54 protein-coding genes and 4 tRNA genes (1 of these 58 cut by a window edge) are annotated in these 50287 nt (G+C 64.9%); 25 read left to right on the forward strand and 33 right to left on the reverse strand.

Annotated features, from left to right (window positions below; translation table 11 throughout):
• Both FJT57_RS06350 and FJT57_RS06355 read right to left on the reverse strand, forming a co-directional pair.
• On the reverse strand, positions 1-177 hold the beginning of the coding sequence (locus FJT57_RS06350) for a DoxX family protein (RefSeq protein WP_144903138.1). 378 nt of this gene lie to the left of the window's left edge; the window shows 177 of its 555 coding nt (coding positions 1-177); its start codon is at positions 175-177; the stop codon falls past the left edge of the window.
• 215 nt (positions 178-392) lie between these two features.
• The gene (locus tag FJT57_RS06355) at positions 393-1703 is read right to left on the reverse strand and encodes a phosphoribosylamine--glycine ligase (RefSeq protein WP_144903141.1); all 1311 of its coding nucleotides are present in this window, start codon (positions 1701-1703) and stop codon (positions 393-395) included.
• Positions 1704-1851: 148 nt separating this feature from the next.
• Here FJT57_RS06355 and FJT57_RS06360 point away from each other — a divergent pair, with 148 nt between their 5' ends.
• Positions 1852-2256: a universal stress protein gene (locus tag FJT57_RS06360; protein ID WP_144903144.1), complete on the forward strand. Its 405-nt coding sequence runs from the start codon at positions 1852-1854 to the stop codon at positions 2254-2256.
• 93 nt (positions 2257-2349) lie between these two features.
• On the opposite strand, the gene FJT57_RS06365 is transcribed toward FJT57_RS06360, so the two are convergent.
• The 4 genes from FJT57_RS06365 to FJT57_RS06380 form a co-directional block, all read right to left on the reverse strand.
• Positions 2350-3645: an ornithine cyclodeaminase family domain gene (locus FJT57_RS06365; RefSeq protein WP_144903146.1), complete on the reverse strand. Its 1296-nt coding sequence runs from the start codon at positions 3643-3645 to the stop codon at positions 2350-2352.
• Between the two features lie 67 nt (positions 3646-3712).
• A complete protein-coding gene (locus FJT57_RS06370) occupies positions 3713-4699 on the reverse strand; it encodes an alpha/beta hydrolase (RefSeq protein ID WP_238993932.1) in 987 nt (328 codons plus the stop codon).
• Positions 4696-5046 carry a hypothetical protein gene (locus FJT57_RS06375; protein ID WP_144903149.1) on the reverse strand — a complete coding sequence of 117 codons (351 nt, stop codon included), beginning with the start codon at positions 5044-5046 and terminating at the stop codon, positions 4696-4698. Before FJT57_RS06375 ends, FJT57_RS06370 begins: the two co-directional genes overlap by 4 nt.
• A gap of 81 nt (positions 5047-5127) precedes the next feature.
• A complete protein-coding gene (locus FJT57_RS06380) occupies positions 5128-5877 on the reverse strand; it encodes an MBL fold metallo-hydrolase (protein ID WP_144903152.1) in 750 nt (249 codons plus the stop codon).
• A gap of 418 nt (positions 5878-6295) precedes the next feature.
• On the opposite strand from FJT57_RS06380, the gene FJT57_RS06385 reads away from it, so the two are divergent.
• Positions 6296-9166, forward strand: a complete 2871-nt coding sequence (locus tag FJT57_RS06385; protein WP_144903155.1) for an ATP-dependent helicase — start codon at positions 6296-6298, stop codon at positions 9164-9166.
• Positions 9167-9188: 22 nt separating this feature from the next.
• Here the strand turns inward: FJT57_RS06385 and FJT57_RS06390 are convergent, their stop codons facing one another.
• From FJT57_RS06390 to FJT57_RS06475, 18 genes are all read right to left on the reverse strand, one after another.
• Positions 9189-12020 carry an AAA domain-containing protein gene (locus FJT57_RS06390; protein ID WP_144903158.1) on the reverse strand — a complete coding sequence of 944 codons (2832 nt, stop codon included), beginning with the start codon at positions 12018-12020 and terminating at the stop codon, positions 9189-9191.
• 158 nt (positions 12021-12178) lie between these two features.
• Positions 12179-12412, reverse strand: a complete 234-nt coding sequence (locus FJT57_RS06395; protein ID WP_144903161.1) for a hypothetical protein — start codon at positions 12410-12412, stop codon at positions 12179-12181.
• A gap of 59 nt (positions 12413-12471) precedes the next feature.
• Entirely contained in the window at positions 12472-13029 is a 558-nt protein-coding gene (locus tag FJT57_RS06400; RefSeq protein ID WP_144903164.1) for a hypothetical protein, read from the reverse strand.
• 225 nt (positions 13030-13254) lie between these two features.
• Positions 13255-14259 carry a zinc-dependent metalloprotease gene (locus tag FJT57_RS06405; RefSeq protein WP_144903167.1) on the reverse strand — a complete coding sequence of 335 codons (1005 nt, stop codon included), beginning with the start codon at positions 14257-14259 and terminating at the stop codon, positions 13255-13257.
• Positions 14260-14344: 85 nt separating this feature from the next.
• Positions 14345-15499: an MBL fold metallo-hydrolase gene (locus tag FJT57_RS06410; protein WP_144903170.1), complete on the reverse strand. Its 1155-nt coding sequence runs from the start codon at positions 15497-15499 to the stop codon at positions 14345-14347.
• 142 nt (positions 15500-15641) lie between these two features.
• Positions 15642-16457, reverse strand: coding sequence for a 30S ribosomal protein S2 (gene rpsB / locus FJT57_RS06415; protein WP_144903174.1), 816 nt, complete (start codon positions 16455-16457; stop codon positions 15642-15644).
• The gene (gene eno / locus FJT57_RS06420) at positions 16454-17659 is read right to left on the reverse strand and encodes a phosphopyruvate hydratase (RefSeq protein ID WP_144903177.1); all 1206 of its coding nucleotides are present in this window, start codon (positions 17657-17659) and stop codon (positions 16454-16456) included. The genes rpsB and eno overlap by 4 nt, the downstream gene beginning before the upstream one ends.
• A 1-nt stretch (position 17660) precedes the next feature.
• Entirely contained in the window at positions 17661-17843 is a 183-nt protein-coding gene (locus FJT57_RS06425) for a DNA-directed RNA polymerase subunit K (protein WP_144903180.1), read from the reverse strand.
• Positions 17840-18034 (reverse strand): DNA-directed RNA polymerase subunit N, encoded by a 195-nt coding sequence (locus tag FJT57_RS06430; protein WP_144903183.1) that lies wholly within the window; start codon positions 18032-18034, stop codon positions 17840-17842. Before FJT57_RS06430 ends, FJT57_RS06425 begins: the two co-directional genes overlap by 4 nt.
• 12 nt (positions 18035-18046) lie before the next feature.
• Complete coding sequence (locus FJT57_RS06435) at positions 18047-18445, reverse strand: 30S ribosomal protein S9 (RefSeq protein ID WP_144903186.1); 399 nt, start codon at positions 18443-18445, stop codon at positions 18047-18049.
• Positions 18439-18876, reverse strand: a complete 438-nt coding sequence (locus FJT57_RS06440; protein ID WP_144903189.1) for a 50S ribosomal protein L13 — start codon at positions 18874-18876, stop codon at positions 18439-18441. Before FJT57_RS06440 ends, FJT57_RS06435 begins: the two co-directional genes overlap by 7 nt.
• Positions 18873-19262, reverse strand: a complete 390-nt coding sequence (locus tag FJT57_RS06445) for a 50S ribosomal protein L18e (RefSeq protein WP_338035698.1) — start codon at positions 19260-19262, stop codon at positions 18873-18875. Before FJT57_RS06445 ends, FJT57_RS06440 begins: the two co-directional genes overlap by 4 nt.
• Positions 19263-19282: 20 nt before the next feature.
• Positions 19283-19367, reverse strand: a tRNA-Leu gene (locus tag FJT57_RS06450).
• A 179-nt stretch (positions 19368-19546) separates the two neighbouring features.
• Positions 19547-20329: a DNA-directed RNA polymerase subunit D gene (locus tag FJT57_RS06455; RefSeq protein WP_144903195.1), complete on the reverse strand. Its 783-nt coding sequence runs from the start codon at positions 20327-20329 to the stop codon at positions 19547-19549.
• A 10-nt stretch (positions 20330-20339) separates the two neighbouring features.
• Positions 20340-20735, reverse strand: coding sequence for a 30S ribosomal protein S11 (locus tag FJT57_RS06460; protein ID WP_144903198.1), 396 nt, complete (start codon positions 20733-20735; stop codon positions 20340-20342).
• 3 nt (positions 20736-20738) lie between these two features.
• Positions 20739-21266, reverse strand: a complete 528-nt coding sequence (locus FJT57_RS06465) for a 30S ribosomal protein S4 (protein ID WP_144903200.1) — start codon at positions 21264-21266, stop codon at positions 20739-20741.
• A gap of 3 nt (positions 21267-21269) precedes the next feature.
• Positions 21270-21803: a 30S ribosomal protein S13 gene (locus FJT57_RS06470; protein WP_144903203.1), complete on the reverse strand. Its 534-nt coding sequence runs from the start codon at positions 21801-21803 to the stop codon at positions 21270-21272.
• A gap of 22 nt (positions 21804-21825) precedes the next feature.
• Positions 21826-21911: transfer RNA gene (locus tag FJT57_RS06475), tRNA-Ser, on the reverse strand.
• A 229-nt stretch (positions 21912-22140) separates the two neighbouring features.
• Here FJT57_RS06475 and FJT57_RS06480 point away from each other — a divergent pair.
• Both FJT57_RS06480 and FJT57_RS06485 read left to right on the forward strand, forming a co-directional pair.
• Positions 22141-22500: a thioredoxin family protein gene (locus tag FJT57_RS06480; RefSeq protein WP_144903206.1), complete on the forward strand. Its 360-nt coding sequence runs from the start codon at positions 22141-22143 to the stop codon at positions 22498-22500.
• Positions 22501-22544: 44 nt separating this feature from the next.
• Positions 22545-22937: a hypothetical protein gene (locus tag FJT57_RS06485; RefSeq protein ID WP_144903209.1), complete on the forward strand. Its 393-nt coding sequence runs from the start codon at positions 22545-22547 to the stop codon at positions 22935-22937.
• A gap of 30 nt (positions 22938-22967) precedes the next feature.
• Here the strand turns inward: FJT57_RS06485 and FJT57_RS06490 are convergent, their stop codons facing one another.
• The 3 genes from FJT57_RS06490 to FJT57_RS06500 all read right to left on the reverse strand — a co-directional run bounded on the left by FJT57_RS06490 (position 22968) and on the right by FJT57_RS06500 (position 25476).
• Positions 22968-23690 carry a type 1 glutamine amidotransferase gene (locus FJT57_RS06490; protein WP_144903212.1) on the reverse strand — a complete coding sequence of 241 codons (723 nt, stop codon included), beginning with the start codon at positions 23688-23690 and terminating at the stop codon, positions 22968-22970.
• Between the two features lie 102 nt (positions 23691-23792).
• Positions 23793-25199 carry an FAD-binding oxidoreductase gene (locus tag FJT57_RS06495; protein WP_144903215.1) on the reverse strand — a complete coding sequence of 469 codons (1407 nt, stop codon included), beginning with the start codon at positions 25197-25199 and terminating at the stop codon, positions 23793-23795.
• Positions 25200-25260: 61 nt separating this feature from the next.
• Complete coding sequence (locus FJT57_RS06500; protein ID WP_144903218.1) at positions 25261-25476, reverse strand: hypothetical protein; 216 nt, start codon at positions 25474-25476, stop codon at positions 25261-25263.
• Between the two features lie 193 nt (positions 25477-25669).
• On the opposite strand from FJT57_RS06500, the gene FJT57_RS06505 reads away from it, so the two are divergent.
• Positions 25670-26488: a helix-turn-helix transcriptional regulator gene (locus FJT57_RS06505; protein WP_144903221.1), complete on the forward strand. Its 819-nt coding sequence runs from the start codon at positions 25670-25672 to the stop codon at positions 26486-26488.
• Positions 26489-26688: 200 nt separating this feature from the next.
• Positions 26689-27012: a YdhR family protein gene (locus FJT57_RS06510; RefSeq protein ID WP_144903223.1), complete on the forward strand. Its 324-nt coding sequence runs from the start codon at positions 26689-26691 to the stop codon at positions 27010-27012.
• A gap of 69 nt (positions 27013-27081) precedes the next feature.
• Here FJT57_RS06510 and moaA read toward each other — a convergent pair whose 3' ends face one another.
• Complete coding sequence (gene moaA, locus FJT57_RS06515) at positions 27082-28053, reverse strand: GTP 3',8-cyclase MoaA (protein ID WP_144903226.1); 972 nt, start codon at positions 28051-28053, stop codon at positions 27082-27084.
• A gap of 150 nt (positions 28054-28203) precedes the next feature.
• Here moaA and FJT57_RS06520 point away from each other — a divergent pair, with 150 nt between their 5' ends.
• The 7 genes from FJT57_RS06520 to FJT57_RS06550 all read left to right on the forward strand — a co-directional run bounded on the left by FJT57_RS06520 (position 28204) and on the right by FJT57_RS06550 (position 33317).
• A complete protein-coding gene (locus FJT57_RS06520; protein WP_144903229.1) occupies positions 28204-29298 on the forward strand; it encodes an Mrp/NBP35 family ATP-binding protein in 1095 nt (364 codons plus the stop codon).
• A 2-nt stretch (positions 29299-29300) separates the two neighbouring features.
• A complete protein-coding gene (locus FJT57_RS06525) occupies positions 29301-29936 on the forward strand; it encodes a uracil-DNA glycosylase (RefSeq protein WP_144903232.1) in 636 nt (211 codons plus the stop codon).
• Between the two features lie 117 nt (positions 29937-30053).
• Complete coding sequence (locus tag FJT57_RS06530; protein ID WP_144903235.1) at positions 30054-30815, forward strand: glycosyltransferase family protein; 762 nt, start codon at positions 30054-30056, stop codon at positions 30813-30815.
• 58 nt (positions 30816-30873) lie between these two features.
• Positions 30874-30957: transfer RNA gene (locus FJT57_RS06535), tRNA-Ser, on the forward strand.
• Between the two features lie 531 nt (positions 30958-31488).
• Positions 31489-32343 carry a hypothetical protein gene (locus FJT57_RS06540; RefSeq protein WP_144903238.1) on the forward strand — a complete coding sequence of 285 codons (855 nt, stop codon included), beginning with the start codon at positions 31489-31491 and terminating at the stop codon, positions 32341-32343.
• 295 nt (positions 32344-32638) lie between these two features.
• Entirely contained in the window at positions 32639-32890 is a 252-nt protein-coding gene (locus FJT57_RS06545; RefSeq protein ID WP_144903241.1) for a hypothetical protein, read from the forward strand.
• A 106-nt stretch (positions 32891-32996) separates the two neighbouring features.
• Positions 32997-33317 (forward strand): DUF5785 family protein, encoded by a 321-nt coding sequence (locus FJT57_RS06550; protein ID WP_144903243.1) that lies wholly within the window; start codon positions 32997-32999, stop codon positions 33315-33317.
• A 20-nt stretch (positions 33318-33337) separates the two neighbouring features.
• On the opposite strand, the gene FJT57_RS06555 is transcribed toward FJT57_RS06550, so the two are convergent.
• The 3 genes from FJT57_RS06555 to FJT57_RS06565 all read right to left on the reverse strand — a co-directional run bounded on the left by FJT57_RS06555 (position 33338) and on the right by FJT57_RS06565 (position 36748).
• Positions 33338-35572, reverse strand: a complete 2235-nt coding sequence (locus FJT57_RS06555) for an amino acid permease (RefSeq protein WP_144903245.1) — start codon at positions 35570-35572, stop codon at positions 33338-33340.
• Between the two features lie 52 nt (positions 35573-35624).
• Positions 35625-36104 carry a universal stress protein gene (locus FJT57_RS06560; protein WP_144903248.1) on the reverse strand — a complete coding sequence of 160 codons (480 nt, stop codon included), beginning with the start codon at positions 36102-36104 and terminating at the stop codon, positions 35625-35627.
• A 245-nt stretch (positions 36105-36349) separates the two neighbouring features.
• Positions 36350-36748, reverse strand: coding sequence for a hypothetical protein (locus tag FJT57_RS06565; protein ID WP_144903251.1), 399 nt, complete (start codon positions 36746-36748; stop codon positions 36350-36352).
• 203 nt (positions 36749-36951) lie between these two features.
• Here FJT57_RS06565 and FJT57_RS06570 point away from each other — a divergent pair, with 203 nt between their 5' ends.
• The 9 genes from FJT57_RS06570 (at position 36952) to FJT57_RS06610 (ending at position 45412) form a co-directional block, all read left to right on the forward strand.
• The gene (locus FJT57_RS06570; RefSeq protein ID WP_144903253.1) at positions 36952-37590 is read left to right on the forward strand and encodes an adenylate kinase; all 639 of its coding nucleotides are present in this window, start codon (positions 36952-36954) and stop codon (positions 37588-37590) included.
• Positions 37591-37815: 225 nt separating this feature from the next.
• A complete protein-coding gene (locus tag FJT57_RS06575; RefSeq protein ID WP_144903256.1) occupies positions 37816-38742 on the forward strand; it encodes a DUF106 domain-containing protein in 927 nt (308 codons plus the stop codon).
• A 105-nt stretch (positions 38743-38847) separates the two neighbouring features.
• Positions 38848-39426: a (d)CMP kinase gene (gene cmk / locus FJT57_RS06580; RefSeq protein ID WP_144903259.1), complete on the forward strand. Its 579-nt coding sequence runs from the start codon at positions 38848-38850 to the stop codon at positions 39424-39426.
• A 40-nt stretch (positions 39427-39466) separates the two neighbouring features.
• Positions 39467-40351, forward strand: a complete 885-nt coding sequence (locus FJT57_RS06585) for an RNA-guided pseudouridylation complex pseudouridine synthase subunit Cbf5 (RefSeq protein ID WP_144903262.1) — start codon at positions 39467-39469, stop codon at positions 40349-40351.
• Positions 40352-40495: 144 nt separating this feature from the next.
• Positions 40496-40566: transfer RNA gene (locus FJT57_RS06590), tRNA-Pro, on the forward strand.
• A 285-nt stretch (positions 40567-40851) separates the two neighbouring features.
• The gene (locus FJT57_RS06595; RefSeq protein ID WP_144903265.1) at positions 40852-42372 is read left to right on the forward strand and encodes an ATP-binding protein; all 1521 of its coding nucleotides are present in this window, start codon (positions 40852-40854) and stop codon (positions 42370-42372) included.
• 162 nt (positions 42373-42534) lie between these two features.
• Positions 42535-43170: a hypothetical protein gene (locus FJT57_RS06600; RefSeq protein ID WP_144903268.1), complete on the forward strand. Its 636-nt coding sequence runs from the start codon at positions 42535-42537 to the stop codon at positions 43168-43170.
• Positions 43171-43190: 20 nt separating this feature from the next.
• On the forward strand, positions 43191-43814 hold the full coding sequence (locus tag FJT57_RS06605; RefSeq protein WP_144904466.1) for a hypothetical protein: 624 nt from the start codon (positions 43191-43193) through the stop codon (positions 43812-43814).
• A gap of 212 nt (positions 43815-44026) precedes the next feature.
• A complete protein-coding gene (locus tag FJT57_RS06610; protein WP_144903270.1) occupies positions 44027-45412 on the forward strand; it encodes an NAD(P)/FAD-dependent oxidoreductase in 1386 nt (461 codons plus the stop codon).
• 377 nt (positions 45413-45789) lie between these two features.
• Here FJT57_RS06610 and FJT57_RS06615 read toward each other — a convergent pair whose 3' ends face one another.
• Both FJT57_RS06615 and FJT57_RS06620 read right to left on the reverse strand, forming a co-directional pair.
• Positions 45790-47079, reverse strand: a complete 1290-nt coding sequence (locus FJT57_RS06615; RefSeq protein ID WP_144903273.1) for an MFS transporter — start codon at positions 47077-47079, stop codon at positions 45790-45792.
• Between the two features lie 3 nt (positions 47080-47082).
• Positions 47083-48195 (reverse strand): MBL fold metallo-hydrolase, encoded by a 1113-nt coding sequence (locus tag FJT57_RS06620; RefSeq protein ID WP_144903276.1) that lies wholly within the window; start codon positions 48193-48195, stop codon positions 47083-47085.
• 88 nt (positions 48196-48283) lie between these two features.
• Here FJT57_RS06620 and FJT57_RS06625 point away from each other — a divergent pair, with 88 nt between their 5' ends.
• From FJT57_RS06625 to FJT57_RS16935, 3 genes are all read left to right on the forward strand, one after another.
• Positions 48284-49018: a helix-turn-helix domain-containing protein gene (locus FJT57_RS06625; RefSeq protein WP_144903279.1), complete on the forward strand. Its 735-nt coding sequence runs from the start codon at positions 48284-48286 to the stop codon at positions 49016-49018.
• A gap of 283 nt (positions 49019-49301) precedes the next feature.
• The gene (locus tag FJT57_RS06630; RefSeq protein WP_144903282.1) at positions 49302-50093 is read left to right on the forward strand and encodes a pirin family protein; all 792 of its coding nucleotides are present in this window, start codon (positions 49302-49304) and stop codon (positions 50091-50093) included.
• 59 nt (positions 50094-50152) lie between these two features.
• Positions 50153-50287, forward strand: a 135-nt coding sequence (locus FJT57_RS16935) for an FAD-dependent oxidoreductase (protein WP_238993957.1), incomplete at its 3' end; no start/stop codon positions are given.

A 50287-nucleotide genomic window follows, 5' to 3' on the forward strand; every position in this document is an offset into this window, starting at 1 on the left:
CAGATAGCCCGCGGCGCTGAAACTTCCGGAGAGGACCTTATCGAATCCGCTCTGGAAGAACGCCAGTCCCATCATCAGCCTGAGTGCGAGAATGAACCAGACGCTTAACGTGTGAAGCTTCCCCTCCGCCGTGAATCCGGCGAGCGTGCTCTTGAGTGTGATTTCTTGAGTAGACATAATGTACACCTAAGTGTCGAGTACGGGTTATAAAAAGTTGGGTGTGCGGTTACCAGTTGTTGACACTCATCGACGGTCGGGTGACGTTGACATCCGTCTGGACGTAATACGAACGCCGGGGTGACGGAGCCACTGACTCTTAGCTGCGGTCCTCGGGGAGTACTCGGCCGATCATACGTACGCTTCCGTGACTCAGGAATGAGCGGCCTCTACGCTTAGGGGCCGAGATACCCCCACGCCTGGAGTCTGTCGCCGTCGCCCGCGGTCCACCGTTCTCCGATATCGTCGCGGTAGTACATATTCGGGATCACGACGTCCTCGATGCGGGCGTAGCACCGCTCGCGGGCCTGCTGCATCGTCTCCCCCTTCCCGGTAACGACGAGCGGCATTCCGCTCTCGCCCGCCACGCGCCACTGTCCGTCGACGTTCTTCGTGTCTTCGAGGTGGATCCCTTCCCGACTGTCCGACTGAAACACGATAGCGGCGTTCCGGGAGTTCTCGTCGTACGTCTTCTCGTCGTCGAAGGGGAACGGCGGCAACACGACGCGAACACCGACCTGAAAGCCCCGGTGGACTTCGAGGTCGGGATCTGCCCCGCGAGCGAGATCGGAGAAAAACCGCCCGGTCGAGGACTCGATCGATTCCTCCTGAAGGGCGATCGTCGGGTAGCCGAACCGCGGGGTGAACTCAAGCGGGTAAATCCCGGTTTCGTTCACGATACAATTGATGTCGATACTTCCGACGTAGCCCTCCCCCGCAAGCCATTCTTCGAGGGTTCCGAGCGTCTCCTCGAACAGCTCGTTGCGACCCGCCCAGAACATCGATGTCCCCATCTCGCCTGTCGACGGCCCGATGTTTCCGGGAAACAGCTTCTTGTGCTCGAAGTTGAAATTCACCTGATCGATGAACCGCTCGCCGTTGAAGAACCCGCAGACGGCGATCTCGACGCCCTCGACCTTCCGCTGGAGTTGGAAGCCCTTCATACGGTGACCCCACGCCTTCTTGTAAGCGTTCAGCACGTCGACGACGTCGCTGCCGTCGTCCTCGTTACCGACGTACAGGAGGCGCTTGACGTTCTGCACCTCGCCGAGCGGTTTGATCACGTAGGGAGCGGGGTTCTCTCGGACGTGCTGGATTCCCGCGTCGAAGTCCCGGAACACGTGGTGCTCGATGGTATCGACGCCGTGCTCTTCGAGTACTTCCATCGCGTATCCGCGGTCCTCTTCGAGTCGATCGGTGTTCGGCGTGCCGCCGACGACCGCCTTCCCCCGCTCGCGGAGTTCCCGCGCGAGGGCGCCGGTGCCGACGTCCGAGCCCACCCAGACGTCGTCGAAGACGATGACGTCGGCCCATTCGACCTCCGACTCCCAGTCGTCGGTCTTCGGAACGAACCCGTCCCCGATCTCTCGGTCGCTCTCGGCCTCGATGTAGTACTTCACGTCGTGGCCCTCGCGGTGGATCTGCCACGCGAGATCGGTGACGAGGGCGGCGTCGGCGGAGACGAACAGGAACCGCTGTCGATCCATACGTTCGATTCGACCAGGAGTGACTTGAGTGTGCCAGTGGCTCGCGACTGAAGTCGAGGGCGTCCACCTCGCATAGCACCGACACCCGTGGGTCGGTGTCGGGCTCGGGAGTGGTGGATTTTTGGTCATACCACGCGGTAGCTATGGTATGACTACGTACGTACTCGCGACGAACCACGTCGACACGAGCGCCCGACTCTGCGATTACCTCGTCGAACGGATCTCCGGCAGCGACGAGATCCACGCGGTGAACTCCCACCGCGGCGGCGAGGAGACCGACGCGGTGGACGTCCGCGACGGCGAGGAGGCGCTCAACGTCGTCTCATCGCGACTGGGTGCGATCGCGACGGTGGAGACCCACCAGTACGTTCGCGGTAACGATCCGTACAAGGACGTCCTCGATCAGGCCGAGCGGGTCGACGCCGACGAGATCGCCCTCGGCATCCGAAAGCGGAACCCGACCGCGAAGGTCGTCTTTGGCAGCACCGCCCAGCGGATCCTCCTTCACTCGACGCGGCCGATGATCGTCGTTCCGCTCGAAGACGCCGAGTGACCAATTCGGTCGAGCGACGAGTTCGAGTGACCGGGTGAGCAAGCCGAGTGACCGGGTGAGCAAGCCGAGTGAGCGAGGCGAGCGACCGCCGACTTATGCCTCGGAATCGAGGATCGCGTCCGCGAGCAGCGGGACGAACGTGCCGACGTCGGTCACCATCCCGATCGCCTGAGAGCTGCCGCGGTCGAGCAGTTGCGTCACGGTCGCGGGGTTGATGTCGACGCAGACGACCTTCGTCGTCGACGGGAGGCAGTTGCCGACGGCGACGGAGTGAAGCAGCGACGAGAGCAGCAGGACCAGGTCGGCCTCGCGGGCCTGTTCTCGGATCGCGTTCTGCGCCTCGACGGCGTCGGTGATCGTGTCCGGGAGCGGTCCGTCGTCGCGGATCGAGCCCGCGAGCACGTACGGGACGTCGTTTTCGACGCACTCGTACATCACGCCCTCCGTGACGAGACCGTCTTCGACCGCCGGTTCGATCCCGCCAGCCCGAATGATCTCGCTGATCGCGTAGATGTGGTGTTTGTGGCCCGTCCGTGGATGCTCCATCGTCTCCATATCCATCCCCAGCGACGTCCCGTAGAGCCCGCGTTCGATGTCGTGGGTGGCGAACCCGTTGCCCGCCGAGAGCATATCCACGTATCCCGCGCGGACCAGTCGCGCGAGGTCGTCGCCGCCGCCCGCGTGAATGACCGCCGGTCCGGCGACGACGAGCACCGATTCGTCCCGCTCTTCGGTCGCGACGACCGCGTCGGCGACCTCCCGGATGAGCGACTCCGAGGGCCGCTCCGAGGAGACGCCCCCCTGCATAAACCCGAACGGACCGGACGCGTCGCGGGGGCGGTCCGGCGGCTTGACGCGGATCCCCGCCTCATCGGTGACGACGAGGTCACCCTCGCGGATCGCGTTCAGAACTTTCGTTCGAGCGCGAACGCCCCCGTCGGATTCGCCGTCGGTGTCGACGTCAGGTTCCCCGGCGTCGCCGTCGCTCGCCTTTGACCCACCCGCTTCGACGACGATCGCGCAGTCCATCTCGATGTGTTCGACGGGGATCCACTCGCCGTCGTATCTGATCTCCGTCGGGTGGTTCGTCGTCGAGTAGAAGCCGTGCGGGACGACTTGGTCCGCCGGGGCGGGTTCGACCCGGGCGTCGACGGGATCCGCGAGGTTCGCCCCGTTCTGGTGGAGTTCGTGGAGGATCTCTCGGAGCGACTGCTCGTCGTCGGCGCTGACCTGCATCCGGCAGTACGAGGTCTCGTCTTTGCGCCGTCCGACGTCGAACGTCTCGATCTCGAAGGTGCCGCCGAAGTCCATCACGATCCCGAACGTGCGCTGCAACGTCCCGGAGTCGATGATGTGCCCGTCGAGTTCGACAGTCCGCGTGAGGCTCATTCGAGGAAGTGCGCTCGGGAGCTAAAAGACGGTTACGCCGACGGCGCAGTCACCGGATCCGACCGGATCACTCCGAGACGGCCGCGTCGACGAAGGCGAGGCCGTGGCCGATCGCCTGCTCGAATCCCCTGCCGTCGTAGAGGTCGAAGTGCCCCGCGGGGAGGCGGACCAGCGTCGCGTTCGCAAGCGACTCGCTCGCGGCTTCGATCGATTCGATCGGGACGACGTCGTCGCGGGTGCCGCCGACGAACAGGACGGGACAGGCGAGTCGATCGCGGTCGTCGCCAGCGGTGTGGCGGGCCAGCGCGAGGAGCGACCGCGCCGGGGTTCGGTTCTCCCAGTCGTCGTCGACGAGGTCGCGGTACGCGCGATGCGCGCTTGGCGTGGAGACGAGCGCGGAACCGCCGGATTCGCCGCTCTCGTCGGCGATCGGGACCGTATGCGGCCCACGCAGTCGCGACTGGATGACGTCGCAGACGCCCGAGAGAATCCCTTTCGCGAGGAATCCCGCGCCCCGCTGTCGGAGGAACGCGCGTCCGTCGAGGATCGGCGTCTGCGCGACGACGGCGCTGACCCGCGGATCGTCGGCGGCGACGTCGAGAACGGTCCCTCCGGCGAGGTCGATGCCCCAGAGGATCACGCGGTCGGTGGCGACGTCGCTGCGGCCGCGTAACCCCGCGAGCGCCGCCTCCCAATCGGCGCGTTGGCGCGTCGGAGAGAGGTGGTTTCGCGGCTCGCCGTCGCTGTCTCCCGTCGTTCGCTCGTCGAAGTGGAACACCGCGCACCCGGCCGCAGCGAGGCGCTCGGCGAACCGGTCGAGCCCCGCGCCCTCCGCTCCGATCGGTCCGCCGCCCAGGACGATCAGCGCCGGGTCGGCGGGTCGGTCCGGCCGGTAGAGCCGCCCGACGCAGCGCTCGCCGCCGCTTCGGAACGTGAGTGTAACCGTCGAGAAGTCGTCGCGGGAGGGACGCTTGCGACGCGCTTCCGGCCGCGGTCCTCGTTCGACCGTGGACTGGTCGCTGCTGTCGTCGTGTTCGGGACGGCGGATCGTCACGGCCGACCCTCCGAGAGCGTCCCGATGACTCGCGCGGAGAACTCCTCGCCGCTGCTGTCGTAGTCGAGGTACTGGCGGAACCAGTCGGCCTCGGCGTGCCAGCTCCCCTGGACGTCGTCCTCGTGACGGAGGACCGTCGCCTCGACGCGCTTCGGCTCCCACTCGCCGTGTTCGGCAGCGTCGATGAACGTCCGGAGGGCGCGTCCCATCTCCTGGTGGTTCACCGAGACGTCAGGGAACGCCGTGAGATAGGCCAAATCGACCGTCTCTCCGTTCGGATCGATCGACTCGACGCTGATCCCGTTCGATCGGAGGTCGCCTTCGAGCCCCGAGATAACGTCGTTCATACCGACCCTTCTATCCGGAGTGAGTAAACAGTTGCCGCGAGAGGCGGGCGCGATTCGCGTCACCGTGCTCGAGCGGACTGATCACTCGACCTCGACGCGGAGTCCGTCGCGGGCGAACCGAACGTCGCCGTCGTACCGGGACCGAATCGAGTCGAGCATCTCCTCGTGGCGATCCTCGGTGTGCGGATAGAGGTGCGTGAGGTAGACGCGCCCGATCTCGTGGCCCGCGAGGACCGAACCGAGCCGCGACGGCGTCGGGTGATTCGAGACGTCGACGTCGTCCGGAAAGGAGCAGTCGTGTGCGAGCAGTGCGGCCCCGTCGGCGAAGTTCGCGAGGCTCGCCGCAGCCTCGCCGTCGCCGGAGTACACGACGTCTCCCGCCGAGCCCGCGTCGGAAAACCGGTAGGCTAGACAGTCCATCGAGTGGACCATCTCCGTCGCGGAGACGTCGAACCCGGCGATCTCGAACTCGGTCGGTCCGACCTCGCGGACGCTCAGATCGACGCGTCCGTCGAGGTAGTCGTGCACGTCGAGCAGGCCGTCGACGAGGGACTTGGTCCCCGCGGGTCCGACGACTTCGAGGAACTCCTCTCCGGCCAGCCAACGCGCCTTCAGGAGCGGAAGCAGGTCCGCGACGTGATCGAGGTGGTGATGCGTCAGGAGGACGGAGGAGACGCCCTCGTAGCCGACGTCGGTACCGGCGAGCCGATGGAGGACGCCGCTGCCGCAGTCGACGAGCAGGGACCGTTCCTCGCTCTCGAGGAGCAAGCCCGTCTGGACGCGGTCGGGAACGGGCATCGCGCTGCCGGTCCCGAGGAAGGTCAGGCGCATACGACGGCGTACGGCGGGACGGCCGAAAGAGGTTCGGGACGGACGCGAACGACCCCACCCCGCGGGCGAGCGTTTATATCCGGAGACGAGGCCAACGCACCCGTGACGTAACAGACACCCCGCGTCGTCTGCGGTTGTTCGGCACACCGGCGTGGGATGAGATCGGCGGCGCTCGCGAGGACGTCGCCGGAAGCGGGTGCCGACTGTTCGCCAAATTCCCGGGGAGATCTCGGACGTGCTGACAGCACGGTCTCCCCAGCGACAGTACCGAATGGGGAAGAATCCACGTCTCCGTTCGTACGGCAGAACCCACGTCTCCGTTCGTACGGCAGAATCCACGTCTCCGTTCGTACGGCAGAACCCACGTCTCCGTTCGTACGGCAGAACCCACTTATCCGTCCGCACCAACCTACGCACGATGCCGAAGAGCGGGCGCGAGTTGCTCCGACGGGTCGCCGCCGCAGGCGAAGAGACAGCCACAGGCGAGGAGGCAGCTAGCGCGCCCGCCGCCACCACTCCGGCGGCGAACGGCGAGGCAGCCGATTCAGCGGGGAGCACGGAGAGCGACGCGTCGACACCGGCGTTCGAGTTCGATCCCGAATCCGTCGACATCGCCGACGAGGACGTGCTCGACCGGCTCGAACCGTCGGTTCGCGAGTGGTGGATCGAGCGGTTCGGCCGCTACGTCGCGCAGAACGGCGGGTTCTTCACGCCGCCGCAGCGCGAGGCGATTCCGCTCGTCGACGAGGGTGAGAACGCACTCGTGTGCGCCCCGACCGGCTCCGGCAAGACCCTCGCGAGCTTCACCGCGATCCTGAACGAGCTGTTTCGTCGCGGTCGCGAGCGCGAGGACGGTCTCGACAACAGGGTGTACTGCCTGTACATCTCGCCGCTGAAGTCGCTCGCGAACGACATCCACCGTAACCTCACTGTCCCGCTGGAGGGAATCCGTGCCCGGATGGACGACCGCGGCGAGGACGTCGACGTCCGGCACGCGATACGCCACGGCGACACCGACTCCGCGGAGCGGCAGCGGATGCTAGAGGAGACGCCCCACATCCTCAACACGACGCCGGAGACGCTCGCGATCTTACTCAACGCGCCGAAGTTCAAAGAGAAACTGCGAAGCGTCGAGTACGTCGTCGTCGACGAGATCCACAGTCTCGCGGCGAACAAGCGCGGAACGCACCTGTCGGTCTCCTTGGAGCGCCTCGATGCCCTCACGGACGCATCGCCGACCCGGACCGGCTGCTCGGCGACCGTCGAGCCGCTCTCGGAGATGGCTGCGTTTCTCGTCGGCGGCGACGGAAACGGGGCGACTCGTGACTGCGAGATCGTCGACACGCGGTTCGTCCGCGACTTCGACCTCCGATTAGAGTCTCCGACCGACGATCTGATCCACACCCCGCGATCGACGGTCCAAGCTGGGTTCTACGACCGGCTCCACGAACTCGTCGCGTCCCACGAGAACACGCTCGTCTTCACGAACACGCGCTCGGGCGCGGAGCGCGTGCTCGAAACGCTCCGAGAGCGCTTCGAGGACTACGACGAGTCGAACTCGGGGTGTCACCACGGGAGCCTCTCCAAGGAGCGACGGCAGACTGTCGAAGAGGGACTGAAAGACGGCACTCTCGACGTCGTGACCACCTCGACGAGCCTCGAACTCGGGATCGATATGCCGCATCTGGATCTGGTCGTGCAGGTCGGCTCGCCCAAGTCGGTGGCGTCGCTCCTGCAGCGCGTCGGCCGCGCCGGTCACAGCCTCGGACAGACCGTCGAAGGCCGCGTACTGGCGCTCGATCGAGACGAACTCGTCGAGTGCGCCGTGATGCTGCAGAAGGCCGAATCGGGCTTCGTTGACCGGGTCTTCATCCCGGAAAACGCCCACGACGTCGCCGCCCAACACGTCTACGGAATGGCGATCAACGACGTCCGCCGCGAGGGGGACGTGCTCGAAACGCTCCGCCGCGCGTATCCGTATCGGAACTACACCGACGACGACTGGGAGCGGCTGCTCCGGTATCTCACCGCCGATTACGACGGCCTCGAGGACAAGAACGTCTACGCGAAAATCTGGCGCGATACCAACGATCCGCCCGACGGCGAACACCACTACGAGGCCTTCGACGTCGGCGAGCCGCTGCTCGGCAAACGGGGACGACTCGCCCGCGTCATCTATATGACGAACATCGGGACCATTCCCGACTCGTTCACCTGCGAGGTGCTGACCCGGCAGGGAAACGAGTGGGTTGGAACGCTCGACGAGGGCTATCTCGACACGTTGGAGAAAGGCGACGTGTTCGTCCTCGGTGGCGAGCGCTTCGCGTACAGCTACCGGCGCGGATCGAAGGTGTACGTCGACCGGACGAGCAAGCAGGCGACGGTTCCCTCGTGGTTCTCCGAACGACTGCCGCTCTCGTACGATCTCGGTCGCGAGATCGCGTCGTTCCAGTCGGAGCTGCTCGACCGGCTCGACGCGGGCGGCCCTCCCGCCGTCCGAACGTGGCTTCGGGAGTTTCCGATCGACGAGAACGCCGTCCGCGCGATCACGCGGCTGTTCGACGAACAGCGTCGCTACGCCGGAGCGGACAGCGTCGCCACCACCGAACGGCTCGTCGTCGAGGAGACGCTCGACCGCGAGAGCTATCGGCGGCACTTCTACGTGCACTCGACCTTCGGACGGCGGTTCAACGACGGCCTCTCCCGACTCGTCGCCGCGCGCTGCGCCAACCGCTCGAACGCCAACGTCCAGATCGCCGTCGCGGATAACGGCTTCTCGCTCTCGATGCCGCTGAATCGGAAGGTCGACGTCGCCGGGGTGATCGACGATCTCGACCCCGATCGCGTTCGTGCAGACCTACGTGATGCGCTCTCGGGGACCGACCTGCTCAAGCGGTATTTCCGGATCAACGCGACGCGGGCGCTGATGATCCTGAAACGCTACAAGGGGTACGAGAAGTCCGCCGCAGAACAGCAGGTCTCCGCGGAGATGCTCCTCTCGTTCGCCGAGAGTCTCGACGAATTCGCCGTGATAGAAGAGACGTACCGAGAGATCGTCGAGGACAAACTGAATCTGGCCGCGGTCGAAGCCGTACTCGGGGAGATACAGAACGGTACCGTCGAAGTCGTCACGAAACAGGTCGACTCGCCGACCCCGCGCGCGTTCGGCCTCGCCACCCTGCTCGCGAGCGACGTCGTTCTCGCCGAGGACGAAAGCGCCGTGTTGCAGGAGTTCCACGAGCGGGTGTTGGCGTCGCTCGACGAGGAAGGCGAACCACAAGCGGAGTAGCGTCGCTCGACGCGCGCGCTCGTTACCGCCGCGCCCACGACAACAGCCGCTCGTAGAACGGATCAGAGGCGAGCGCATTCGCGCTGGCGACGATCGCGAGCGACTTTTTCGCCCGCGTGAGCGCGACGTTGACGCGGCGGTAGTCCTCGAAAATCGGTCCGTCGAGGGATCCGCTCGCGACGAAGGAGACGACGATCACCTCCTTGGCCGAGCCTTGGAAGCGGTCGACCGTATCGACGGTCGCGTCCGTGCGTCGGGAGATCTCCGCCACCTGCGCGCGGAACGGTGCGATGACGCCGATATCGTCGATATCGACACCCGCTGCGACGTACGCCTCGACGATCTCGCTGACGCGGTCTGCCTCACTGGGGTTCGTGTTGCCGACGCGCTCGCCCCCGGGGTCGACGAACGAGACAGGGTCGCGGAGTTCCGGCGGAAGCGCGTCCTCGTCGACGCCGAGATCCGAGAGCCGCTGCCCCGCGACCGCGCCGTTCGCCGGGCGGAGCGCGCCGTCGTAGAACTCCTGGGAGGAAAAGGCCTGAATGCGCTGGCTCATCCGGTACTGTCGGTCCAAGAGCACCGACGCATCCGAATGGGACTCGATCAGCCGCTCGAACAGCGACGTCCGGAGTTCGTTCCCGGCTCGCGGCTTCGCCGCAGGCTCGCCGCTCGCAGATCCCGGGGCGCTCTGCGCCCCGCCCGCACGAACGACTGGCGGCAGTTGCTCGTGGTCGCCGACGAGGACGAACCGCTCGGCGAGTTCGACGGCGGCGAGCGTGCCCGGCTCGGTGAGCTGTGAAGCCTCGTCGACGAGCGCGACGTCGAAGGACTGCTCGCGCATCACGCGCGAGCCGCAGGCGGAGGTCGTGGCCGCGACGACGGACGCCTCGCGTAGCGCGGCAGCGCGCTCGTTCGGGTCGCCGCCCCGTTCCAAGCGGACGTCGAGCATATCCTCGCGAACGCTGTTTTCGCTTCCGACGCGGACGACGTCCGCGATTCCCTGTTCTCGAACCGCCTCGAGCGCGTTGTCGACCGCGCGGTTCGTGAACGCCGAGAGCAACACGCGCTCGTCGCGCTCGACCAGCGCCCGGACGATCTGCGCGATGGTGTAGGTTTTGCCCGTCCCCGGCGGCCCGTGGACGAGCGCGAAGTCCTCCGCGTCGACGGCCAGTCGGACCGCGCGGTCCTGCGCGTCGTTGTTGTCGACGTACGTGTTCGAGCCGTCCTCTCGCTTGACCCCGGCACCGTTCGGATCGACTTCCGCACCGTACTCGCTCGCCGAGCGGCCCGCGAAGGCGGGCTCCCGTCGGCCGAACAGCACGTCTTTTCGATCGCGGTCGCCCTTCAGGACGAAATCGTGCAGCGCGGTGAGCATCCGGTCGACGCCGATCTCGGAGGGATAGACGTCGAGTCGGCGGACCGACACGGGCTCGTCGGCCGTGATGACGACCTCCTCGCCGAGTTCGACGATCCGGCAGAGTTCGGCGTGGCCCGAGACCGGGTCGCCGTCGCTCGCGAGCGCGACGTCACCGGCCCGGAGCTTCGAGACCGCATCGACGGGTTTCGTCGCGCGCATCTCCCAGCGGCCGTCGTCGAGTTCGCGTCGGTCGAGCGGTTCGAGGTCGATCAGCGCCCGATCGTCGTCGGCGCGCGCTTCGGCGGACTGCTCCCAGAGCTTTCGGTATTCCGCGTGCACCTCGCGGCGTTCGGCCTCGATGGCGGTGTAAAACCGCTCGAAGTACTCCCGCTCTTCCTCGGGGACGGGGCTTCCGATCTGTCCCGCCTTCGACTCCTGGTCGAGTCGGCCCGAGACGACCATACAGGTGTCCTGCTCGAAGCAGTACTCACAGCGCGCGTCGGCCTCATACCCCGTCGGAACCGACGAATCGTACTCCATCGCGGCGATCTCGTTGCGCGTCCGCACGACGAAGTCGAGCAGCCCGTCGCCGATCGAGAACTCCTTGGCCGGTGAGAGGTCACCGGTCTCCTCGTTACGTTCGAGGGCCGTGTTCTTCGTGTAGAGGAGCGTCCCCGTGTCGGCCGGGACGCCCCGCTCGGCGAGCACGAGCGCGTACGCGGCCGCCTGAATCTTGTCCTGAAAGCGCGGCTCGCGGTTGGTGTTTTTTCCAGTTTTCAGTTCGACCGGCATCCCGCGGCGGAGCGCGTCCGCGCGGCCCTTGATGCCGAACGTCGGCGAGATGAGCGTGTACTCCGAGCGCCAGGCGTCCTCCTCGGTGAGCGTTCCCTGTTGAAGCCAGCCCTCGATGGCGGCCGCGTTGCGACGGACTTCGTCGCGAACCTCCTCGGCGTCGTGACCGAGGAGGCCCAGTTCCAGCCCCGCCTCCCGAACGCGCTCGTCGATCGAGTCGTCGAGGTCGCGGTCGCGCAGCAGGTCGCCGAACACCTCGTGAACGATCGTCCCCTTGACGACCGGGTAGTTCAGCGGGATCCCCGAGAGCTTGTTCAGGTAGTACATCCGCGGGCACTGCACCCACGAGCGGATGTCGGTCACGTCGACGAGGAACCCCGGTTCGAGCACGACCGAGGAGTCGCCCGTCGTCGCGTACGTGGTCTCGCCGCGGTACTCCGAGGTATCGACGTCGGTCGCGAGCAGCTCCATTCCGAGCTCGGCGTGTTCGACCGTGTGCGTCCACTTTCCCCAGAGCGTGAGTCGAAGCGTGCCGTCGCTGGGATGGTCAGACTCGCGAACGGCGTCGGGAACAGCGTCAGAAACGTCGTCGGCAGCGGTGTCTCCCGCCGGACGGAGCGTCACCTCCGCGAGCGTTCGCGAGCCGTACTTCGTCTCCACCTCGCGCTCGTCGCCGACGTCGACGATCCGGCCGCGCAGTTTCACGTGGCGTACCTGCGCGTCGCGCGGTAAGACGCTATCGGTCGGCGAAGTGTGCGGTCTCGGAGGACTAGTCGGAGGACGGGCGAGCATCGACACCGTCGAACGTGTCGTCGACGCCGCGAGGGACGCCAAGGGGAGCTACCTCGTCGCCCTCGGCGTCGTCAGCGGCCGTTGCCCGGGGAGGGGAGGAACTCCGCCCACCAGCGAAGCAGGAACCACAAGAGTACGACGCCGACACCGAGTCCGCCGACGAACCCGGCGGCGATACTCGTCGTGGAGCCGCCGCCCTGAACCGCAATGAGCGCGCCGGAGAATCCGACGAGCGCGACGAATCCGAGCTTCAGTCGTCGGCTCGCGACGGTTCGCTCGTCGTCGGTGAGGCTCGGTCCGACCACTCACGACACCGTCCCGTGCGCTTCTGCTGTCGGACCGGCTTTCGGTTTGGCGATCGGAGTCACTGGAATCCGCGGCCGACGCCGTCGTCCTCGATGAGGTCGTCTAGGTCCTTCGAGAGCAACTCGTCGGCGTCGGCGAACTCGTCCGTGAGGTCGTCGAGACGGTCGGGTCGGCCGTCGAACTCGTAGTCCATCGGCCCGAACGCCGGGCTTTCGAGCGCGTCCATCATATCCTCGAAGAAGTCATCGGGCGTCGTCGGCGCTTCCGAGTGCACCTTGACGGCCTCTTCGAGTCGCTTGGCCATCGATTTCGCGTGATCCTCGTCCTCAGGGGGGGACTGCACCGCGAACCGTCCGCCCTCGTCGCGCCGCTGACTGGGTAGCAGCGGTTCGAGGTCGTCGTCGATCCGGCGGGCGACACGGCTCCCGACGCCCCGGAGTTCGGCCGGGTTCTTCGCGTACGTCTTGAGCGCGTACACGCCGGCGTCCGGATGGCCCACGTAAAAGTCCTCCCCGAGTCCGCGGCGTCTGTCCCCCGCGACGGCGCGCCAGCCGTCGGGATCGACGTCGGCTTCGGTCACGTCCGCGAGGATGTCCTGCCAGTCTCTGACGCGCATACGTCCGTAGATTGCGCCGGGGAAGAAAGAGTATGACGGTCCCAAGTCGATGACACGGCCGCCGCAAGTCGTTCGTGCATCGGTGGCGGATCGATCGTGCGTCGGTGGCGGATCGATTGTGCGCCGAGGGCGGGCCGATCGTGCGTCACTGTGGGATCGATCAGGAATCGATTAAGAGCCAGTTGGAAGGACGATCCCGGTCCCGACCTCCGCCAGATCACCGGCCTACGGATCGACTCGCCGGATCCACCGCACGGGATCGGCTAACTCGGCGCTCGTCGGCAGGTTCTCCGGGCGCTCCCAGACGGCCGCCGCCGCCTCGACGCCCCGTTCATCGGCCACCGCCCGGAAGAAGCGCGCGCCGCGTTCGTACTGCCGCCGCTTGAGTCCGAGGCCGAGCAGCCGACGGGCGAGTCGGGCGACCGGCCCGCCGCCGCGGCGACGAGCGTCCAACTTCGCGCGCAGGTCGGCGTACTCGGCGTCGAACGCGCGGTCCATCAGCATCTCGGCGTAGCCCTCGACGGCCGTCATCGCGACGTTCAGATCGTGGAACGCCTCCCGGTCGAACCCGCCCTTCGTGAGCGTCTCCAGCCCGTCTTCCATCCGCGATTCGAGGTATTCGGAGAGCCACGGGGCGGCCCCGAACTCGGCGGCGTGAGCGACCTCGTGGAACGCGATCCAGCGTCGAAATCGGGCGTAGTCCACGTCGAGCGCGTCGGCGGCGTCGACGATGTTCGGGTGAACGAAGTAGAGGCTGTGCTCGGGGTCGTTCCCGCCGTTGACCCCGGCCTCCGTCGACAGATCGCCCTCTGCCAACAGCAGCGGATCGTACTGCCCGAGGACGTGGGAGGCGAGAAACGAGAGCATAACCGTCATCGAACCGGTGTTGACGACCCGCGTCGCGTTGGGAAACGCGACCTGCAGTTCCGACTCGACCGGGCGCATCACCCGACGGAACGTCGCGACGTTCGCGTCGATCCAGTGGTGGCGGTTCTGGACTTCGATCGTCTCCGGAACGTCGAAGTCGAGACCACCGACCGATCGCAGTCGCTCGCGGGCGTCGCGAACGTCCGCCGCGTACCCCGATTTCTCGGTCGCGGTGAGTTCGAGCGACCCCGCGTCGGTGGCGCTCTTCGCGGCCGTGGTGACGGCGCCCCAGTCGATGTACCCGGAGCTTTCGTCACCCTCCGAGGCGCCCGCGATCGCGCGAACGCTCCGATAAAGGTCCATACGGGGTGGTGGGGACCGGCGGGCAAAACCCTTGTTCCGGCGCGTATTTCCTGGGATGGTCGCTCCGGACGGGCGCCGCGCGCGTTCAGTTCGCCGCGCAGTTGTTCGGTCCCAACTCGACCTCCGTCGCCTCGTCTTCGCCGAGTTCGCGTCGGCCGCGGTTCACGGCGATGACGGTCTCGTAGTTCGGCGGCTTCTCGTTTTCGCCGCCCGCAAGGCGTTCGACGAACGCCGCCTCGTCGAGTCCGAGCAGATCGAGTTCCGCGCGAAGGTCGCCGAGCGTGGCCGCGATCAACTCGCCCGGCTCGCCGACGCTGAATCGCCCGTCGACGGAGACCGAGACGTGTCCGGGCAGGACGACGACGTCGTCCGAGAGCGAACGGTACCGCTCGTGGAGCGTCTCGTAGAGGAGCTTCGCGCCGCGCTCTGCACCCTCCTCGCCGAACTCCAGTTCGGTTCGGCCGACGCTCTCGACGAACAGCGTGTCCGCCGAGAGCAGGTACGTCCCGTCGATCAGGAGGTTCACGAGCTCGGTGGTATGGCCCGGCGCCCCCAGTACCTCGACGTCGACGCCCCCGATCGAGAGCGTGTCGCCGTCCGCCAGCGGTTCGTAGTCGTAGGCGACGTCCCGCGCGTCGGCCTCGGCGCTCAGGTAGTACGGTACCGAGAGTCGCTCGGCCAACGCGCGCCCGCCGGAGACGTGGTCCGCGTGAATGTGCGTGTCGAGGACGCCCGTGACTACCATCCCGTTGTCGGCTGCGACGAGCTCGAACTCGTGGTGTTGGCGCGTGGCGTCGACGACGAGCGCCTCGCCCGCGTCCCTGTCGCCGACGACGTACCCGAGACAACCCTTCGCGCGGCGTTGGACCTGCGCGACGAACAGGTCACCGTCGGTCTCGACCTCCACGACGTCGTAGAGTTTGCTCCAGTCCTCCATTCCGCCTTTCACGACGCTGACGTCGTATCCCCGCTCGGACAGCTCGAAGCCGAACGACGTCGACGAGAGCCCCTTCCCGCAGATGACGGCGACGGGCCCGCCATCGATCATCGATTCGACCTCGCGCCACTCGCGGCCGTTCCCGAGGCCCTCTATGGGGTGATACGGAATGTTCACTGCGTCCGGGACGTGCCACGCCTCGAAGCTCTCCGGGGGGCGCGTGTCGACGACGGTGAGGCCCTCGCCCGCGTCGATCGCCGCGGCGAGTTCTCCGACGGTAAGTTGATCGAGGAGTTTCGGCATACTGGTAGTACGGGATAGACGTGAATAATCGTTTCTGGCGAGTCCTCGACCCAGCCGCTACAGGCCAGCCAACCTCGACGCCAGCAGCGGCTCTGGAGTGCGGAAACAGAACTGGAAAAGTCTCTGCGAGCGTCGAAAGCCGCTAGATCTCGTCCTCGAAGTCTTCGAGGGCGTAGACGGTGTCGGTGCCGCGGCGGTCGAGCGTCTCGTTGGCGAGCAGCCAGTAGACGACCGACAGCGCGCGTCGACCCTTGTTGTTCGTCGGAACGACGAGGTCAACGTTGCTCGTCTGGTTGTTCGAGTCACACATCGCGATGACGGGGATGCCGACCGTGATGGCCTCCTTCACCGCCTGTGCGTCTCCGATCGGGTCGGTGACGACGACCACGTCGGGTTCGATGTACCCGGCGTAGTCGGGGTTCGTCAGCGTCCCCGGGATGAATCGGCCGGTGCGAGCGCGCGCGCCGACCGCGTCGGCGAACTTCGTCGCCGGGAAGCGGCCGTACTGGCGCGAACTCGTGACCAGGATCTGTTCGGGGTCGTAGCTCGCGAGGAAGTCCGCGGCCGTCCGGATCCGCGAGTCGGTCTGGCTGACGTCCAGCACGTACAAACCGTCGTCGCGGACGCGGTGGATGAACCGCTCCATATCCTCGGTCTTCTGCTGGGTCCCGATGTGGACACCCGCCGACAGGTAGTCCTCGACGGGGATGAGCAGGTCCGCTTCGTCGTCGGGCATCACGTCCTCGTCGAACGTTGGTTCTGCCGCTGCTTCGGCCTCGGCAGCCTCGTCGGCGGCCGCGCCGTCGTCGGCGTCGACCTCGTCCTCGGCGGCCTCGGCGACCGGTTCGGTCGTCTCGGCGTCGGCCTCGGTCGTCGCTTCGACGTCTTCGGCGGCCGCCTCGGCCACTTCCGACTCGTCGTCGACGACTTCGACCGCGTCGTTGTCGTTCTCTGTCATACTGCGTCGTCCGCGATGCGGATGAGTTCGTTGAGTTTGGCGGTTCGCTCGCCGCCGACCGTGCCGGTCTTGATGAATCCGGCGTCGGTCGCCACGGCGAGGTGTGCGATCGTCGTATCCTCGGTTTCGCCCGAACGGTGCGAGATGACCGTCTCGTAGCCGTTCTCGGTCGCCAGTTCGATCGCGTCGAAGGCGTCCGACAGCGAGCCGATCTGGTTGGGTTTGATAAGGATCGAGTTGGCGGCGTCGGCATCGATACCCGCCTGCAGGCGCTCGACGTTCGTCACGAAGAGGTCGTCGCCGCAGATGAGCGTCTGATCGCCGACGCGCCCGGTGAGCTCTGCGAAGCCCTCGTAGTCGTTCTCGTCGAGGGGGTCCTCGACGTAGACGAGGTCGTACTCCGTCACCATCTCGGCGACGTAGTCGACCTGTTCGGCCGTCGATTTGACTTCGTCACCGTAGACGTAGCCGTCCTCCTCGGCGTCGTAGAGCTCGGCGGCGGCCATATCCAGGCCGAATCCGATCTCGAACCCGAGTTCGTCGCTTACGTCGTCGACGGCCTCGTCGACGACCTCGAACGCCTCGGCGTCCGAAATCGGCGGGGCCCACGCGCCCTCGTCACCCTTGGCCGCGGGAACCCCGCGGTCGTCGAGGAGTTCGGAGATGCGCGCGTGGACGGCCGCGTTCGCGAAGACGGCCTCGGAGACGCTCGGCGCGCCGATCGGCGCGGCGAGGAACTCCTGGATGTGGGTCGCTTCCTTGGCGTGCTCGCCGCCGCCGACGACGTTTCCGAGGGGGGTCGGGAACGACTCCCCGCGGAAGGTGCCGCCGAGGTGCTGATACAGCGGCGCGCCGAGGACGTCGGCTCCGGCCTTCGCGGCCGCCATCGAGATGGCGACGGCGCTGTTCGCGCCGATCTCCGAGAAGTTGTCGGTGCCGTCGGCCGCGCGGAGCGCGGCGTCGACCTCGCGCTGGTTTCCGGCGTAGACTTCGCCGACGAGCCGCGGGAGCGCGCGCTCTCGGGCTGCGGCGATAGCCTGGGCCGGATCGAGTTCGATTGCCTCGTACTCGCCCGTGCTCGCGCCGCTCGGTGCGGCAGCACGGCCGAATCCGCCGGATTCGGTTAGGACGTCGGCCTCGACGGTCGGGTTCCCCCGGGAGTCGAGGATGCGACGGAGCGAGACGTTCGTGATCAGCGTCATCTCACTTTCCCTCGCGCTTGACCGTGAACGGGAGAACCCCGGCGTCGTACTCCTCGGCGGCGACCAGGATCGGTTCGGACTGGTCGGTGTCGACGAGGACGGGCGCGCCGTAGGACACCTGCAGCGCTCGCGCGCCGAGGATGCGGGCCTTCTCGTACCGGTTGTACTGGGTGTTTCCGCTCATTGGTAGGGGGCGACGACGTCGACGAGGTCCTTGTGCGAAACCATCATCCGTCGGCAGCAGTGCCGATTGACGCCGAGCTCGTCGAGCACGGCGGCCGGATCTTCGTCGCCCTCACGGGCGCGCTCTTTGAACTCGTCCCAGTGCTCGCCGACGACGTTGCCGCAGGTGAAACACCGGACGGGTATCATCATAGTTGAATCACCTCAGCGGTAGGACTTCTGATAGCGCGCTCGTGCGCCCGGTCCGCCCCATTTCTTGGACTCAGACTGACGCACGTCGTTGACGAGCAGCGAGCGGTCGAACTCCATGTACGCGTCACGGAGTTCCGCGTCGTTGAGATACTGGACCAGCCCGCGGGCGATCGCCGTCCGCGCGGCGTCGGCCTGTCCGGCGAAGCCGCCGCCGGAGACGCTGATGTCGATGTCGACCTGCGATCGGAGATCCTCACCGGCGATGCGGAACGGCTCCAGCATCTTCAGGCGGGCCATCTCCGGCTCGACGAGTTCGACCGGCTGGGAGTCGATTCGGACGCGACCCTCGCCCTCGCGCACGGTGGCGCGGGCGACGGCCGTCTTCTTCTTACCAGAGGTGTTCGTTACCATGTGACTTTTGCCCCCAGATTCTCGGAGATTTCTCCGAGGGTGAGGAACTTGATGTTCGAGAGTCGGTCCAGCGTGGTGTCTTCGAGCGCCTCGCCGTCCTCGTCGAACGGGTTGCCCACGTAGACGCGGACGTCCGAGAGCGCTTCGCGACCGCGCTGTTTCTTGTGCGGCAGCATCCCGCGCACCGCGCGCTTGAAGATGCCGTCCGGACGCGTCGGGTAGTGCGGTCCGCGGTCGGAGCCGACCTCCGCTCGCTTTCCGTACGTGGCCATCACGTCGTCCTCCGAGCCCGTGATGACGGCGTCCTCGGCGTTGACGATCGCGATCGTTTCACCCGCGAGCGCCCGCTGGGCGACCTCGCTGGCGACGCGACCGACGATGCAGTTTCGCGCGTCGACGACGACGTCGGCGTCGAACTCTGCGAGGCTCATCGGATCACCCGCACGTTGCTTCCGTCGGGGTTCTCCTCGATGGCGCGTTCGAGCGCCACGGTGTCCCCGACCTGTTCGATCTTTGTTCGAGCGGACGACGAGAAGTCGACCGCCGCGACTGTAACGTTCTTCTGCAGCGCCCCACTCCCCAGCACCTTGCCGGGGACGACGACGGTCTCGTCCTCGCGTGCGTATCGTTCGATACGCCCGAGGTTGACCTCCGCGTGGGTGCGCCGCGGCTTCTCCAGACGGTCCGCGACGTCCTGCCAAATGTTGGCACCGGACTCGCGAGAGACCGCCTTCAGCTCGGCGATGAGACTGTTGAGTCTCGGATTCGTCTTACTCATTATCTGTCTCCTGAGAGAGGTGCGACTGGCTTCGACCAGTCGCCTGAGAGAATTCGGAGTGCAGGGAGCAGGATTTGAACCTGCGGACCCCTATGGGACAGCGCCCTGAACGCTGCGCCGTTGGCCAGACTTGGCTATCCCTGCTCGCACTCCGATCTACTGCGTGCCCCTTCAAACTCCTTTCGATCTGGCAACGCCGATCGCCGCTGCGCCGTGCCGCGTCGATCGCGGCGCTACCGGCGCGCTCCGTCGTCTTCGCCGTCGAAGACGCCGACTGCGCGGCGGGCGAACGTCGGGTGTTGAGTGAAGGGACAGACATTGTGCTATATCGCGACTTTCTCTTCGAGTTCCGCTGCGCGGTCGCCGAGCGATCCGGCGGCGCGAAGCACCAGTTCCTCGACGGTGAACGACCCGTCGGTCTCCACGTGGAAGACGAACGCGTCGGACACGTCGTGAACCTCGACCTCCTTGCCCGGATACCGGTTCGTGAGGTCGTTTTCGAACGTGTCGGTGAGGACGAGATCGCCGTTCGTGGCGTTCTCGTCGGCCGCGTGTTCCGCCGCGGCCTCTTCGATCACGCCGCGCAGGATGTTCGGCTCCTGGGAGTCGAACTCACCGGCGTCGCCGACGGCCTCCACGCGCTGGAGGTGTCGGTAGCCGACGGAGACGCCGCCCTGGTGTTTGGCGTGCGACTTCCCGCGATCGAGGACGGCGTCGGCCTCGAACTGGAGGTGTTGGTCCTCCTTCAGCTCGATGATGGGGATGTTCTCGTCCGCCGGTTGGACGAGCGCGTCCGACGACTCGATGTCGCCGGAGTACGCTGTCCCCGGTCCTCGCACGTCGAGTGCGAGGGTCACGGTGTCGCCGACCTCGAAGTCGTCGAGCGGCGTCGTCAGCGGGACGAGTCCCAGTCGAAGACCGATCATCTCGTCGAACATCACTGACGTGTTCTCGACGAACCGAACGGTGTCGATGCTGAACGTCGGAACGTCGGCCACCATCGCCCGGCGGATGCCGTTGGCGACGGCTGGTGACGCGCCGCGGACGAGGAACCGGGCCTCCCGATCGCCGCCTTCGATGAACTCGACCTCGAAATCGTTCGTCATTTGTGAGTCCTCAGAGTCGGCTGTTTTTCGGCGCACGCGTTCCGTCGTGCGGGATCGGCGTCACGTCCTCGATGCGGCCGATCTCGAGTCCGGCGCGAGCGAGCGAGCGGATCGTCGCCTGCGCGCCGGGGCCGGGGCTCTTGTTGTCGTTCCCGCCCGGTCCGCGGACGCGAACGTGCAGGCCCTCGATGCCCGCCGCCTTGATCTCCTCTGCGACGGACTCGGCCATCTGCATCGCGGCGTACGGCGACGCCTCGTCGCGGTTCTGCTTCACCACGGCGCCGCCGGACGACTTCACGATCGTCTCCGCTCCGGTCAGGTCCGTGACCGTGATGAGCGTGTTGTTGAACGACGCGTGGACGTGGGCGATTCCCCACTTGTCTTGGGTTGTTTCGGATTCGCTCATGGGTTACTCCTGTCCCTCCGCGCGCTCGGGGTGTAGGTCGTCCGCGAGCGGACTCGTCTCGTCGAACGCGATGGTGTCCTCTTCGGTCACCTCGATGGTCTTCGACGGGCGCGTGACACGCGCGTCGTCGACGACGACGTGGCCGTGGACGATGAACTGTCGCGCCTGCTGGGGCGTACTCGCGAGCCCCTTCCGGTACGCGACCGTCTGCAGACGACGTTCGAGAATGTCCGTGACGTCGAGACCGAGGACGCGACTGATGTCGTCGCCCTCCGAGAGGACGCCGTAGCGGCGCAGTCGCGTGAGGAACTCCGCTCCGGCCGCCTCGGCTTCCTCCAGGTCTCCCTGGGCGTCGCCGATGAGCCGTCGCGCCTCGCGTCGGTAGTTACGAAGCTCCGACTGGGCGCGCCAGAGCTCCTCTTTGTTCTTCAGGCCGTAGCGGCCGAGAAGGTCACCCTCCTGAGCGATTCGCTCGCCCTGGAACGGGTGATTCGGCGTCTCGTACCGCTTGGTGTTGTTTCCGGTCGCCATTGGTTATTCGTCGTCGCCCTCCTCGGCGGCGGCGGCCTCCTCGGCCGCCTCCTCTTTGATCGCCTCCACGTTGACACCGATCGTTCCTTCAGTGCGCCCGGTGGACTTCGTCCGCTGTCCGCGGACCTTCTGTCCGCGCTGGTGGCGGACGCCCTTGTAGGAGTTGATCATCTTCATACGGTTGATGTCGTGGCGGCGCTTCTCTTCGAGGTCCGAGCCGGTCTCGTGGGTGGTGTCCCCGCTGAAGAAGTCGCTTCGGCGGTTGGCCATCCACTCGGGGATGTGCTCGTCGAAGTTCTCGACGACCTCGACGACGGAGTCGATCTCGTCGTCCTCGAGCAGACCGAACGTCGCGTGTCGGTCCACATCCGCGGCGTCGGCAACGATGCGCGCCGTGCGCTTACCGATTCCTTTCATATCGCTGAGACTTCGCTCTACCGTCTTCGTCCCGTCGAGATCGGTCTGTCCGATCCGGACGAAGTATCGGAGGTCTTCCTCCTCCTCGGGAGCGTCGTCCTGTGGTTCTTCTGCACTCATGACTTGTTAGCAGTCTGGTGAGCGTTGCGGCGGGGATTCGAACCCCGGAGGCAGTGACGCCACAGAGTTAGCAACCCTGCGCCTTGGGCCAGGCTTGGCTACCGCAACGCGCGATCGTGTACTGTCGCCCTTCCGGACTCGGGAGCCGACCTCCCTACAGCGTATTGCAGTCTCAACAAGCCGGGGTCGCTACTTAAACGTCACGATAGGGTGTAGGGGTGAGAGACGCCCGCATACGTGTGGTTGGCTGTGAGTACGCGTCCACACGCCGACGCGGATGTGCACCGCTTCGGACAACCCGCCGACAGTATATACCCGTCGCTGTCCAACGGGAGGTATGAGCGCCGACACCGCGACAGACCCGACGCCGGACCGACCTGTGGCCCTGACGAGCGAGGCCGACCTCGACGACTTCATCGCGGCGCACGACCGCGTCCTCGTCGATTTCTACACCGAGGGGTGCACGCTGTGTGCCAGCATCGAACCCGTCGTCGGGAACGTCGCCCGCGCGCACGAGGACCTTGCAGTGGCGACGATCAACCCCCGAGACGATCCGCCGCTGATCGAGCGTTTTTCGATCACGAGCGCGCCGACGCTGCTCCTCTTCGAGCGCGGCGAACTCGTCGGCCGCCTGGCGAGCGGATTCCAGGGCGGCGACGCCATCGACGCGTTTCTGGAGTCTCATCTCGAAGCGTAGGCGCGGCAGAAAGGATTTGTCGAGACGCAGGCACACTCGGAATCGTGCCCTCCACACCCTCTCGAAGAGATGCCCTCCGGTTCTGTGGATCCGCTGTCGCGTTCAGTACGGCGGGTTGCCTCGGGAGCCCCACAGATACGACACCTGTTTCCAACAGCGACGCCGAAGACCGGGCTCTCGCTGCCGAAGCGGACCATATCAGAAGCCGGTTGGAAAACGCGTCCTGCGTCGACGAGTGGGGGCTGACCTCGTACACGGGCGTCGAAACCGAAGCGTCGGTCACGGACCGAACCGCTGAGGGAATCCACGTCGAGGTCGCGCACCCGTACTGGTATTCGACCGAGGAAATTGAGGCCGACGTCGGGTCGAACGCGCGCTACGTGATCAGCGAGAGGGAGACCCGACGAGCGGACGGCGATGACGTATCCCCGTGCTAACGGCAACGCTTTGTCAGATGGAGTGGGCGGTCAGTCAACCGTCACCGCGAGCGTTCCACGCTCGATACCGGCGACGAAATTGTCGAATACGCGCGTTGCGTCCGCGGTCTCGGCGTGACGCTCTGGCGTCGCCTCGGCCAGTACCGCGTCGATGCGGTCGTCGTCGAGGCCTTCGTCGCGCTTCCCTTCGACGACGCTCCGAACGGTTTCGAGGTCGTACTCGGGATGGAACTGCACGCCGAATGTCGGCCCCAGCGAGAACGCCTGACACGACGTCTCGTTCCCGGCCAGTTCGACCGCGCCAGGCGGGAGCCGAACCACCTCGTCGGAGTGCGTTTCGAAGGCGACGAACTCGCCGGGCATCGAGACGAACAGCGGCGAGTCGTCGTAGCGTTCGACGGTCTGATATCCGAGTTCGTACTCGCCCATATCGTCGACACAGCCCCCCAGCGCCTGCGCGAGGAACTGATGGCCCCAACAGATGCCGAGCATCGGGACGCCGAGTTCGTGGAGGTCCCGGACCAGTTCGTCCAGCGTCCCCATCCACGACTCGCGATCGTACACGGACGTCTGTGAACCGGAGAGGACGACGCCGTCGTACGACCAGGATCCGTCCGCGCGGGGCCACTCGGGGAACTCGCTCTCGCTCACCTTGAACGTCGTCACCGACGCGTCGATTTCACGCCGGAGGTTACGCTCTGCGGGCGTGTCGCCGACCGAGGCATCGAACAGGGCGATGTGCGGTCTGCTCATACGATCCACTTCGATCTCGCTACGCTTTAATATTGTTTAGAATGTTCACCAGCGCGCACAACCGATTCAACGAGCGAATCGATGGATCGAGAACAGATGCGCTCACGACTCAGGCGCGATGTTCTGGTTCACTCGGAACAGATTCCCCGGGTCGTACCGCTGTTTCACGTCGACCAACCGGTCGTAGTTGCTGTCGAAGGCAGCCTGCACTCGGTCGGTACCTTCGCGACTGAGGAAATTCACGTAGACGCCGTCGGCCAGGTGGGGGACCATCGCCGCGAAGAACTCTCGGGTCCACGCGATCTGTGCGTCGTCGTCTTCGGGATCCTCCCAACGCGAGAAAATGTTGAAGGAATATCCCGCATCCCGGTGTGAATAGGCGGTCGCACCCGAGTCGACACGCGAGATTTCCCCACCTAAATGTTCGATAACGATCGAGGTGTACGGCGACGGCACCGAATTGGCGTACTCGACGAGCGTCTCGATGGCCCCATCAGAGAGACCAGCCTCGGCGACGAACTGTGACTTCCAATAGTTCCGATACCCTGCCGGGTACACGTCGTCGAAGAGGCGTTGAAACGCGGTGTATTCCCGTGTCTCGACGAGATCGACGATCGGTTCCACGAACGTTCGAAGTGGTAGGATCACTCGTTCACCCTCCACGATGTCACCCGCATAGCAGAGATAGACAGTGGCGATCAACTCTTCTTGGACCGCCTCGGGGATGAACGGGACGGGCGGCGCGGTCCGGACCGAGGCGTAACAACACAGTTCGTCCGGGGCTGTGGTCGTGAACTCACGGTGGAACCGAAGAACCTCGCTAGCAACTTCGAGGGGGTAGACCAGCACCCCGGCGAGGACCTGCGGTCCGACCTCGTGGAGACCGAACTCGAATCCGGTCACGATGCCGAAGTTGCCGCCGCCCCCACGCAGCCCCCAAAAGAGGTCCTCGTGCTCGTCGTCGCTCGCGCGACGCACCTCGCCGTCGGCCGTGACGACATCGAGCGACCGGAGGTTGTCGATGGCGAGCCCGTAGGAACGGCTGAGCCATCCCCACCCACCACCGAGCGTTAATCCTCCGATGCCTGTCGTCGAGACGATTCCGCTCGGAGCGGCGAGCCCGTGGGCCTGCGTCACGCGGTCGAAATCCCTTACGGTCGCCCCAGGCTCCACCCGAGCAGTTTTCGAGCGGGGATCGACCTCCACGGCCCGCATCGATACGAAGTCGACGACTACCCCGCCGTCACAGACGCCGTTGCCCGCGACGTTGTGCCCCCCAGCTTTGACAGCGATCGGTAGCTCGTTCTGCGTGGCAAACTCGACGGCGGCGACGACGTCGGCGATGGCTGTCGGCTGAACGACCACTGCGGGATACCGATCGGACATCGCATTCCAGACCGTTCGAGCGTCCCCATAGCCCGTATCGTCCGGCCCGAGCACGGTTCCCTGAACGCGGGCTGTGAGGTCGCTGAGCGCGGCTTCATCCACTGTGTGTGGAGCGCTGTTCATACTGTTTCTATGACGCGGTTCGTCGAAATATATGTTCCTCAGAGGGGAACCGGCAGTCGGCTCAGGACCGCACGAAGAGGTCCGACGTTCGGATCGACTGCCCATCGTCGGGCTCGTTCACTCGTGATTCGGCGTGGCCGTGTAGGACGTCGTTCAATTCGTACTGGCTGAACGTGAGCGCCTTGCAGACGGTACAGCTCTCCGGCGCGGTCGACGAGGACGTCGCGTGGACGAGGCCACAGTGTCGACAGACGTGCAGGTGATTTCTATCTCCCATATTCAGGTTTACAGAGGCTTGATACTCGAATAATGATTCTTCCTGCAGAAACCGCGTCGGCTGCGCGCTACTCACCTCGTGAGCACGAGTAGATTCCGCAGGACGCCGTAGGCTGTTTCCGATCGAAACCCGTGTGAGCGAGGCCAGCACGCACACTACGAACAGCTATGCAGGCAGAGTACGAATATGTACTATGGATCACGCACTGGACGACATCAGATACCTCGCCGACTCGCAGCACCGGCCGGTGGTGATGCGGATGCTCGTCGATGGCGAGTGCTCCAGAGCGGAATTACGGGATGCGACGGGTGCATCCTCGGCGACCGTCGGTCGGATCGTCGGGGCGTTCGAAGAACGCGGCTGGCTGGTTCGGAACAGCGGAGACTACGCACTGACTGCGCTGGGCAGGTTCGTGGCAACGTCGTTCGCACAGGTTCACGGCGATATGGCGGTCGCACGCGAGTTGCACGAACTCCTCCCGTACGTGCCGCTCGACGAGATCGGCATCGATGTCGAGCACCTGACCGACGCTACGGTCACCCACGCGACACGACACAATCCCTTCGCCGTCGTCTCCCGCGTTCGAGAGTTGGAACGGACCTCCGAGGACGCGCGCAGTCTCACGGATTTCTTCCCTGAACCCTGTATCGAGGGACGATACGAGTCAATCGTCCGCGGAACGCAGACGTTTGAGGCGGTGTTCGCTCCGATCGTCTTCGAGTCCGCGTTGGCTTCGGACTTCGCAGCAGAATTCAGGGCGATCGTCGCATCAGAGCGCGCAGACATTTACGTGTACAACGGACCGATCGCCTATCCCGTGATGGTACACGACGGGGTGGGCTGTCTGGTCGTGCGCGACGAGGACGACGTGTCGATCGGGATGATCGAATCCGACAGGGAGCGGTTTGCTGAATGGGTGTCGGATACGTTCGAGACGTACCAAGCAAACGCGACGCTGCTGACCGCGGAGTCGTTGGCGCAACCGCTAGAAGAAGTCCTCGCCGAAGCATAAGCCACTGCGAGCGAGGATACTGTTAGTCGATCTGAGCCGAGCCAGCGAGAGCCAGGAGTTTTCGCGGCCGACCCGACGAATCTGCGTCTCATATCTTCGGGGGAGCCGTGAACTGAGATCGTCTGGGCCGATTTCACGTAGTGAGCATCGCGCACCAAGAAGTATGACGATCTGATGCAGCGTACGTTCATCTGAGTACTATGGAACTCGTATTCGCCACGTTCGAATCGGAACTGAATCACGAGGAGATCATCGAGACGATGCGCCAGCGCGCGGCGAAGTTCCGCGAGGTGGAGGGGCTCGTTCAGAAATACTTCGTGCACGACCGGGACAACGACCGCTACGGGGCGTGCTTCGTATTCGACTCCGAGCGATCACGTGACGCCTATTTCGAGTCCGAACTGAGCGCCAGCGTTGGCGACGCGTACGCCATCACGGGTGACCCGTCGGTCACGAAAGCTCACTTGTTGTTTCCGCTTCGCGAGGTCGACGAATGGGGACTGGAGGCCGTCCGAGTCGAGTAAAGGCCGAGTGAGAGACGGGGCCGGGAGTCGCCAGCGGGGAAACTGTCGAGGTGGGGTCGAACCGCCGATTCAGGAGTGCGTGACCGGCGCGTCGATGTACTCGTCGTTGACGACCCACTCGTCGCCCTCTTTGATCATATACTCGCCGTAGTACGGCACGCGGTTTTCGACCGTCTCGCGGAACGCCTCGCGGATGTCGTCTCTGGTCATCTCGCCCATTGGGCGCAGATCGTCGTTGCGGTTGAGACAGCCTTTCAGGTACCCTTCGTGCGTCACGCGTACGCGGTGACAGTTCGCACAGAAGTGCGGGTTCTCGACGGGATCGACGATCTCGACCATACCCTGACCGACGTAGTAGCGCCGACGGTTGTGCATATCCCGAGTTTCGACGCGGTCGGCTTTCTCTTCGAGCCAGTTGTGAACGCGCTCGATGTCGATGTTCCACTCGGGGCGACCGGTCAGCTCGGGCATATACTCGATGAGTTGGAGCTGGAGTCCGGAGTTCTCCGCAACGTGATCGACCATCCCCTCGACATACCCCGCGGTGTGTTCGAATACGACCATATTCAGCTTCACCGGATCGAGTCCGGCGTCCAGCGCGGCTTCGACGCCTTCGATCACCTTGTCGTACGCGCCCGATTTGGTGATCTCGGCGAACGCGTCCGGGTCGAGCGCGTCCTGGGAGACGTTGACCCGTTCGAGGCCCGCCTCCTTGAGCGCCTCCGCGCGTCCGGGGAGGAACGTGCCGTTCGTCGTCAGCGACACCTCCATCGAGCCGGGCGTGCGTTCGATGATCTCTTCGAGATCGTCGCGCAACATCGGCTCGCCGCCGGTGAATTTCACCTTCCGTACGCCGAACTCCGAAACCACTTCGAGGAACCGGACGACGTCGTCGGCACTCATCTCGTCGTCCTGCGGATCCATCGGGCCGCGAGTGTCGCCGAGCCCCTCGTTGTGACAGTAGACGCAGTCGAAGTTGCATCGGTCGGTCAGAGAGACGCGAACGCCAGACACCTCGCGCCCGAAGTCGTCTTCGAGCATTACCGGAGGCTTCGTGGGGACGCAGATAAATTCGCTGTCGTTCCGCGGAGGTATGTAACCGATTGTAATTACACCGGGCGCGCGGAGCGCCGAAGAGAAAGCGGAAAAACGTTCAAAACCCTTATCGGCTGTTCTCACCGACCACCGGGTATGAACGAGGAAGCCGTCCGCGAGCGCCTCCGAGCGGTGTCGGATCCTGACCTCGGCGACGACATCGTCTCGCTCGGGCTCGTCAACGCCGTCGACGTCGACGACGATTCGGAGACGGTCCGGATCTCGCTGGGCCTCGGCGCGCCCTACTCACCCGCGGAGACTGAAATCGGACGCGAGGTGCGTGAAGCGCTCTCGGACACCGGTTACGAGGTCGACCTCACCGCGCGGATTCCGCGCGCGGTCGCTCCCGACGAGGACGTCCTCCCGGGCGTGGAGAACGTGATCGCGGTTGCGAGCGGGAAGGGCGGCGTCGGCAAGTCGACCGTCGCGGTCAACCTCGCCGCCGGGCTGTCGAAGCTCGGGGCGCGCGTCGGCCTGTTCGACGCCGACGTCTACGGCCCGAACGTCCCCCGGATGGTCGCCGCCGACGAGGCCCCGCAGGCGACGGGTGACCAGACGATCATCCCCCCCGAGAAGTACGGGATGAAGCTGATGTCGATGGCCTTCCTGGTCGGCGAGGACGATCCGGTGATCTGGCGCGGCCCGATGGTGCACCAACTCCTCACCCAACTCGTCGAGGACGTCGAGTGGGGCGACCTCGACTATCTGGTCCTCGATCTGCCGCCGGGGACCGGCGACACCCAGTTGACCGTCCTGCAGACGCTCCCGCTCACGGGCGCGGTGATCGTCACGACACCGCAGGACGTCGCGGTCGACGACGCGCGCAAGGGCTTAGAGATGTTCGGCAAGCACGACACGAACGTCCTCGGCATCGTCGAGAACATGTCGTCGTTCCGGTGTCCCGACTGCGGGTCCGCGCACGATATCTTCGGGGCGGGCGGCGGCGAGGCGTTCGCCGCCGAGAACGACCTCCCGTTCCTGGGGTCGCTCCCGCTCGACCCCTCCGTGCGGACGGGCGGTGACGGCGGCGAACCGGCCGTTCTCGACGAGGGCGAGACCGCCGACGCGTTTCGCGTGATGACCGAGAACGTCGCGGATATGGCGGGCGTGGTTCGACGGCGGGAGGCGTCCCAGCGCTCGGGGACCAGCGATACCGCTGCGAACGGCGCGTCGCCATCGCAACCGGAGTGAGTATGGACGCCGAACAGGAGTCGCTGGCGAACCCGTTCAGTATGGACGCGTCCTGCGAGAACTGCGCGGCGCTCTGCGACGCCAGGTCGACCCTCGTCCACGGCTACGGCGACGTGGGCGGCGAGTTCCTCTTCGTCGCTGAGCGACCCCACTCCGGGGCCGATCGCACCGGCGTCCCCTTCACCGGCGACGCGGCGGGCGAGCGGCTCCAATCGATCCTCGGCGAGCTCGGCTTCTCGCGCTCGCCGCCCGACGCGGACGAACCGGACCTACAGAACGTCTTTCTCACCTACCTCACCCGGTGTCGACATCCGGAACGGGGGCCGAGCGACGAGGAGGTTCGGACCTGCGAGCCGTATCTGAACGCCGAGATCCGGATGATCAACCCCGAGATCATCGTCCCGATCGGCCAGCGGACGCTGGACGCGCTCGCGACCGACTACACCACGAACCGCCCCGGCGACGTCGACGTCGCCGAGGCGCACGCGACGACCGTTCGCGGCCGCGGATTCGAACTCGTACCGATGGTCGACTTAGAGACCCAGAGCGACGAGCAGACCGCGGCGTTCGTCGATCACCTGCTCGAAAACGTCTTTTCTCGGGACTACCGCCAGACGAAGGGTCGTCGCGGTCGGTAGCTTGAGAGTGGTGTTCGCGGTCAGTCGCGAACGGTCGGGGAGTGGACGCTACCGTACGCGACCGGTCCCGAGCGCGCGAAGCGTCGGGTTCAAGAGCGACGGACGCCGAGCACGGGTATGACAGTCGTCGCCGTCTTGGCCGATCCGCCGCGTCCGGGATGCTCGCTCTCGCGGCTCGCGGAGACGAGTCCGCTCTCCGAGTCGGAGGCCGCCGCGCTCGCGGACGCGATGCTTCGCGACACGCTCCGCGCCGTCGAGCGCTCGGGCGGCGAGCTGCTCGTGAACTACCGCTCGGACGACCTCCTGCCGGACGCGGCCGTCGATCCCGAGGAACCGGCCGAAGAGGCGCTTCGAGCGATCGTCGACGACGCGCTCGACGAACCCGAAGCCGCTCGCTTCGAGGTGCAGGTCGGCTCGACGCTCTCAGCGCGGGCGGGCAACACCGTCACGCACCTGCTCCGCGAGGAGGGCGTGCAGTCGGCGGCCGTCCTCCGCGGTGACGCGCCGTTCGTGCTCCGTTCGACGATCGACTCGGCCGCGATGAAGCTCCGGACGAACGGCGTCGTGCTCGGTCCCTCGACGAACGGCCGCACCTACTTCGCGGGCTTCAAATCGCCAATCGACTTCTACGGCGCGTTCGCCGCGCCCGAGGTCGAGACGCTCGTCGACGGTGCGAACGACGCCGATCTCGATGTCGGCTTCCTGCCGATGCAGCCGACCGTTCGAACTGGGGGAGATCTCGCAACGCTCGTATCGACGATTCGCGCGCGCTGGCAGGCGGGGCGAGTCGTCCCCGAACGGACGGCCGAGTTCGTCGTCGATAACGGACTGGCCGTCGTCGGCGATGCGGACGAGGACCTGCGGGTCGTCCGCGACTGACGCCGGTGTCGTTCGCGACCGACAACTCTTAGACGCGGGATCGGAAAGTACCGCACGCGGTGGGATGGCAGAGCGGCCTATTGCGCCTGCCTTGAAAGCAGGTATCCTCACGGATTCCTGGGTTCAAATCCCAGTCCCACCGCATTTTGGAAGAGACTCACGCGCCGCAGCTACATCTGCGGCGCACTCGTGAACGAACGAATCGGTAACGAGTGGGATTTGCGCAGCGAGCAAAACTGTGATTTGCGAGTGAGTTCAAATCCCAGTCTCACCGCATTTTGAAAGGCTCACTCGCGCCGCAGTTACGTCTGCGGCGCATACGTGAGCGACAACGCTTCTGGAATATTCGGGTGTGAGGGGTGATTAAATCCGATTAATAACGTTTTAGCGTTCCGACAGGAGACGCATTACAATCCGGATACGTCGCGGTACGTCTCGGTACGCACTGCCAACCAATGAGTCAACGAACGACATTCCGGCCAGACGCCATCGTTGTCGAGGAACGCGCACTCCGCCGGTTTCGGAGTCAAGCAGAGCTGTTAGACGTGAATCGACGGCGGCTGTACGGCTTAGCGATCGAGTTTGCGGTTACCGACGAGGACGCGTTCCGTGCCTACGTTGAAAATTCCGATCGCTCACGGTGAACGGCAGTGCCCAACTATTGGTGAATGATATGTCAGAAACCAACGAGAATTCGACTCAGCGAACGCAGACGCGGCGCACGGCGCTCAAAGTATTCGGCGGACTCCTCGGTGCTGGAACAACGTCGGCCGTCGGACTCGGCGTGTTCACCCAGCGCGGGAGCGCCACCGTGAACAACGACGACTTCACGGCGCAGGACGTCACGCTCGAATCTGACGACGGGACCGTTACCGAAATCTGGCTCCAACCCGATCTCACATATTCGTGGAGCGGGTTGAATTCCTCGCCCACCGAGACGGAGTTCATCATCGAGGTCAGCACGCCGGACGGCGGCGTCGCGGAGCTCGGACGCGAAACCGACGACGAAGTCACCACCGGTACGTCGGGCACCGATGCGTACACGTTCGCGAACCGACTCACCCTCATCAGCGACGGCCCGTGGAGTGCGAGCGATTTCAAACCCGGGACCGACGACACCGAGACGTTCGGTCCGATTACGGTCACCGTCACCGCGAACCTCAAGAACGGGGACGATGACTCTCCGTACGTAGACTCGGCGAGCGCGGAGTTCACCGTCACCGTCACGGACAGCGCGGTCCGGTTCGGAGATAGTGACAGCCACGGCATCGAGGGAGAGGCCCAAACCGGTGGCAGTGCCGGGGGAAGTGAGACAGGAAGCGACGGGGGCGACGCCGATAGCGGTGGCGAGACTGGCGGCGGTGGAGGCGATGACGGGAGCGACGGCAACGGCGCCGATGACGATAATAGCGACGGTGAGAGCGGGGAGGAGACTGGCAACAGTGGGGGCGGCCCGCCGGACCATGCGGGCGGCAACGGTGGGGGCGGTCCGCCGGACCACGCGGGAGGAAACGGTGGAGGCGGATGATCGCGGCGTCTCGTACGCAGTTTGAATCCCGCTTATGACCGAGCACGTAGAGCGACAGTGGGTGTTCGCCGCGGTTCTGGTAATCGCTGCGATGGGCGTTGTATTCGCCGCATCACTGACCTCAGACCCGTCTCCATCGTCCACGCCCCCATCCGAGGAGGTGGCACCGCCCACGACTTCGGTACCTACCTCGGCGGCCGACGAGACGGCAGCGCCCACTGAACCGGAGCCGGTTACGACCTCTGGACCGTCGACCCGTTCGCCAACTCCGCATCGAACGCCGACGACCCGCACGATGCAATCAGGCGAAGGGCCTGTGAACGGGGAAACGGCGGATGGAGAAAGTGCGGACGGGGGAAATCCGGACGACGGGACGGCGGACGGAGTGGATGCGGGTGATGGAACGACGGACGGAGAGAATCCGGACGACGGAGCGTCGGACGGGGGAACGGCAGATGGTGGAGATACGGACGGAGAGAATACTGATAGTGAACAGACGGACCGAGGGAGCAACGTCGGTGGCGATGCGGGAACCGGCGGCCAGTGAAGGTGTAATCGCGATTCCGACATCGCCGAGCGAGGGGCGTCGGATCGCAGCGCGATCTCGCAGAGCGATGCGTAACGGCTTTGCCGTGCCCTCCCAACACGCGGGTATGGACTGGCCACACGACCCCGACGGCGAGGAGGGATCGGAGGGTAGACGCAAGTACGGCCACGCCGTGATCGCGAAGAAGGTCGACGAGGCGGAAGACTTCCCGCTCTCTCGCGACGAGTTTGTGGAGGAGTACGGCGAGGATCCCGTTCGGCTCGACTACGAACGCGTCGTCTCCGTCGCGGAGATCTTCGAGCACGTCGAGGAATCGGAGTTCGAGGATCTCATCGCGATGCACAAGGCGGTCGGTCGCGCGATGCGCGAGAACGGCTACTGGTTCTACGAAGGCGCCGAAACGTTCGTCGACGCTAACGAGGCCTGATCGGCCGCGTCGTCGACGACTTACCGACTATCGCCGAGCAGTCGCTCCCAGAGCGACCGGTCTCTGGCCTTCTCGGCGAGCAGAACGGAGCATTCGACCTCCTCGATGACGTCGAGGACGAGCGTGCCCCGGACGAGGCGTGACAGCAGTCCCCGCTCGGTCGCGCCGACAACCAGCATCGAGGCATCTCTGGCGTGGCGTTCGATCGCTCCCTCGACGTCTCCGGTTTCGACGATCAACGTCGAATCGGAGAGGCCGTGCTCTTCCGCCCACTCTTCGAGGAAGGCCCGACCGGCCGCCTCGTCGGCGGCGACGTGCAACAGCGACACCTCCGAACCGTACTCCTGACGAAGCGCGCCGACGATGGCCGCCGAGAGGTCCGAATCCGGGCCGCCAGCCGTCGGAAGCAGGATCTTCGAAGGGTCGAATCCGCGGTTCTTCAGCACCAGGAAGTCACAGGGCAGCGCCGACGCGAGTTCGTCGATAGCGGTCTCTGCGCGTCCCGGCGCGCCGTGGGAGTCCGGCCCCCAGCCCATCACCGTCAGGTCGGCGTCGTACGTCTTCGCGGCGTCGAAGATGCCCTCGAAGCTCTGGTGGGAGAGCACCGTGTGCGTTTCTACCGGGACGTCGAACGTCTCCGCGTCCGCGCGGGCACGGTCGAGGAGGTTATGTGACGCCGAGAAATCCCATTTCTCCCGTGCGGATTCGAGCGCCGTCTGATCCGGAACGGTTTCGATGTGGACGGCCACGAGCGTGCCGCTTCGCTGCTTCGCGACCGCGCTGGCGAGGGTAATCAAGTCGGTCTCGTGGGCGGGGTTGGCGAGTGGAACCATTACGCGATAGTCGCCGCCGTCCGGTTGCACCGATGTCGCGGCCGAGACCGCCGCGTCGGGCATCTCCTCTGAACGGTGCAGAATGTACTTTCCGAGAATCCCCTGCTTCGTCGCTTTTCCGCGGGCGTACACGAGATACCAGAGTGCGGCGAAGACGGCGAACCCGGCGGCCAGGAGGATAATCGCCGGTGCGAAGAACGCGATCAGCGCGAACGACGCGATCGCGCCGGCGATCGGAACGATCGGGTAGAGCGGAATCCGATAGTCCGGTTGGTACTCCTCGGGGTCGGCGACGCGCATCACGATCAACGCGAAGTTGAGGAGGCCGTAGATGATGAGATGCAGGACGCTCCCCGCCGTCGCGAGCGTCTCGACGTCGGCGACGACGATGAACAGCAGGATGAACGCGCCGGTCAGGCCGATCGAGCGGTACGGCGTGCCGAACCGCGGGTGAATCTCGTTGAGCTCCTTGCTCACGATGCTGTCGCGCCCCATCGCGAAGTTGATCCGCGAGGACGCGAGGATCGAGGCGTTCGCCGACGACGCCGTCGCCAACAGCCCCCCGAACAGCATCGCCGCGGCACCGACCGGACCGATCAGGATCCGCGCGACGTCGACGACGGCGGTGTCGTTGCCAGCGACGAGGCTGTTGTCGACCGCGGCGAGAATCGTCAAGAGAACCAGCGCGTACACCGTCGTGACGATGAGAACGCTGCCGATGACGGCACGCGGGAGGTTCTTTCCGGGATCTTTGATCTCCTCGGCGACCGAGGTGATCTGAACGAACCCGAGGTAGGAAACGAATATGAGCCCGGTCACCGGAAGCAGCGGGCTGATGCCCTTCTCCGGCGGTACAATCGGCGTGAGCGAGGAGAGATTCGCGTTCATCAGCCCGAAAGTCGTGAACACAGCCAAGATTCCGACGAGCGTGATGACGATGATATTCTGCAGTCGCCCGGTCTCTTTCGCGCCGACGTAATTGACGAAGATGAACAGTCCGCCCCCTGCGATGGCGACGATCTTGACGGCCGACAGCGTGAACCCGCCGAGCGAGAGCGACGGGACCGGGAGGAACGTCGTGACGTACTGCCCGAACCCGACCATATAGAACGCCGAGGCGAACGCCAGCCCCATCCAGTTGCCCCACCCCGCGATGCTTCCGAACAGCGGGCCGAGCGCGTGGTTGATGTAGTAGTACGCGCCGCCGGATTTCGGCATCGCTGTTCCCAGTTCTGAAGCCGAAAGCGCTGTCAAGAGCGCGATCCCACCGCCGAGGACGAACGCGCCCGCTGCGAGTGGACCGGCCTGTTCGACCGCTGCGCCGGGGAGAACGAAGATCCCAGCGCCGATCATCGTTCCGACACCGATGGTGAGCGCGGCGAGGGGGCCGAGGTCCTTCGCGAGTTCCTCCTCTCCGCTCACGCGTCGTCACCTCCGTGTTGTCGGGACGTGAGGAGGGAGGAGTACTCTCCGCTCACGCGTCGTCACCTTGTTTTGTGCCGTCTGATTCGTCTGCGAGCTCGTCGCTCGGGAACACGATAACCGGGATCTCGCTTTCGGTCGTCAGCGCCTCTCGGGTATCGCCGCTAAAGAGATCCCACCACGACTTGCCGCCGCGCGGGGTGAACACGATCGCCGTCGCGTCAAGCGTGTCAGAGGCGGCGAGGATCGTCTCTGCGACGTCGGTCCCGTATTGGAGTTCGGTATCGACGTCGACGCCAGCGTCCGCGGCCGCGGTGCGGACGCGCTCGAAGATGTCCTCGGCTACCTCTTCGCGCTGCGAAACCGGCGCTTTGTCCGGTGCGCCACCGGCCTTCTCGATCACGTGGAGAACGATCGCTCTGCCGCCAGCCGCGGCCACGTGCGGAAACGCGAGCGCCCCCGTTCGGTCGGCATCCTCAACGTTCGCGACGGGGAGCAGCGGACGGGCGAACAACTCGCTGTCCTCAGTCATCGGCGAGAGCGGTCAACCACGTTCTTCTCACGGCAGTTCCGGTGCTGCTGCGATCTGTGTCGGTCGCGTCGGTCCCCACCGATCGGCGGCGTCCGGGTCGATATGTCGCCCGGAGCGGGCGTTGTCTATAGAGAGGAGACACTCCGTGTGCGGTCATACGACGAGGTTACGGCGTCATCGGGTATAGTGGTTCTCACTCCGCTCCGATCGAAGAGTGGGGGACGCGGTCGCCGTCGTAGAACGCGTTAGACCGCCGACACCCACGCCCGATAGCCCTCGTCGCGACCGTACACCTCTTTGAACACCCGGTCGGCGAAGGCGGCGAGTCGGTTCGCGTCCGAACGGGCGGTGATCCGAACGTTCGTTCCCTCCGCCTCGTCGGGCGATTCCAACTCGTCGATCCGAAACGCCGGGAAGTCGTCGACGACGGCTTTCAGTCGGTCGAGTTCGTCGCCGTGGACGTCGAGGTTGAACGTCTTATCGGCGAACTGGATCCACGGTGCGGGCGACTCCTCACCGTCGAGGTCGGGGTCGTGGTCGGCTTCGAGCGTCGCGAACGCGCTTCCGCGGGTCCGGTGGGCCGTGATCGCCTCTGCGAACAGCTTCTGTCGTTCACGGGGATCGTCGGCGTCGAATCTGGTCATACTAGCGTATATCGCGCTGGAGGCGTGAAAAGTCGCCGATTACGCCCGCGTGGTACCGTTACGGTCGTGCGAGAACCATTGCAGCCGCGTCGGCGTCTCCGTGGGCGTGCGGGAATCACCGCTATCTCACGGACGCGTTTCTTCAACCTGTCTCACGGACGCGTTTCTTCAACGTTATACGGGCGGACGCAGACTGGTGCGATATGGGCAAGCACATCTTGCTTCTGGGCCCCCCGGGTGCCGGGAAGGGAACGCAGTCGAAGCGTCTCGCCGCCGAGTTCGGTCTGGAACACGTCACGACCGGTGACGCGCTCCGCGGCAACAAGGGGATGGACATCAGCGATATGGACACCGAGTACGACACGCCGGGCGAGTACATGGACGCTGGCGAACTCGTCCCCGACGCGGTCGTCAACGCCATCGTCGAGGAGGCGCTCACGAGCGCCGACGGCTACGTCCTCGACGGCTACCCGCGGAACCTCGAACAGGCCAAAGAACTCTCGGGGATGACCGACCTCGACGCAGTCGTCTACCTCGCCGTCGATAACGACGAACTCGTCGACCGCCTGACCGGACGCCGCGTCTGTCCGGACTGCGGGGCGAGCTACCACGTCGAGTTCGAGCCACCGGAGGAATCCGGCGTCTGCGACGAGTGCGGTGCCGAACTCGTTCAGCGCGACGACGACACCGAGGAGACTGTCCGCGAGCGACTCCGCGTCTACGAGGCGAACACCGCGCCGGTGATCGAGCACTACCGCGACGAGGGCGTCCTCGTCGAGGTCGACGGTGAGGGAACCCCCGAGGAAGTCTTCGCGGCGATTGTCGACGTCGTCGACGAGTAGGGCGGCAATACGACGCGGTGTGGTCGCCGCTCACATCGAAATCAGGTTTTCTCCCACCGAGTCGCAGTTTCCGCCTAGTCACATATTCCATCTCGATAGTGATCCAACCGCCTCTTTCGCCCGCCTTGGAGCCTTTCGAGCGTGTTCGTCGCGTCAACGCCAGATCGACGGCTGACGGACGGAGACTAAAAGCTTCATAACCGATGGGCGGCTACCTCCGGGAAGATGCCACGAATCGAATCGAAGGTTCGCACCCTCGTCTCGGACGACGACGGGATGCGTGAGGCCGTCGAAACGGTCCTCGATCGGACCGGCGACGGCGAGAACGAGGTCACGTGGCTGGACGTGAAGGGCGATATCACGTCCGGTCAGTGGGGCCGCCTCATCGAGAAGGAGATTCTCGTCGAGGGCGACGAGGGGTTCCGCGTGGCCGACGCCGAGGCGACTCGGGCGGGACTGGACCCCAAATCGGGCTCGTCGGGAGTGAGCGCCGGGAGCGCGACCGAAATCCCGGACGACGACGAGTCCTCGTGGTCGAAGTACGACAAGGGCGCGGCGCTCGTCACGGTCGGCCTCTTCGTCGGGTACTCCTGGAAGCCGCTCCGGGACCTCATCGGCACCGCGATGGACGTGCCGCTGAGCCCGCTCCAGGAGATGCTGCCGTTCTACGCGGTCGTGATGATCCTCGCGCTCGCGACCGGGTTGTACTCGACGCTGCTGCAGGCGAACCTGATGGATATGGACAAGATGTCCGCCTACCAGGAACGGATGAAAGACATCCAAGAACGCCGCAAAGAGGCGAAAGAGGCTGGCGATGACGACGCCCTCGACGCGATCCAAGAAGAGCAGATGGAAGCGATGGGCGATCAACTCGGGATGTTCAAAGAGCAGTTCCGCCCGATGGTGTGGATCATGTTCTTTACCATCCCGGTGTTCCTGTGGATGTACTGGTCGATCGGCGTCGGGGCGAACGCCAGCGCCCAGGTCCCGCTGGACTCGCTCGTGTTGCCCCTCGCCGGTGAGGTCGAGTGGACGGAATCGGTTATCGGGCCGATTCAGGCGTGGATTGTCTGGTACTTCCTCTGCTCGATGGGCTTCACCCAGATCATTCGGAAGAGCCTCAACATCGACATCTCGCCGACGACGAGCTAATCGGCGCGTCACTCGCCCACACGCGGCACACGCTCCGGGGCGTACAGCCCTCGCTTTCCGAGACGTAAAGACAACCTCTTTTAGGCGCCTTCCCGCAGAGAGAGTATGTTGGTAACCGTCTCTGGCCCGCCGGGGGCCGGAAAGAGTACGACCGTCAGTGCTCTCGCCGAGGCGTTCGATCTGGAACACGTCAGCGGCGGCGACATCTTTCGCACGCTCGCTGACGAACGCGGGATGACCGCCGTGGAGTTCAACAGGCTCGCGGAGGACGACGACCAGATCGACCGCGACCTGGACCGTCGGCTGCGAACGGTCGCCCTCGAACGCGACGACGTGTTGTTGGAATCGCGGCTCGCCGGGTGGCTCGCGGGCGATGCCGCCGACTTCAGACTGTGGCTCAACGCGCCGCTGTCGGTCCGCGCCGCCCGAATCGCCGAACGCGAGGATAAATCCGTGGAGACCGCGTTCGAGGAGACCCGCGAACGCGAGGAGAGCGAAGCGCTGCGCTACCGCGAGTACTACAACATCGACATCACGGACCTCTCGATCTACGATATCGCACTGAACACCGGTCGCTGGAGCGCGGCGGACGTCCCGGAGATCCTGACCGCCGCCGTTCGAGCCTACGACGCGAGCACCGACGAAGGCAAGTACCCCGTCGAGGGCGTCGACTACGACTTCTGACGATGACGGGATCGCACTCGGCGTACGGGGGTCGGTGACGATGTCGGCGCTCCGCGGTCCGCCCGAGGAGCGATCGATCGACGAGCTGCTGTCGTTCGGCGTCGTCAACCTGGATAAACCACCGGGCCCGTCCGCTCATCAGGTCTCGGCGTGGGCCCGGGATCTGGCAGGCGTCGACCGCGCCGCTCACGCGGGGACGCTCGATCCAAAGGTGACGGGCTGTCTGCCGATCCTCCTCGGCGACGCGACGCGACTGGCGCAGGTCTTCCTGGAAGGCACGAAGGAGTACGTCGCGGTCCTCGAACTCCACGGACCGGCGCCAGCGGACCTCGACGCCGTCCTCGCGGAATTCACGGGAGAGATCTATCAGAAGCCGCCGCGAAAGAGCGCCGTCGCGCGCCGCCTCCGGACGCGGACGATCCACGAACTCGACCTGCTGGAAGTCCGGGACAGGCAGGCGCTCGTCCGTATTCGCTGTGAGAGCGGCACCTACGTCCGAAAGCTCTGTCACGACCTCGGACTCGCCGCGGGCACCGGCGCGCATATGGGCCATCTCCGACGCACCGCCACCGACCCGTTCGACGACGCCGATCTGGTGTCGACCGCCGACCTGACCGACGCGCTCGCGTTCGCCCGCGAGGGCGACGAGCGCGATCTGTGCGACGTCGTCGCGCCCGCCGAACGGGCGTTGACTCACCTCCCACACCTCACGATCGCCTTCTCGGCGGCCGAACAGGTCGCGCAGGGTGCACCGGTGTACGCGCCCGGAATCGTCGACGTCGACGACGCGGTTCGGACGGCCGAGCGGGACGCGCTCGTCGCCTGCGTCACGCCCGACGACGCCGCGGTCTGTCTCGGCCGGTTGGTCGGCGATCCGTCGGCCGGCTCCGGCGAGGTCGTCGCGCTCGAACGCGTGTTGGTGTAGCGCCAGGGGCGCGAGTTCGCGTGGCCTCGGACCCGTCTCCGGAAGCGGCGTGTGCGACCGTCTCTCCCGCGTGCGAGCGCGTCGCTCGCGCGAGCCGAAACGAAGGACTTAACGGTCACACTCGCATTCTCTCGAATACACCCCGGGACCGTGGGGTAGTGGTATCCTCTGCCGATGGGGTCGGTAGGACCTGAGTTCGACTCTCAGCGGTCCCATTGTATTTTCCGTAATACCGCTCGATACCGACAGATGTAGCTCTTCGTCCGGAGGGTAGTCAGCGCGATGTCGCTCGGCTTCGAGACCGAACGTGACAGCGACCCGCCGAACGGGTGAATCCGTTTCAATACGTGCGGTGGCGGACGCGATAGCGACCGCGCTTGAGCGCGCCGGTGCCGGTGAACCCGTGAAAGTATGCGGTGACGAGGGATTCCTTTTCAATATGTGATTTTCTGAGTGAAAGGCGTTTTACGTGTGAACTCCCAAATTCTTCGGGGATTCCAATGAGCGGGGAGAACGTAACGACCGAGGAGGCCAAACGAAAACTCTACGACCGGATCCGGAGCGACACGTCGTTCGACGAAAAAGCGGAGGACGTGCTCGAGGTGGGCAGAGAATACCTGGACGTGGATAACAGCCATCTCACCCGGATCGATCGGGAACTCGATCACTGGGAGGCCATCGTCAGTACAGATTCTCCCGACGGGCGGTTTCCCCCGGGCCTGGAAATCGACCTCGGTACGACGTACTGTCGTCGGACGATAAACGCCGACTCGGCCATCGCTCTCTACGATGCCCCCAACCAAGGCTGGGCCGACGACCCCGCGTTCGAGACCCACGGGCTTCGCTGCTATCACGGAACGACGCTCGTCCTCGACGAAGAGCCCTATGGGACGGTCTGTTTCGTCTCCGAGGAGTCGCGCGAGGAACCGTTCAGCCCCGGTGAGACGTGGTTTATCGAACTCCTCACCCGGTTGCTCGAACGGGAACTCGAACGCAGACAACACCAGGCACAACTGACCAGACAGGCCAATCTCGCGATGGTTCTCAACCGCGTGCTTCGGCACAATCTACGGAACGACATCTCGGTCATCCGCGGGTTTACACAGGTTATGGCTGACAAACTGGAAGGCGACTCCGAGAGCGAGCCTGTCCTGCGGAAGATCGACCGACTCATCGCGCTGAGCGAAAAGGCTCGCGAGCTGGATCGAATCGTCGCGACCGATTTCCAGCCGGAACCCATCGAGGTTGTCACGCTCGTCGAACGCGTCGCCGACGAGGTCACGCGAGAGTTCCCGGCAGCGACGATTTCGACCGAGCACGACGAGGAGATCACCGCGGACGTGTTGCCGAGCTTCGAACGAGCGCTCGAAGAACTCATCGAGAACGCGGGCAAGCACGCTGGCGACGACCCGACCGTTACCGTCGCCGTCGAACGCGTTCCGAACGCCATCGAAATCCGGGTTGCGGACGATGGTCCGGGATTAGCAGACCACGAAGCCGAAGTGTTCGAGACCGGAGAAGAGACGCCGCTGACCCACGGAAGCGGACTCGGGCTGTGGCTGGCTCACTGGATCGTGACGAGCCACGACGGTTCTGTCGACGCCGCAGCCACCGAAGATGGGACCACGATAACGGTCACTATCCCGCAGAAACTGACGACAAACGCACAGGAGCGGTTAACGAAACTCACACGGGCGCGTGACCAGTATCAGGCCGCCTTCGAGGACGCCTGCGACGCGATGCTTCTCGTCAACGACGAGGCCCGAATTATCGACGCGAACGCGGAGGCCGCCCGTCTCTTTGGTCCGGAGCGATCAGCGCTACTCGGTCGATCGGTCTCGGAGTTTCTCCCCGGGGAACTCGATTTCGAGACTATGTGGACCCAGTCGCATAAGCACGGCGCGGAGCGTGACACCGTGACAATCATCGACGCCGACGGGGAGAGCCGTTCGGTCGAATACTCCGTGACGGCCGATATCGTCCCCGACCAGCATCTCCTCATCGGTCGAGAAGACCAGTAATAGTAGTAGTAAGCGCTGACCGCCGAGCATCTCCCGATCACGCAACGTCCCCAGATCGTCGAGCACCTCGCGGTCTCGCAGCATCTCCCGATCCCGTGAACCAATCGCTCAGCGTAGCCGTTGCCGCCGGGCTTATATCGGGCGCGCGTGTCCATCTCATCAATGAGCAGTAGGGGGAACTCGGGTGCGTCCACGCTCATCGAGGTGGAGGACGCGCTCGAACGGCTGTTCCGTGACGGACGAACGAACGCGGTTCTCGCGTGGCTGCTTGTGGGCATCCTCGTGACAGTGTTCGTCGAGAGCGTTCTCGACGTCGACTATCAGTGGATCCTGTTCGTCGGGTTCGTGGGTTTCGTCGTCCTGTTACCGCCGCTCTCCCACCGCGAGTGGCGGATGATGCTGCCCTGGGAGCTCCTGGTGTTGGCGCTGCTGCCGATTCTCGTTCGCGGACTCGTCGGCGGAACCGTCGGGACGTTCGCGACGTACGTCGCCATCGCGGCGCTCGCGCTGTTGATCATCGTCGAACTCCACATGTTCACGTCCCTGAAAGTCACCAACTGGTTCGCCGTCGTGCTCGTCGTCCTGACGACGATGGCGACGGTCGCCGCGTGGACCATCTTCCGGTGGAATGCCGATCGATACCTCGGGACCTCGTTTCTCGTCGATAACGAGGCGCTGATGATGGAGTGGCTGTACGTCACACTCGCCGGACTCGTCGCGGGCATCCTGTTCGACGGCTACTTCAGACGGCGCGACCGGCAACTGTGGCGCGTGATCCGCCGGACGGTGAGACGATGAGGCTGTTACCTCGCCCCTCGATACGGAACCAACGGCGGCTCACGCGCGGGATGCAACTCGCCCTAGTCGGGCTCGTCGTCTACGGTCTCGTCGCGCGGCAGCCGAAGGCGATCACCAACGGCGGGATCGCACTCGCGATCACGTTTCTGCCCGCCGTCTTCGAGCGGAACTACAACTTCCCGCTGGATCCGTGGCTCGGGCTCTGGATCACGAGCGCGGTGTTCCTCCACACGCTCGGATCGGCCGGTCTGTACGGTCAGATCGGCTGGTGGGACCACCTGACGCACGCGATGTCGGCCTCACTCATCGCGGCGGTCGGCTACACCACTGCCCGCGCGATCGAGCTGCACAGCGACGAGATCACCATCCCGACCCGGTTTTTCTTCGTGTACATCTTCGTGGTCGTCCTCTCCTTTGGAGTTATCTGGGAACTGTTCGAGTTCGCGCTCGACATCACCGCGAACGCGACGGGGCTGACGATGCCGCTGGCCCAACACGGCCTCGACGACACGGTTCGGGACGCGATGTTCAACTCGGTCGGCGCGCTCCTCGTCGCGATCTTCGGGCAAGTTCACCTGACGAACGTCGCCGAGTCAGTCCGCGAGCGGTTTTTCGGGGAGTCGTCGCGAAACGATCCGCTTTGACGTGTGGGGCCCGCGACGCCACCTGCCGCTCGATTCGTCACTCGAGTGGTTGACGCGCCACGTGGGCAGTCAGAGCCTTCTTTGGGCAGTCAGCGCATCACTTGCTCGTGCGGTACGTCACTTCACGTCCGGTTGCCACACTCTGGCGCTTCGACTCGCTTTCGCGGTAGGTGAACGACAGTATAATACCGGATCGGGGTCGCTGTAGCCATATGGAGCGATTCGACGTAGCAATCGTCGGCGGCGGCCCCGCGGGGTCGTCAGCCGGACACGCCGCCGCGTCGGCCGGAGCGTCGGCGGTCGTCCTCGAAAAGGGAGTCCCGCGGGCGGATCGCCCGGACCGACTGGGACCGGATTCGACCGACGCAGCGGGTATCCTCGACTACTGGGTGGACATTATGGGGATCCATCCCGACGAGATGCCCGACGGTGTCGTGCTCGGCGAGTTGGACAAGGCGGAGTTCATCGGCCCGACGGAGTCGCTGACGCTCCGCTCGACGGGTATCGAATCCTCGTACGACGAGTTCGGCTTCTGTATGCAACGGGCCAGATTCGACGACTTCCTGCGCGACCGAGCGGAGGACGCGGGCGCGACGTACCGCGTCGGTAGGTCGGTCCGGAACGTCGAGTCGGATTTGGATGCGACCGACGAACCGCGGCACAGACTCGAACTCGCCGACGGTGACGCCATCGGCGCGGACGTCCTCATTCTCGCGGACGGCCCGCAGCGGCAGGTGACGACCGGCGTGCTCGACGAATATCTTCCCTTCGACGTCACAGACCGATTGTCGACGCGGGAGACGAACCACATCGCCTATCAGGAGCACCGCCGCCTCCCCGAGGAGGTGTTCGAGGAAGTCGCGGGCGCGATCAAGTTCTGGTGGGGGCACATGCCCGGACACACCGCCTACCCGTGGATCTTCCCGAACGACGACAACGTGGCCCGGATCGGACTGACGATGCCGATCGGGATGGACATCGACGACGTCGCGAACAGGGACGACTACCCGCTGTTGCGTCCCGACGACGAGCGGATCCCGAACGGGAAAACGTACGTCCGACGCCTCCTCGAAATGGAGTACGGCGACGAGTACGACATCGAAGAGGACTTCCCGCTCATCGAGGACCGGGGGAAATCGAAGGGGACCGAAACGTACGCCATCTCCTCGACGCGGCCGATCGACTCCCCGACCGAGGCGGGAATCGCCGTCGTCGGCGGCGCGATGGGCGCGACCTCGGCCTTCCACGAGGGCGGCGACCACACCGCCGTCCGCACGGGTGCAATCGCGGGCGAGCTGGCCGCCGCCGGTGACCTCTCGCCGTACAACGACCGCTGGAAGGACGCCATCGGCGACGAGGTGCTCCGAAACGTCGCGATGGCGGACGTCGTCCACGACTACGCGCCCGACGACTGGGATTGGGCGTTTTCGACCGCGCAGAAACTCTTAGACGACACCGACGGATACGGGCTGTTCGACACGAGCAACATCCGGGCGGGCTTCGGTGCCGCTCGGCTCGTCACGACCTACAAGCGCACGAAGTTCCGGTTCAGAAACGGCAAGTACGTGCAGTTATCGGAGTCCGACTACACGCTGTAGCTTCTCGACGCGGGAGTCGCAACGGCCTTGGGTGTCGGATCCGTTGGATCGAATGCGCACCCTTAGTCCCCGCCCAGAGTTCTCCCGCTACGGGAGCGATGACCTGGCGGCGAACCCGGGTGTGCGACATCAGTGGACCGTCCGCGCCCGAAAGACGGACCGCCCGACACGAGGGTTTCCCGGCCGACGCGGCACGCAGCCTCGGGATGAGGCCGGTCGTTAGTGTCTTGGGCGCACATTCAACATAACCGTAGATGCGTCTCTAGTTCCTCGACGACTGCGCCAACGAACTCCGTCGTCACGCGACTCTACCACGCCCCCAGCCCTTCGATCCGTGGCGAGTGCACCGCCCACGGAGAGACAATCGTCCGGCCGGGCTAGTCCTGTGAGATCGTTCGCTGCAGTTGCTCCGGCGCGGTTGCGGGTGGCTCGTGCGTCCCGAAGTCGGGATGGGTCTCTTCCATCCAGACGTACACGACCGCCCCGGAGACGAACATCAGGAACGCGGTCAGATAGAAGGCGGCTTCGGCGTTGACGAACTCCATAGAGAGCCCGATCAGGATCGCGCCGACAGCGTAGCCCGAGTCGCGCCACATCCGGTAGACCCCCATCCCGGCCGACCGCCAGGTCGGATGGGCCGCATCGCTCGGAACAGTCATCAGATTCGGATACAACAACGCCATCCCGAGCCCGGAGACGGCGGCCAGAACAGCCCACATAAGGTATCCCTCAACGAGTACCATCCCGAGCACGCCAGCGCCAGCCAAGAACATCCCGGCGATAACCGGTGGACGTCGGCCGATCCGGTCTGCGAGACCACCAGTTCCGATCTGAAGGAAGTACATCGCACTGTGGACGCCGACCACGGCGCCGACTGCGGCGATATCGAGCCCCTGGCTTAGCAAGTAGAGCGGAACGGCGATCCAGAACAGCGTGTCGACGAAGTTCTCGATGTGGCCAGCCTGCGCGGCCGCAAACAGCGTCCGGTCACCGTAGGTTGCCCGCTTCAGCACCTCATTGAACGGGAGGTTCGCGTCGTGATCGTCGTCGTCACCCTCGGCCTGCGCGTACTGGACGGTCTCCTTGATCAGGAAGATCGAGATGAGGAACGCCAGCACGGCGACGACGGCGAGGAAGTAGAACGGCTCCGGCCGGAGGCTCCACCGGCTGGCGATGACACCCGTGATCCAGGCACCGACAGCCACACCGGTGTATCCGAACGATTCGTCGATACCGACCGCGAGTCCGCGCTGATCAGGGCCTGCAAGGTCTATCTTGGCGTTAATCGCCATACTCCACGTCAACGCTTGGTTGATACCCAGCAGGATGTTCCCCACAGTGATCCAGCCCCAGCTTGGGGCGAAGATGAGGATGACCGGTAGAGGGAGCGCCGTAACCCATCCGGCGATGAGCACGGGCTTGCGGCCGTACTCCTCGCCCCATTTCCCCGCGTAGAGGTTGAGAATCGACTTCACAATTCCGAAGGAGACGACGAACGACCCGATCACGAGGAACGACTCGACACCGAGGACGTCCTCTCCCAGAGCGGGGACGACGGTGCGTTCGGACCCGATAGTCAGTCCGGTCGCGAACACGAGCAGGACGTGCAGCGAGAACTGCCCGAGGTGTTCGCGAATTCCCTGTTTGAGTGCAGTTGCCGTACTCATAACTCACTCGGCTGCGCAGTTGTTGGGTCCCAGTTCCAATTCGGCCAGTTCGTCGGCCGGGACCGATTCCTGTCCCACGTTCGTTCGCTTGACGCGCTCGAAGTTCGGCGGATGATCCGGGATGTCGGAAGCGAGTTCCCGGACGAACGCCTCGCGGTCTCGGCCGAGGTCCTCGTTCCGTTCCTCGACTTCAGCGAGGGTCGCGGTCACCGGCGGCTCAGGCGAGCCGGGATCGTGCGCTGGAAGCACAACCGCGTCGTCCGACCTCTCCAGCAACCGCTGGAGACTCGCGTGGAGGATCCCAGCGTTGTGCTCGACGTCGGAATCTTCGATACCCGCTTCGACACCGAGTTCGACGCGGCCCACGCTCTCGTGGAAGAGCGTGTCTCCCGTGATCAACGCCGCACCGGCGACGTCGAACGAGACGCTCCCCTCGCTGTGTCCGGGCGTGTGGATGACCTCGACGCCGACCTGGCCAACAGTGAGCACTTGCCCGTCTTCGAGCGGTGTCGCATCGATAGCGAGCGCGTCCTTCGGATGAAGGTAATAGGGAACGCCGCGTCGCTCCGCGAGTTCCGAAGCGCCCGAGACGTGGTCGGCGTGCGCGTGCGTGTCGAAAACGCCGACGAGTTCGGCGTCGTACGCATCCAGAATCGCCTCGTACTCGTCGAGATAGTGCGACGGATCGAAGACGGCGGCTTCACCGTCCGAGACGAGGACGTGCGAGAGACAGCCCTTCCCCGGACGCGCGACCTGAACGAGCGTGCCGTCGAGGTCAGCTGGCACTTCTGCGTGCCGGTGCACGCGGCTCCAGCCGTTCATCCCGTCGGTGAGCGTCACCGCGTCGTATCCCAGATCTCTGAGGACGTCCGTCGCGGTCTGTGAGACGACACCTGCGGCACAGACGGTGACGATTTGCTCGGTAGGGGGGAGCTTCGAGAGGGCTTCTTTGGCCTGTTCGGGGCCTTCAATTAACTCGTCGTAGACATCGACATTGTGGCTGCCCGGAATCTGCCATTCCTCGAAGTCTTCTTCGTGCCGAATGTCGAGGACGAGTGGGCCTCCGTCTCCATCTCGTAACTGTTCGCTGAGTTCTTCCGGCGGTATCTCCTGCATCGGTATTCCTGAATATGGAATTTATTCGCATATAGGTGCTGCCGGACATGACCGGCACTGTTAATCTTATCCAGAGCAAAATCGTAGTATGAGTCTGTACGAGGCCTCGATCCGGGTCAAACACGAGTGTCCGTACCGGGAGATCTCGGAACGGCACCCGGATCTAACGATACGGGAGTGGCCGCTGAGCGACTGCCAAGTGCTCGAAATCACCGCAGAGGCGACCCCGACCGACGAACTGCTCGACGAGATCAGCCAGCTCGGGACAGTACTGCACGAATCAGCGGATGATGACGGGTATCACGTCGTCACGCAGTCTTGTCTCTGCTCGCTTGAGGAATCCATTATCGATCGCTTCGAGAGACACAGCTGTCTGTATCAGTCGCCGACGATCTACCGGCAGGGCTGGGAGCACTACACGGTGGTCGCGTTCGACGGCGACGACATCCGCGAGTTGCTCGGTGATCTGCGATCCGACAGGGAGATCGAACTTCTCTCGAAAACCTCGATCTCGGAGACGCAGATCCCCCATAGTATGCTAGCCCCGGCGAACCAACTGTTCGAGAACATCACTGCCCGGCAGTTAGCGGCACTCCAGTTGGCGCTGGAGAGCGGGTACTACGAGCAACCGCGGAAGACCTCGCTGCGGGAACTGGCCGATCGGACGGCCGTCGCTCGCTCGACGTACGAAGAGCACCTCCGGAAGGCGGAGAACAAACTGCTGACGAACGCGGGGCAGTTCCTGCGACTGGTTACCGCGACCTCGACGGCCGATCCACTGCAAATAAAGCGGGACCGACAGATCGAACAGGCCGCCGACTAGTCCCCTGGCAGTTCGCCAGCGGGAGTTCGATGATCGAAACCTGTGCAATGTCCGTTCGACGTCGCGTGACGCCATCATTCTCCGTTAACCGCCGCCTTGTTAGCCATCGATTCTCACACCCAGTCAGCCATCGATCCTCATATTCAGTCAACCACTGATTCCCATCCAGTCAGTCGTCAGCAGCCACCCTCGCCGTGGTGTTATCCGTGAGCCCGATGTCTTGTTCGGGCGGTAGAATTCGGTTTTTCGACACCCTTTACCGAACGGTAAACTAACGGGACGTATGACCTCGAAGGAGTCCGACAGGGCACGGAACGTGCGCTCGGGGCAACAAGTTCGACACGGAACGGGCGTGCACTCGAACCGCGCGTTTCCGACGAGCGCCGATCCCGGGAATCTGGACCCGTTCGTGTTGTTCGAGCGGTTCTACATCGACCCCGATCAGGGGTTTCCGATGCACCCACACCGCGGGTTCGAGATCGTCTCGTACATGATCGACGGGGGGATGGAACACGAGGACTCCCTGGGCGTCGCTAACACCGCGGAGGCTGGTGAGGCGATGCGAATCACTGCAGGGAAGGGGATCCGCCATTCGGAGTTCCCCGCCGACGGGCGAGCCTGCACGGGCCTCCAGCTCTGGGTGAACCTCTCGCGTGAGGCCAAGGATATCGACCCCGATTACGCGGACGCGAGCGCGGCGGAGCTACCGACGACGAACGTCGACGGTGCGACCGTGACCACCGTTATCGGCGACGGGTCGCCGATCGTTCTTCGGACCCCGATGGAGTACCTCGACGTCGCCGTCGACGGGGAGTGGACGTGGTCCCGTCCCGACGGCTGGTCCGGGTTCCTCTACGGCGTCTCCGGGGCGGGACGTGTCGTCGTCGCTCCCGACGCTGGCGACGCGGAAGCATCCGACGGGAGCGACACGCAGCCATTCAGCGAGGGTGACGTGCTCCCGCTCGCTGGCGACGAGGACATCGAACTCCGGGGCGACGACGGGTTCCGGATCGTCGCTGTCGCCGGAGCACCTCACGGGGAACCGATCAGACAGCGCGGCCCGTTCGTGTTGTAGCGCTTGCGCTATTTTACCAGATGGTAAGCTACTTTTACGAGCGGCCGCTCCACTCGAATATGGTAGACGTAGCAGTCGTTGGCGGCGGTCCAGCCGGACTGAGCGCGGCTCTGTACGCCGCGAAGAACGACCTGGAAACGACCGTCTTCGACACTGACGAGTCGTGGATGCACAAGGCGCACCTGTTCAACTAC

The sequence above is a fragment of the Halobellus captivus genome (assembly GCF_007655485.1).
GTDB lineage: Archaea > Halobacteriota > Halobacteria > Halobacteriales > Haloferacaceae > Haloquadratum > Haloquadratum captivum.

Bases quoted from the DNA above. Each gene is read 5' to 3' on its own strand.
- FJT57_RS06355 (WP_144903141.1), bottom strand. From the start codon at position 1,703: ATGGATCGACAGCGGTTCCTGTTCGTCTCCGCCGACGCCGCCCTCGTC.
- FJT57_RS06360 (WP_144903144.1), top strand. From the start codon at position 1,852: ATGACTACGTACGTACTCGCGACGAACCACGTCGACACGAGCGCCCGA.
- FJT57_RS06365 (WP_144903146.1), bottom strand. From the start codon at position 3,645: ATGAGCCTCACGCGGACTGTCGAACTCGACGGGCACATCATCGACTCC.
- FJT57_RS06375 (WP_144903149.1), bottom strand. From the start codon at position 5,046: ATGAACGACGTTATCTCGGGGCTCGAAGGCGACCTCCGATCGAACGGG.
- FJT57_RS06380 (WP_144903152.1), bottom strand. From the start codon at position 5,877: ATGCGCCTGACCTTCCTCGGGACCGGCAGCGCGATGCCCGTTCCCGAC.
- FJT57_RS06385 (WP_144903155.1), top strand. From the start codon at position 6,296: ATGCCGAAGAGCGGGCGCGAGTTGCTCCGACGGGTCGCCGCCGCAGGC.
- FJT57_RS06400 (WP_144903164.1), bottom strand. From the start codon at position 13,029: ATGCGCGTCAGAGACTGGCAGGACATCCTCGCGGACGTGACCGAAGCC.
- FJT57_RS06405 (WP_144903167.1), bottom strand. From the start codon at position 14,259: ATGGACCTTTATCGGAGCGTTCGCGCGATCGCGGGCGCCTCGGAGGGT.
- FJT57_RS06410 (WP_144903170.1), bottom strand. From the start codon at position 15,499: ATGCCGAAACTCCTCGATCAACTTACCGTCGGAGAACTCGCCGCGGCG.
- rpsB (WP_144903174.1), bottom strand. From the start codon at position 16,457: ATGACAGAGAACGACAACGACGCGGTCGAAGTCGTCGACGACGAGTCG.
- eno (WP_144903177.1), bottom strand. From the start codon at position 17,659: ATGACGCTGATCACGAACGTCTCGCTCCGTCGCATCCTCGACTCCCGG.
- FJT57_RS06425 (WP_144903180.1), bottom strand. From the start codon at position 17,843: ATGAGCGGAAACACCCAGTACAACCGGTACGAGAAGGCCCGCATCCTC.
- FJT57_RS06430 (WP_144903183.1), bottom strand. From the start codon at position 18,034: ATGATGATACCCGTCCGGTGTTTCACCTGCGGCAACGTCGTCGGCGAG.
- FJT57_RS06435 (WP_144903186.1), bottom strand. From the start codon at position 18,445: ATGGTAACGAACACCTCTGGTAAGAAGAAGACGGCCGTCGCCCGCGCC.
- FJT57_RS06440 (WP_144903189.1), bottom strand. From the start codon at position 18,876: ATGAGCCTCGCAGAGTTCGACGCCGACGTCGTCGTCGACGCGCGAAAC.
- FJT57_RS06455 (WP_144903195.1), bottom strand. From the start codon at position 20,329: ATGACGAACGATTTCGAGGTCGAGTTCATCGAAGGCGGCGATCGGGAG.
- FJT57_RS06460 (WP_144903198.1), bottom strand. From the start codon at position 20,735: ATGAGCGAATCCGAAACAACCCAAGACAAGTGGGGAATCGCCCACGTC.
- FJT57_RS06465 (WP_144903200.1), bottom strand. From the start codon at position 21,266: ATGGCGACCGGAAACAACACCAAGCGGTACGAGACGCCGAATCACCCG.
- FJT57_RS06470 (WP_144903203.1), bottom strand. From the start codon at position 21,803: ATGAGTGCAGAAGAACCACAGGACGACGCTCCCGAGGAGGAGGAAGAC.
- FJT57_RS06480 (WP_144903206.1), top strand. From the start codon at position 22,141: ATGAGCGCCGACACCGCGACAGACCCGACGCCGGACCGACCTGTGGCC.
- FJT57_RS06490 (WP_144903212.1), bottom strand. From the start codon at position 23,690: ATGAGCAGACCGCACATCGCCCTGTTCGATGCCTCGGTCGGCGACACG.
- FJT57_RS06495 (WP_144903215.1), bottom strand. From the start codon at position 25,199: ATGAACAGCGCTCCACACACAGTGGATGAAGCCGCGCTCAGCGACCTC.
- FJT57_RS06500 (WP_144903218.1), bottom strand. From the start codon at position 25,476: ATGGGAGATAGAAATCACCTGCACGTCTGTCGACACTGTGGCCTCGTC.
- FJT57_RS06505 (WP_144903221.1), top strand. From the start codon at position 25,670: ATGGATCACGCACTGGACGACATCAGATACCTCGCCGACTCGCAGCAC.
- FJT57_RS06510 (WP_144903223.1), top strand. From the start codon at position 26,689: ATGGAACTCGTATTCGCCACGTTCGAATCGGAACTGAATCACGAGGAG.
- moaA (WP_144903226.1), bottom strand. From the start codon at position 28,053: ATGCTCGAAGACGACTTCGGGCGCGAGGTGTCTGGCGTTCGCGTCTCT.
- FJT57_RS06520 (WP_144903229.1), top strand. From the start codon at position 28,204: ATGAACGAGGAAGCCGTCCGCGAGCGCCTCCGAGCGGTGTCGGATCCT.
- FJT57_RS06525 (WP_144903232.1), top strand. From the start codon at position 29,301: ATGGACGCCGAACAGGAGTCGCTGGCGAACCCGTTCAGTATGGACGCG.
- FJT57_RS06530 (WP_144903235.1), top strand. From the start codon at position 30,054: ATGACAGTCGTCGCCGTCTTGGCCGATCCGCCGCGTCCGGGATGCTCG.
- FJT57_RS06540 (WP_144903238.1), top strand. From the start codon at position 31,489: ATGTCAGAAACCAACGAGAATTCGACTCAGCGAACGCAGACGCGGCGC.
- FJT57_RS06545 (WP_144903241.1), top strand. From the start codon at position 32,639: ATGCAATCAGGCGAAGGGCCTGTGAACGGGGAAACGGCGGATGGAGAA.
- FJT57_RS06550 (WP_144903243.1), top strand. From the start codon at position 32,997: ATGGACTGGCCACACGACCCCGACGGCGAGGAGGGATCGGAGGGTAGA.
- FJT57_RS06560 (WP_144903248.1), bottom strand. From the start codon at position 36,104: ATGACTGAGGACAGCGAGTTGTTCGCCCGTCCGCTGCTCCCCGTCGCG.
- FJT57_RS06565 (WP_144903251.1), bottom strand. From the start codon at position 36,748: ATGACCAGATTCGACGCCGACGATCCCCGTGAACGACAGAAGCTGTTC.
- FJT57_RS06570 (WP_144903253.1), top strand. From the start codon at position 36,952: ATGGGCAAGCACATCTTGCTTCTGGGCCCCCCGGGTGCCGGGAAGGGA.
- FJT57_RS06575 (WP_144903256.1), top strand. From the start codon at position 37,816: ATGCCACGAATCGAATCGAAGGTTCGCACCCTCGTCTCGGACGACGAC.
- cmk (WP_144903259.1), top strand. From the start codon at position 38,848: ATGTTGGTAACCGTCTCTGGCCCGCCGGGGGCCGGAAAGAGTACGACC.
- FJT57_RS06585 (WP_144903262.1), top strand. From the start codon at position 39,467: ATGTCGGCGCTCCGCGGTCCGCCCGAGGAGCGATCGATCGACGAGCTG.
- FJT57_RS06595 (WP_144903265.1), top strand. From the start codon at position 40,852: ATGAGCGGGGAGAACGTAACGACCGAGGAGGCCAAACGAAAACTCTAC.
- FJT57_RS06600 (WP_144903268.1), top strand. From the start codon at position 42,535: ATGAGCAGTAGGGGGAACTCGGGTGCGTCCACGCTCATCGAGGTGGAG.
- FJT57_RS06610 (WP_144903270.1), top strand. From the start codon at position 44,027: ATGGAGCGATTCGACGTAGCAATCGTCGGCGGCGGCCCCGCGGGGTCG.
- FJT57_RS06615 (WP_144903273.1), bottom strand. From the start codon at position 47,079: ATGAGTACGGCAACTGCACTCAAACAGGGAATTCGCGAACACCTCGGG.
- FJT57_RS06620 (WP_144903276.1), bottom strand. From the start codon at position 48,195: ATGCAGGAGATACCGCCGGAAGAACTCAGCGAACAGTTACGAGATGGA.
- FJT57_RS06625 (WP_144903279.1), top strand. From the start codon at position 48,284: ATGAGTCTGTACGAGGCCTCGATCCGGGTCAAACACGAGTGTCCGTAC.
- FJT57_RS06630 (WP_144903282.1), top strand. From the start codon at position 49,302: ATGACCTCGAAGGAGTCCGACAGGGCACGGAACGTGCGCTCGGGGCAA.